A 57,671-nucleotide genomic window follows, 5' to 3' on the forward strand; every position below is an offset into this window, starting at 1 on the left:
CTAATTTAATAATAGATGCTCATCGTGAAGTAAATTAACCAATTATATGATTAGGCAAGTAATAATAAAACCCGTAGTGCATTTAGGAAAGTTTTTTAATCTAAAGAATTCCTCGAGGCTTGCCTCGGGGTAAAAGAGGAAAAGTTTGAAAAACGGATCTTAAAAAAGGAACGGATGACAATCCTACAATAGGGATTATCCTATGCACAGAAAAAGATGAAACGGTTGTAAAATACTCTGTGATGTCAGAAAATGAAAAGCTATTTGCAAGTAAATATAGAACATATCTTCCTGACGAACAAGAATTAAAACAGCTAATAGAAGCAGATAGAGTAAAATTTGAATTAGACAGTCCAGTAGCTTAAATACTCATGATAAGTTATTGTCCTGAAAAAGGATGGTTTTTCATCAAACTAAAAAATTATGTTCCACTAATACCTCGTGGGCTTGCCCCGGGGTTGTTTATTGTACTGATTTTCAATCATCTTTATATTATTAAGAAATTGGAAATTTAAATCTTATACTAAAAAAGCGACAGATTCCGATCAAATAACACAAAGTTTGTAATTTTTTTGAACATAACTAAAAAGCTAAATTCAAAAAAGTCGCATTTTAAAGGGCTTCCTCCAAATGCACTACAGGTTAATAAATAATCCCCGAGGCAGAGCCTCGGAGTATTCTCTTAGAATAAAATAAAGTTTAATTATGAAGTCATTTAAACTCTTTTCTTTGGAAAAAGGCTGGGATTTAAGATTTTGTAGTTGAAAAAAAACAACTTAAATTTCCCAGCCCGTGTACGAAGTACTAGACAAAGATATAATTTTATCTAATTCGTATTTTTAAATTTAAAGATAGCTTGCGCAAGCTGTCTTTTTCGTTTTGTAAGACTTTTTTGGTGTTTTATAAGATTACAAAACACCCCAAACATTCAGCAATTTAACCAGATAAATTTTTATCGTTTTTTGAGATTATTTGACGTTTTACAACACTCCAAACATTCTGCAATTTAATCTATGAAAATGTACTTTGCTGAATGTTTGGTGTATTAATCCCCAAATAATTCATGCAATTTCTGCTGAAGTAATTTTTTATCCGGGAGCTGGGTTTTATATTCCGAAACCATTGTTGGTGAAAGGCTTCTGCTCAAAGCATATTCCACAATTTCATTATCTTTGTCCTTACATAGCAAAATACCAATGCTTGGATTCTCATTTACTTTTTTCACGTCTCTATCAAGTGCCTCAAGGTAAAAATTAAGCTGCCCTAAATGTTCCGGTTTAAATTTATCTGTCTTGAGTTCGAAAGCGACTAAACACTGTAATCCTCGATGATAAAACAGCAAATCAATATAAAAGTCTGAAGAACCGACCTGAACTTTATATTCTTCCCCGACAAATAAAAAATCTCTACCTAATTCGAGGACGAAATCTTTCATCTGTTTTATTAGACCTTTCTGTAAATCATTTTCAGAATGGATATCCGGCAAGTTTAAGAAATCTAAAATATAAGTATCTTTGAAGGTGTTTACAATTTCTAAATCCAGTTCTCTCAACGCAGGTGAGATGGTCGAATGACCGATCATGGACCTTTCAAACAAACTCGCAGAAATTTGACGTTCTAATTCCCTCTTACTATAGCCCTCTTGTTTACTTATTTTAAGATAAAATTCTTGCTCCTCCGGTGTTTTACATCGAGAAAAGATAACCATATTATGACTCCAGCTAATTTCTCTCACCAATGGTGAGAGTTTTGGAGAATCTTTGTAAGTTTCATAGAACTGTTTCATCCTCCATAGGTTCTTATCAGAAAAACCTTTGATTTCAGGCTCAATTTTAATAATAAACTCTGATAACTCTTTTACTACAGCTTGTCCCCATTCACTTATTTCTATCTTTTGACTGATGTATGCTCCAACATTCCAATAGAGATTTATCAATTCTGAATTCACAGCCTTTATGGCATTATTTCGAGAATTCTTTATAATTCTAATAATGTCGGAAAATTGATCTCTCATAAGATATACAGAATATTAATGATAACAAATTTACTCTAATATTTTATAAAAGGAAATCTTTAAGAAGTCATGAGAATCGCAAAATAATTGTTTAATTGACTAATCACCAAACATTCAGCAATTAAGTATCTAAAAATAAATAATAATACATTTTTCTAAAAACTTGTATATTTCTCTTGTTAATAATTGAAGTATGCGATTTATAGAATTAACAGAAGAAGAGAGTATATTGGTTGAAAATCTATATAAAAATTCAGATAGCTCAGTGGTCAGAGAACGGTGTATGTTTTTGAGGCTTTCTGTACAAAAAAAGTCAATGATGGAGATTTCCAGAATTATGGAGGTAGGAAGATTGCGTGTGACCTTATTTTTTAATGCATGGGAACAAGCAGAAAACTTATCCGAAAAACAGAAAACATTAAGCATAAAAACAGGAAGAGGTGCTAAATTGAAATTAGATCCCGTCAAAGATATTTTACCTGATTTGGTAAAGGAAAACAGCCGTAATCTGAATGTGGTTTTGAATATTTTGGAAAGAGAGCATGAAATAAAAATAACAAAGCCTACCTTGAGAAATTTTTTAAAATAGTCGCGGCTATAAATGGAAAAGATGTAGGAAATCCTTGAAGAAAAAACGCTGTCAGCTTACTTTTTCAAAAGCCCAAAAAAGGAAATAGAGGAATTATCAAAACTCAATGCTGATCAATACATTGATATGTATTATGGTGATGCAAGTCATTTCGGATTAGTTCCCAATGTTCCCTATGCATGGCAAAGCAAAGATGATCCTGTTTTATTACCTTCAATCCGGGGGAAAAGCACCAGTGTTTTTGGTTTGATGAATACTTTGGGAGATTTGGTTTATGATTTTTTTGACAAGACCATCAACTCAGAAATGCTGATTGTTTTTTTTGACAGATTTGCGCAGACAATAGTCAAAAAAACAGTGGTTGTTTTAGACAATTCTTCTTTACATACGAGCAAAAAATTCAAAGAAAAAATCAAAGAGTGGAAAGAATTGGATTTGCTGATTTATTTTATTCCGCCTTATTCACCAGAACTCAATAAAATTGAAATCTTATGGAGATTTGTAAAATATAAGTGGCTGAAATTTGATGCTTATGCTTCTTTTGAAAATCTAAAAGCCAGCTTAAAGGACGTATTAGATCATTTCGGAAAGAAATGTATTATTAATTTTTAGCAAGTACTTAAATAAAACTGGAAAAACTATTTAATCGTTTTATGAGATTTCTTATGAATTTTTAAAGTTTTAAGATCCTATTGAAGAATTGGAACAAAGATGAATAAGTCTTTTCTACTCTTTTTTATTTCTATCCAATTGTCGAGTTTAAAGTTTCTAAAAAAAGAGTTATCTAAAAAATCTGTCAAAAATTTTCCATTTACAGTTTTACTAAAATTAATAATCTCTCTAATTTCAATAAGAAGTTTTTGAATATTTTCATTCATAAACAAATCGACTAAAAGCTTAATAGAAGTATAATTATAATATTGCGGTGTGACTTTCAACTTTTCATAAAATTGCTCAAAATTACTACTGAAAGCCATCATGTCCCCTTGATAATTAAAGTGATTAATTTTATTTATAAATTCATTTGTGGAAAAAAAATTATTTTCTACTTTTCCATCAAGTTCATTTACAATATCTGCCGCTAGTCCAGCTAAGTGAAGTAGAGAAAATTGATCAAGTTCCAAAAAGTCTAATAGATTTGGATTTTTAAGATACTTGTATAAAAGTCCTCCATCAGAATATGTATCAATCGTTTTACTAAGTTCCTCATCAATTGTTACATGATACAATTCAATAATATCATTCATCAAATAACATATTAGGACATGACCAGCTTCATGTATTGCAATATCATTTGGTGTTAAAAGTGCCATATTACTTACATTTTTTGAGATTTAAATTTTATATATTTCAACTTCCCGGATTGTATTTTTGTGCTAATATTACAGGCACTCGAAAACTATAATTAAAATTATCTAATAAATTATATTTTTCAATCAACCTTTTAAAATTTCCTTGATCATTTATATAAATAATGTGATAAAATATCATTAGTTTTTCATGTTCTGATAATTGACTTGATAAGATCATACTATACCTATTTTTCAAAAGTTGATTAATATTTTTCGATTCATCAATATATTTTAATATTTGAAAAAAATTATTATAGTAATGTTCTAAATGAAAATTTAGGGGCATATAATAATTTGTATATATGTTTGAAAATTTCTCTCCATCCCCATTCATTTGATTATTAATTTTCCCAAATAAATACAAAAAGACTTTTCTTTCCTTTTCAATTACTACCTTTTCTGTATTATCTTTTTTAATAGTATGCTCTAGGTGTAACGAATTTATAATTTGATGATGAACATTTATCATATTAAAAAATGTAGTCTCAAAGTTCTGAATCAAATTTGATTGATTTTGAATTTCTAATTGATACTGTTGATGCTTTAAGTCTTTTCTCTGTAAAAGTATGGTAACAATTAGAGCAACAAAAGATAATCCCGTAAACAATGCATTTGCTGCCCCAAACATATCACCAAAAGTTCCTCTTATTTCATTGTGTATATTAATACCTAATGCGTATGTAATAAAAAGAATTATCGAAATGAATAAAGTTGATAATATAGCAAAGAACCATATCCAAAAATTGTGTCTTTTCATCGTTTTTTGAGACTTATATTTTTATATACTATAAAAAATAAATTATTCAACTAAGTTTAACAATTTATTAATTGGTGGAAAAAATTAAACAAATTAAGTTTTAACAAGTAGTTGATTAAGTGATAGCATAACTAATTTTCTCTAAAATTTGAAAGTCATTATCTTTTATTTCTTACTGCTTTGCGCAGAGTGTTCACTTTTTATCTTCGCACGATGTTGAATTCCCCATTTTGTCATTGCATTAACAACTTCTTCTAATGTTTGGCTGTAGGGTAGTAACTCGTACTCTATACTTACCGGATAACCATTTTCAACTTTCTTGATAAGAAAACCGTTCATTTCCAATTCTTTCAGTTCACTTGATAGTACACGGGCAGAAATTCCGCTAACCTGTCTCTGAATTTCAGTAAATCTCTTATTACCTCTTGCTATAGCAATAATAATCATTAGCTTCCATTTTCCACCAATAGCATATAAAGCATCGCTAACAGCATTTAAGACCGTATGGCATTCTTCAGTAAATGCTTTGTTTTCTATATTATTTTTTTCGTAAGACATAAATATGATTGTTTTATTAGTTGATAACCTTTTGGTAACGACTAATATTATGTAACCAAATATAGTATAATTTTGCTACATAATACTAAAATGTACTTTAAACAGAAAAAAAATAAAAGAAATGAACAACGAAAAGACAAAAAAAATAGCTGCAGTCATTATGACTGTCTTGGTCACACTTATGGTAGGCATCAGCGGATTGATGAAAGTAATTCAACTCCCCTGGTCTGTCGAAGGCATGATTAAATTAAATTTATCTAATTCCACAACATCATTGGGTCTCCTGGAAATGTCATTTATTTTTCTGTTTGCTTATCCAAAAACAATGCGTATTGGATTTATTCTAATAAGCTGTTATTTTGGTGGAGCAATGGCAACAGAATTATCCCATGACGGATCAATGATTAATCCGGCAATTCCTATGATTTTAATATGGATAACTGCATTATTACGTGATTCATCAATATTTTTTGGCTCAAACGATAGATTAGTAAAATAATAATTAATAATACAAATCAATACGACAATGACATTAGAAATTTTAAAAACAAATGAAGATTTAAGAAAACTGATCGACCAATACGCTTACCTGAGTGACGAATGGAAAATCTCCGAAGTAATGGATCTATTTATACCTGATATGACTTACAATGTGTATATGAGCGGAAATCTGGTAGGAAATACGTCCGGAAGAGAAAATTTAGAGAAGGAATTCAATGAACACGCTTCCAAAGTAAAAACATATTTCACACTCAATGGGCAGCATACGGTAAATATTACAGGAGAAACGGCTACCGGCATATCATACAGTCAGATTAAAATGGTAAGAGAAGTCGAGGGTAAAGATGTTTTGACAGATTACAGTGTCAAATATGATGACCAATATGTTTTTCAAAATGGGAAATGGTTGATCAAAGAACGGATTGCTTACTTTATGATAGTAGAATCAAGAACACTCTAATAAGAGGTAATAAAAAATAGGATACTTTGAAAGTGTCCTATTTTTTTGTTCTAGTAGTATCATGAAAATATTTGCATATATAAAATCAACTGCCTCAAAAGTATCATTATATGCTTGCCTAAACTCAGCCACTCCCTCCGCAGATGCAATATCTGCCGGCATCAGGACAGCATTTTCTGTATATAGATTCAGTATAGAATCTGTATCGGCATCATAAAGATATTTAAAATATTTTCGTACAATTTGTTCTGTGGCATTTTTTCTTTCATAACATGAATTTAATCATTAGTAAAAATTAATTTGTCAAACATTAACAAACCAGTCCGCCATCTATGTTTATGCTTGCACCGGTAATGTATTTTGAAGAAGGATTTGCAAGAAATGCTACGAGTTCCGCAATATCACTCTTTGTTCCGTACTGTCCCATAGCCACAAAACCTCTTATTATATCTGCAAATTGAGAATCGGCTGGGTTCATTTCCGTTTCAATTGGTCCTGGCTGGACTGTATTTACAGTAATACCTCTTGATGCCAAATCACGCGCAAGTCCTCTCGTTAGACCTGCGACAGCAGCCTTGGTCATTGCATAAACCGCACCTCCGGGAAAGATAGTTCTTTCAGCAGCAGCACTTCCTATATTAATTATTCTGCCACCGTCATTCATTACAGCTGCTGCTGCCTGTGTGGCAACGAAAACTCCTCTGATGTTCACGCCAACCATCCTATCGAAATCATCAATTTTAACATCAGGTAAGAGAGCGTTAATGGCAACTCCTGCATTGTTAACCAATATATCAAGAGATCCAAATATTTCGAATGCCTTATCTATAGCATCTCTTATAGAAATCTCATCCGCATTATCTGCTTTTAGTGCAATGACTGTTACTTGTCCATCAGACAGTTCTGATGCCAATTGATTGGCCTCATTTTCAGAATTAGAATATGTGAAGGCTACATTCGCACCTTCTAAAGATAATTTGCGAACAATTTCTTGTCCGATTCCACGACTGCCGCCTGTTATAAAAGCCACTTTGTTTTTAATAGATTCCATTATAATTAATTTAAAAATTCTTTTGCAATATTAAATTAATACTTTACTTTTGGCAAGTAGTTACGTTTTTGTAATGTAGCTACTAAAATGTTACTATTACTGTAAATCAATATTTTAATTTTTGGATTTATGAAAAAAAATATTCTTTCTGAACCATCTTGTTCTAAATGCGGTATCGAATATGCCTTCAAAAGAATCGGTGGAAAATATAAGGCACGAATTATTTGGAATTTAAAAACCAATGGTGAACTGCGATTTGGGGAATTGACCAGGCTTTTGCCGGATTCAAGTACAAAAATGCTTACTCAGGTATTAAGAGAATTGGAAACTGATCAACTAATTTCAAGAAAAGTTTTTCATCAGGTTCCTCCCAAGGTTGAATACTCACTCACACCAACAGGCCAAGAATTGATTCCATTTTTGAAGCATTTGGATGATTGGGGAATCGCTCAAATGGCAAATGAAGTTTTATAAATAATTTTTTGATAAACTAGAATTTTTTCTAATCTCAAATATGTATTACGAATGATATAAATAATTAAATAGATTGTTGCCTAATAAATTAATGAATTATATTTTGAGGAATATTTGCTTGCCAATACTTACATTCGCAAGCTATCGAGTACTTTCGTCCTTTTATTTTTTCTTCTGCAAATACATCTAGTTCAACTTTTTCTCGTGCAGTTTCGGCTTTTTTCTCAATCTCCACATTAAAATTACACTCTTTTAAAATTTCAGCAACCCTATTTTGTAAATCTTTCCAATCTTTCGGTTGGCTTGTTGTTAATTGCATTTTATAGAATTTACTTTCTGATGGACATTTTTTTTATTTCTTCATCTGTATGATTATCCAAAATTTTAGCATACCGATAAAATGTTGCCCTAGTTAATCCAAGTGGTTCATAAATTTCTTTCGGAGCTAAAGTAGGGTTTTTATATATAGACCTCATAATTAACAATTTAGATATTGTTTCTTTTGTATATCCCTTTGGTCTTCCTCCCAATCTACCTCTTGCCCTGGCAGCTTGTAAACCTGCATTGGTTCTTTCTCTTATTAATTCTCTTTCATATTCAGCCAAGGAAGCCATGAGATTCAAAAATAGTCGTCCATTAATAGTTGAAGTATCTACTCCATCCACAAGACCTTTTATTATAATTCCTTTATTACTCAAACTTAAGACAAGATCAATAATGTTTTTTAAACTTCTACCTAATCGGTCAAGTCTCCAGACATAAAGTTCATCACCTTCCCTAAACTGTTCAATCATCTTATCGAGTTCGGGACGATTTTTTGTTGCACCGGAAATTTTTTCCTGATAGATTTTCTCACAGCCTGCTTTTTCAAGAGCCTCAATCTGCAAATCTAAATTTTGGTCTTTGGTTGAAACTCGGGCATATCCTATTTTCATATTCTGTTATATTAAACTCATACTCTGTAAATTTATGAAACTTTGTTTAATGATATGAGATTTTGAGAAACTATTTCAAAAATCAAGATTTGAAAATCTAGGTATTAAAATAATCTCAAAATACTACTGTTAAAATATAATTAGTTTTTTGATAGTTTGTCATTTAACAGCTCAATATCCTTCCTTAAAACTAAAAACATATCCTTCAAGTTATAGTTTTCAAAGTTATCAGGTTCAAAATCGTTAGGGAAGATTCCTGAAGCATATTGCCATATCTCTACAATTTCGCTTAAAGATATATCATAAGGCTGGTAGAATGAATTATCGGCAGCAACAGTTATTGATTTTTCCTTTTTAGCTTTAAATCTTTTATAAGAAATACCATCATTCAAAGTCACAAAAACATAACTTTTGTTTGGTTTCAGGTCATCAATATTTTCAACATATTTTCCGATAATATAAGAGCCATCTTTAAATGGTGGCATCGAATCTCCCTGAGCTGGAAAAGCTCTGTATTTTCCATTTGTAAGGAAGGGTAATGAAATCCTTTGTAAACTTTCAATATATTCTGGATCACTATAACCTGACAAATATCCCATAGATGCCTTCTGAGGGACAATTTCAATGCTGTTGTTTCCCAATTGATCTACGACCACTGGCAGGACAATCCTGTTGTCCGGTAGTTTCAATACATCTTCTAGCGGATATTTCCTAATATCCACAGTAAGAAGCAGATCAATACTTAAATTAAAATATTTCGAAATTCTGATGAGCAGCTCATAAGGAGCTTCCGAACGTCCGTCCTCATATTTAGAATAACGCACCCGGCTCATTAAAATTTGATCCGCAAGTTCCTGCTGTGATAAATTTTTCTGAGTCCTTAAAAACCTTATGTTATCTGAAAAAATCGACATTGATACAAATTGTATCCGCAAATATATAAAAAATGATACAAATAGTATCTAATTTTGTAAAGTGAATCGTGCGATTGTACATATGGACATGGATACTTTTTTTGTATCATGCGAGAGGCTTAACAACTCTCAACTTAACGGTATTCCTCTAATTATAGGAGGTGGAGACCGTGGAGTTGTTGCATCATGTTCCTATGAAGCAAGGAAGTTTGGTGTGCGTTCAGCCATGCCGATAAGGATGGCACTTCGACTATGTCCGGATGCGAAGGTAATTCGTGGTGATTATGAAATGTATTCTAACTTATCCCATATCGTAACAGAAATTATCCAACAGAAAGTTCCGGTGATGGAAAAGGCAAGTATAGATGAATTTTATCTGGATCTATCTGGAATGGATAAGTTTTTCGGATGTTATCAATGGACAAAAGAAATTGCATCGGCTGTCACTAAAGAAACCGGACTTCCAATAAGTTTTGCTTTATCAACCAATAAAACAGTTTCAAAGATAGGTACAGGCGAAGCAAAACCAGTTGGAAGATTAGAAATTCAAGAAACGGAAATAAAACCTTTTCTAAATCCATTATCCATTAAAAAGATTCCAATGGTTGGAGATAAAACATTTCAGTTATTGTCACGAATTGGAATTCGTACTATTCATACATTATCTGAAATGCCGGTACTAGTTCTTCAACAAATGATTGGTGTAAATGGGAAAGAACTTTGGAAGAAGGCGAACGGTATTGATGAAAATCCCGTTATACCTTATTCTGAAAGAAAATCAATTTCAACAGAGACCACATTTACTAATGATACAATGGATGTTATCGAATTAAAAAGACTCATATCCGGGATGGTCGAAAAATTAACCTATCAATTAAGACAGGAAAAATGGCTGACTTCAACAGTAACAGTTAAAATACGGTATGCCAATTTCGATACTGAAACTAAACAATGCAAAGTACCTTATACATCCGCTGATCATACTTTGTCAAGAGTTGCCCTGGAACTTTTCAATAAGGTTTACACTAGAAGAATGAGACTTAGATTAATAGGAATCAGGTTTACAGGACTTGTGCATGGTAATCATCAAATGAATCTATTTGAAGATACCGAAGAACAAATGAGTTTATATCAAACAATGGATTATCTAAAAAACCGATTCGGAATTAATGCAGTTGGTCGTGCTTCGGGTTTTGATTTGGAAAATAAACGCTAAAAATCTTTCAGTTATGTTTTTGAATTGTCATTCCTACCATAGTCTGCGTTACGGTACTTTATCAATCGAAGAATTGGTAAAACAGGCAGATGAATTAGAGATCAAACAAATAGTATTAACCGATATTAATACGGTTACCGGAATTTATGATTTCAAGAAAGAATGTGAAGCAGTAGGAATTAAACCTATTGTAGGAATGGAAGTAAGAAAAGATGGTAAACTTCTTTATCTAACCATCTCAAAAGAGTTTTCAGGCATCGGTGAAGTGAATAAAATAATTACAGAGTATAACTGTGAAAATAAAGAACTTTCAGAGGTTGCACCTGAATTTAAAAATGTTTTTGTGATCTATCCAATGAGTAATATTCCGTCTCTATTGAAGGAAGATGAATTTATAGGTGTACGGATCGATGAATTGAATTTTTTAATTAGACCTGAATATAAAAAACATATTTCTAAAATGGTGGTTCTCCATTCTGTTACTTTCGGGACTGATGAAGAATATGAATTACATAAAATTTTACGGGCAATCGATAATAATACATTACTTTCAAAATTAACAAAGAAAGAGATTTGTAGGCAATCTGAATATTTTATTTCTGAAGAAAAACTTTTAAAAATCTTTGAAAGATATCCTGAGATTATCAGCAATACAAAAAATATTCTTGATGCATGCCGTTTTGATTTTGATTTCAAAGAAGTTAAAAATAAAAAGTTTTATACCAAATCCAAAGAAGAAGATTTGAAACTTCTCAGCCGATTAGCATATTCGGGTCTGGAAAAAAGATATGGATTAAATCATGACATCGCAAAGAAAAGAATTGAAAAGGAATTAAAAGTAATAGATGAACTTAATTTCTGTTCTTACTTTTTAATAACGTGGGATATCATCTGTTACAGTAATAGTATGGGTTTTATGCATGTAGGGCGAGGAAGTGGTGCGAATTCTATTGTGAGTTACTGTTTAGGGATTACTGACATCTGTCCCTTGGAACTGGATCTTTATTTTGAAAGATTTCTCAACCTTAACCGAAAAACACCACCGGATTTTGATATCGATTGGTCTTGGCAGAACAGGGATACAATATTGGAATATATTTTTGATCGATACGGAAGAGATCATGTTGCGTTTTGTGGAACTAATGTTGAGTTTAAATACAAATCAATTTTTAGAGAGGTAGGAAAAGTATTCGGTTTGCCCAAGGAAGAATTGGATGACCTGGCTACAAAACCGATGGAAATTCATGACCGAAATTCGGTTGTGCAAATGGTTCAGAAATATGGTAGATTATTAGAAAAGTACCCTAATCAAAGGAGTATGCATTCCTGTGGGATCTTAATCTCCGAAGAACCAATTACCAATTATACAGCACTTGAAATGCCACCGAAAGGATTCCCGATTGTTCAGTTTGATATGAATGTGGCAGAAGATATCGGACTTGAAAAATTCGACATTCTTTCCCAAAGAGGATTAGGAACCATTAATGATACTGTTAATCTCATTAAAAAGACAAGAGGACTTAAAGTGGATATTCGCGATACAGCATTGTCAAAAGATGAAGTAAAGTGCAATGAATATTTGGCGATAGGAAAAACCATAGGCTGTTTCTATATTGAATCTCCGGCAATGCGCGGATTGTTAAGACGATTAAAATGTGATAATTACCGTACGCTTGTTGCTGCTTCATCCATTATCAGACCGGGAGTTGCCCAAAGCGGAATGATGAGAGAATACATTTTCAGACATAACAATCCGGATAAATTTGAATATTTCCATCCCGTATTCGAGGAAAATTTAAAGGAGACTTACGGGATTATGGTTTACCAAGAGGATGTAATTAAGATTGCACAGTATTTTGGGGGATTATCATTAGCTGACGGTGATATCCTAAGACGGGCAATGAGCGGAAAAGGAAGATCACTGAAAAAACTTCAACAGGTGAAAGATAATTTCTTTAATTCCTGTAAGAGAAAAGGACATTCGGAACAATTAACTACCGAAGCGTTCAGACAGATAGAGTCTTTTGCCGGATATTCGTTCTGTAAAGCCCATTCAGCATCTTATGCGGTAGAAAGTTATCAAAGTCTTTATTTAAAAGTATATTATCCTTTGGAATTTATGGTTTCGGTGATTAATAATCAAGGCGGTTTTTACCGTACCGAAGTTTATATTCATGAGGCGAAAATGTTAGGAGGAAATATTCAGGTTCCATGTGTTAATTCAAGTGAGATTCAAACTACATTAAAAGGAACAGATATTTATTTGGGATTAATGCTATTAGAAGGATTGGAAACAAAAGTATCGCATGATATTGTGAATGAACGTAAAATCAATGGAGATTACTTATCATTAGAAGACTTTATCAGACGAATTAATATCGGTATTGAAACGATACAGATTCTAATTTTTATTGGAGCATTCCGGTTTACTGGTAAACCAAAAAATGAATTGCTTGTTGAAGCAAGATTACTGTTAATAAATTTTAAACCTGAGAATAGAGGTTTGATGTTGATTGAAGAACCTGTTCAGGAATTTAAACTTCCACAACTGAAAAGAGAAAGTTTCGAGGATGCATTTGATGAAATTGAGTTAATTGGATTTCCGGTTTCATGTAGTCCTTTTGATTTATTAAAGACCAAATACAGAGGATCAGTATTTGTAAAAGACTTGTTGAAATTTCATAAAAGACAGGTAAAAATGTTAGCATATCTTATTTCCAGAAAACACGTTCCCACTAAAAAAGGGACGATGTATTTTGGGACTTGGATCGATATCAACGGTGATTATTTTGATACCGCACATTTTCCCAATAGTTTAAACGAGTATGATTTTCAGGGAGGTGGTTGTTATTTATTACTCGGAACGGTTGAAGTTGATTTTCACTTTCCTACTATTACTATTCATAAAATGGCAAAAATGCCGATGATCCCCGATCCTCGGTATTCTTATGATAAAGAAAAACAATATGATATCCATCGCCAGATTAAGGAAGATGTAAGCATGACCTCTCGAAAGCCTTATCCGCAGACGCATGAGATTGCATTACCCAGACATAAAATATAAATGAGAATAGAGATGATAATTTAAAATTAATTAAACTGAAGCAGTTAAGTCTTTTAATGCAGAGAAATTTTTATGCATCTCCTGAAGATATTTTTAGAATATAAAGAAAATTTTTTTAGTCAGGAGGAAGCTTATGTTCTCAGGGGGATCTTTTGAAAGCGAGATACGAGAGAAGACCTGTAATTGCTTCGGTTAGCATGAGATAAACGTGAAACTTTGATTTCAGAAAAAGATCATCACCAGAGGAAATACAGCCTGCCCCTTTCTAACGGATCATTACTTATTATGAAAGCTAGCCTACAGGAACATCGGGATATTGGATTGTGAAATTTTTAACTCCGATGAAAGAAAGGATTAATCCTACTTCAGGTTGGCTAAATAAAATATTGAATTTCTTTAATGTATTTTATTATAGGTTTTAGCTGTAGTTATCAAAATTAATTATATTAGTTATATAACTAATATAATTAATATAATTAATATAAATGTGGTTTTTTGATGTTGATTTTTTGTTAATTTGTTAATTTTTTTATTTTTTTGAAAAAAAAATAAAAAATTTTATGCGAATTTTTTTTAAGTTTGTATAAGCAAAAAAAATCTGCCTAGTATGCGACCACTAACAGATTTTTATTGTTCGATAAAAAATCATACGGAAAAAAGATAATTCTTTTGTCCCCTATATCTTATTTTATTATAGCAAATATAAAAAATATTACTGAATAAAAAAATATCTAAGTGGATTTTAAAAATGAAATTTGGATTAGTATATAATATTGATATATAGACAAAATTACTTTTTTCACAAGCAAACTGATAATTTGTTAAACTTTATATCAATATTTATGGAAAAAGATATTCACGAACTACATTCAAAACTTGAAACGTATATGAATAAGTATATCAATTCAAGTCCCCTTCAGAAAAAATTTTCTACTCAATTTCTAAAACTTCAAAAATTTATGCAAGACTCTTCAATTAGTTTATATAATAAAGATGTAGGAGCGAAGTATTTAGAATACAGAGAAGAACCAAGCAATAGCAAAATAACAAAAGAATGCAAATTTAGAGTTGATAGTAGATATGTTGATTTACTAAATGGAATGCTTCAAGAAAAATGGATTGTTAAAAAAAGTAAAAAAGATTATTATATAGTTTTACCTACAAAAATAGGTCCTACTCTTTTTGACTTTTTAAACAAATACTCCACTGAAAGAAGATTAAATTCAAAAACGCGCGAAAACTATTACATTGCCTTGGAGAAGCTTTGTCACAGAATGGAGGAGGAAAGTTTATTTTCTCTCTCTAAGATCTCATCAGAATTTATTTTAGCATTTATCAGTTCTGTGACAGGAGGGAAAGATCATGCAGCAATTATTTTAAGAGCTTTATTAAAGGATTTGTGTAGTCAGAAACTTATTAGTTATGATACTGCACATATTCTTGATGGTATAAAAGTTAAGAAAACAACAAAATTAACATCGCATTACTCTTTGGAGGAAATTTTATGTATAGAATCTTCCGTTGACCGGAGGTATGCAACTGGTAAGAGAGACTATGCAATGATTCTATTAGCTACCAGATTAGGACTAAGATCAGCGGATATAAGATTTTTAAAGTTTTCTAACATTGATTGGGATAATAATTTGGTAATATTTGAACAATACAAAACAAAGGATAGAATAGAGCTGCCATTATCCATAGATGTAGGTGAAGCTATAGTAGATTACATAAAAAATGGTAGAGCGAAGTCAGATTCTAAATATATATTTTTAAGGTGTAATGCACCCTATATTCCTATGACAGAGGGAGGACTAAATGCTATAGTTAATAAATATTTCAGAAAAGCGAATATAGATTTTAGTAGAAAAAAGCACGGACCACATTCTTTGAGACATAGTCTTGCAACAAATCTGTTGAATAACGGAACACCACTACCAATTATTGCAGAGACTCTGGGACATCAAAGCTCACAAAGCACAATGCAATATTTGCATATTAATATCTCGGTTTTGTTGAGATGCACATTGGATGTGCCTAGTGTAGATATTAATTTTTATACACAAAAAGGAAAAGGTTTGTCATGGATAAGATAAATGAATATTTTACCTACAAAAGTTCTTTTTCCTCGTATATTGAAGGGTTTTTACGGGAAAAGGAACAAAAAGGACTTTTAAGAGGGTTAATGTTAAAATGTTATATGCTTGAATTTGACAGATTCTTTATTGAGTATAATATAACTAACTTACATATAACAAGAGAGGTGATTTTGCAATGGAAAGATACACGTCTTAACGACAAAGCAACTAATCTGTACAAAAAATATACTACATGGGTAAGTTTTTGCAAGTATATGTGTCGTATGGGTATTGAATGTTATATTCCACATACTCCAAAAGAGGGTAGACAAAACGATTATATTCCATATATATATACTCATGAGGAAATAAATTTGCTTTTTTCCAACGTTGATAAGTTAAGAATTAATAATTGTAAGCATAAAACTCAAATGTTCATTCTGCCAGCTTTCCTTCGTCTACTTTATAGTACAGGAATAAGAATTGGTGAAGCATTAAGTATCACTAATGAAGATATAAAATTCAAAGAGAAAGTTATTGAAATTAATGATTCTAAAAATGATAGACAAAGAATAGTTGCGATAAATGATTCGCTGTATGAAGTTCTTTTGCAATATCAAAAATTTAAAGAGTCAATGCCTATTAGAGGAATATGTGACGCAGACAAGAGTTTTTTTGTAACGCAGAATGGAAAACCCTGTTTATCAAATCGTATTTATAAATGGTTTGAACAATTATTATTACATAGTGATGTTCCTAAACAACCATGCTTTAATAGACCAAGAATACATGATATTAGACATACTGCAGCAGTACATGCTTTGGAAAAACTTGTAAAAAGTGGAGAAGATATTTATTGTGCTTTACCTATGATATCTGTTTTTTTAGGACATAAAAATATCAAATCCACAGAAGCATATGTTAGGCTAACAGATGAAATGTTCCCGGATTTAATACAGAAAGGAAGTATAACATCCTTTGTTTTTCCAGATATGAAATATAATAAATACGAATAGCTATGACAGATTTTGCTAAACATTTGGAAAACTTTTTTATAAGATACCTTATAGGAGAATGTAATTCGTCAAAGCATACTATAAGAGCTTACAGAGATTCTTTCACGCTTTTACTAGTATTTATGAAGAATGTAAAAAATATAAATGCAGATAATTTAGAGCTCAAACATTTAAATAAAAATGCAGTTTTAGATTTTTTAAAATGGCTTGAGGTAGAACATGAAAATGAAATTTCAACTAGAAATCAAAGATGTGCAGCGATTAAATCTTTTTGTAAATATCTGCAGTATGAGGAACCTATGAGAATTTCGGAATGGCAGAATATACGTTCTATAAAATTAAAGAAGTACACAACTGAAAAACTTACTTACTTGTCTCTAGATGCGATAAAATTACTTTTAGATCAGATTCCGTTAGACTCAAGAAGTTCCAGAAGAGATTTAGCTTTAATTGCACTTTTATATGACAGTGGTGCTCGTGTTCAAGAAATCGCTGATCTAACACCGGATTCAATTAGATTTGACAATCCTAGTACCATTAGATTAGTTGGTAAAGGAAATAAGCAAAGGATTATTCCATTACAAAAAAACCAGATAGATCTCTTACAAAGATATATTGAAGATTTCGGATTGAACAAGTTTGGAAAAGAAAAGAGCCCATTATTTTTTAATAGAATAGGAGAAAAGTTGACAACCGCTGGAATAACATATATTTTAAAAAAATATGCCACGATAGCCAGATTACAAAATGAAAATCTAATACCAGCAACAATTAGTCCTCATATTATAAGACACTCAAAAGCAATGCATTTGTTACAAAGTGGTGTTAATATAGTTTATATCAGAGATTTCTTAGGTCATAAAAGTATACAGACTACTGAAATATATGCGCGTGCTGATTCAAAACAAAAAAGAGAGGCTTTAGAGTCTGTCTATGTAAATGTTCTTCCTGAAAGCAATACAGAAAGATCTTGGGAAAAGAATCCTAAACTTAAAGATTTTCTTAAAAGTTTAGGCTAAAAATATTAAAATCAAAAGCCTAAGTCCTAAGCTAATTGTTTAAATGTTTGATAATTATGTTTTTATTCTTTGGGCTTTTGATTTTTTTTAGGTTTCGATAATCAACGTTATCAAAAGCTTTCGATAAAATTGATGAGCTTTTTCTGGATCTGAAAAGCTTCAAATATATCGATATTTACGAGTACTGTCTTAAAATCAAAAATGAAATTGATGAGCAGGAAAAAATTCCTGTAAGTATAGGAGTTGCCCCTACCAAAACACTTTGTAAGGTAGCAAACCGCATTGTCAAACAATTTCCCGAAAAGGTTAACGGAATTTATATTTTAGATACCCCTGAAAAAATAGAAAAAGCCTTAAAATGGTTGAAAATTGATGACGTTTGGGGAATCGGAAGACGTCTTGCCGTAAAAATGCATGACAATGGAGTGCATAAAGCATGGGATCTTCTTCAAAAGCCTGAAATGTGGGTTCGGAAGATCATGGGAATTCACGGGATAAGAATGGTGAACGAACTGAAAGGAATCCGTCAGTTAGAACTGGATGCTCCGTCTCCCAAAAAATCCATTGCCGTCACCAGAAGTTTCATGGAAATGCTTACCAAAAAAGAAGATGTTCGCGAACGTGTGGAAACCTTCGGAATGTACTGTTCCGAACGCCTGAGAAAACAAAATACCTGCTGCAAAATGGTAACGGTTTTTGTACAGACCAACCGATTCAGGAAGGATCTTCCTGAATATCGGAATGCCGCAACCAGAATTCTTCCCAATCCTACCAACTCATCAATTTTAATTGGCAGAGTCGTAAATGAGCTGTTCGAAGATATTTTCAAAGAAGGATTTCATTATAAAAAAGCAGGCGTTATTGTGAACGATTTTGTGCCGGAAGATCAAAGATTGATTAATCTTTTTGAAGAAGATACCCAGAATCTGCATTTGCCGGTGATGAAAGCAATGGATGCCATGAACAGAAAATACGGCAAAGATAAAGTGCGTCTCGGAAGCATGAGCGGCGAAAACACTTTCGGACGAAAACAGATGTCTCCCGAATATGAAGCTTTTTTAAAAAACAATACGCTCAAAGAGGCAAATTTCAGATTTCATTAGATGTAAAACTACCTTTTTTCATACTTCCAGTTTCTGCCTTTTCCTTCAGAGATCCACTCTAAAGCCTGATCCATTCTTTTGTTTCTGGTTGATTCCGTTTTAGCTTCTGTGATCCAGTTGATATATTCTTTACGGAAAGAGGGCGAAGCTTTTTTAAAAATTTCCAGAGCTTTTTTATTTTCATTCAAAGCATTTTGAAAATAATCAGGAACCTCTGTTTCTGTTTTCGATGGAGCTGCTTTTTTCAAAGTAACGCCCATATCTGTCAGTTCCATCGCTTCAGTAATCATCTTTTTAAGCTGAGGTTTTGAAGGAAGATTTTCTGTTTCTGTAATTTTACCCAGGCTGAACATATTCGTTTTTTCAGCCTCCGTTTCAAACTCTTTCAGAGATGTCATCTCATCATGAAGCCAGAATCCCATGCTGCAATACTGTTTAAAAGCAACCATTGAACAAAGAATCTTCCCTTTATACAGGAATGTGGGAAACTTCCACTTGATTGCTTCTTCTGCATCAGGACAGAATTCGTGAATGGTTTCTCGGATATAATTCAGAATAGGTTTTGCAAAATCCTGAGATTTTTCAATGTATTCATCAACTTTCGGGCTGTATTTTTCCATATTTTTATTGAAATAATTTTACCGTTTCATTCACCAGAAATTTCACCTGATCCGGTCTTCCCCTGTCGTTTTTCGGAAGATTATTATAGCTTCCTGTCCTTACAATCACCATATCATGTTCCGGAATCATAATGATGTATTGTCCCTGAAGTCCCAAAAAATAATAATGCTTTATAGGATTGTCATGATTGATCCAGAATCCCATTCCGTAAATTTCCTCAGAATTTTTAGTCGGAGTACGCATTGTATTGATGAAGTCCGGATTTAAAATCTGCTTATCCTCAACTTTTCCGTCGTTAAGAAATAACTTCCCCAGTTTTGCAAAATCTCTGGAATTGGAATGGATACAGCAGTATGTTTTTTCCATTCCGCTTTCGTCCGTGCTCCATGTTGCATTTTGCTCCATTCCCATCGGAATCCAGAATTTTTCGGATAAATAACTTGCCAAAGACTGTCCGACAGCTTTTTTAATGGCAAAACCTAAAAGCTGCGTAGAACCGCTCTGATATTCAAATCTTTCTCCCGGATTTTCTTTAAATTTCCTTGAAAAAGTGGCGTTCATTAAATTTTTTCCGTAATAAGCTTTCGCATTGGGAAGGAAAGGATTCTTGTAATTTTCATCCCAGTCCAGTCCGGATTCCATCTGAGCCAGATTTTTTAACGTTAAATTTTTAGCAAAATCTTTATTTTTAAATTCCTCAAAATAATCCGAAAACTTATCATCAAGACTTTTAATTTTTCCCTCTTCCAGCGCTTTGCCCAAAAGCATTACCGTAACGGCTTTTGCCATAGAGAAAGAATTGGTTTTCGATAGCTGATTGTAGCCGTTCCAATACTCTTCGTGAAGCAGCTTTCCGTTTTTCACCACAATAAAAGATGCGGTATTGGAATGTGCTAAATCTTCAACGATATTTTTCGGTAATTGTTTTTTGTTGTATTCGGGAGATTCTTCCCAAAGTTCAGGAGATTCTGTAGCGATGAGGTTGCCGGAAAACAATGTTCCGTCATCAATATTGGCACTGAGTTTTCCCCTTAAATAGGTTTTGGATATTCCGTTGAAAATATAACCATATCCCAAAACATAAAAGAGAAGTACGGCAATGACAATAAATGTCACAAAATAAATAAGAATTGTCATAGCAATTGATCTTAAACAAATTTAAAATAAATTTGAAAACATGAAACGAAATGATTTATTTTTGTGATTATTGATGTAAAAGATGATGAAAAAACTAATTTCCTTATTGCTTATCCATTTCGTTATCACCGCTTTCGGACAGATGTATAAACCACTCGATACGGCAGATTATGCCCAGAGAAAAGAATTTCTGAGAAATTTCGCGGCGAATACCGAAAGTTTAAGCAAAAAAAGCAGATCCGATTATCCCGGAAAGACGGGCAATGAGCTTTCTAAAATTTATAAAGAATTCGACAAAGAATTTGAAAAAAAAGTGAAAGAAAAAGATTTTGCTTTCAATTCTGTGTTTGATGCAAAGGTTAAAAATCTTATCGAACGGTTAAGAAAAAACAATTCCCAGATTCCTCAAAATTTAAAAATTCTTATCGCCAAAGACAACACTCCGAATGCATACTGTTTTGCTGACGGAACTTTTGTCATCAATATGGGGCTTTTCAACTGGCTGAATAATGACGATCAGCTTGCTGCCGTAATTTCCCATGAATTAGGACATAAAATTTCCGAGCATACGCTGAAAACTTTTCTGAGCATGATCGAACAGGATAAAATGGACAAAATGGTTGTTCAGGATATAAAATCGGCGAAGGAAAACCGTAATCAGAGGGCTTTTGATGTGATGAAAAACAGAATCTACAGAAAAGGGGCGGAAAACAGAAAACAGGAAATGCAGGCGGATTCTTTAGGATATGTGGTTTTTAAAAACAGTGATTTTAAAAAAGCAGAATATGTAAATGCTCTGAAAAGACTGGAAGATTTCGATACCATTTCGCCAAGAGAGCTGAAAGTGGAAACTTACAAAAAATACTTTAACCTTCCCAAACAGGAATTTAAAGACAAATGGCTTAAAAAAGAAGATTTTTCTCTGTATAATTACAATCATTTCAAGGAAAAGCTGAATAAAGATTCTCTGAGATCGCATCCTGAAATGGTTTTAAGAATCAATAACCTCAAAAAATTGTTTCCTGAACTTAAAAATGATGTTCCGGATGAACAACCTTCCGATTCTTATTCTACGGTAGAAAAAATCGCAAGAATGGAAACCTTGCCTAATTTTTATCACTCTGAAGATTACGGAGTCGGAATTTATGCGAGTCTTCAGTTTTTGCAGGATAATGAAGAGGAAAAGTATTACAAAAACTGGCTCGGAAAATGTTTCGCCAAGATTTATGAAGCGAGAAAAAACTACAATTTAAATCGATATTTAGATCGTGTAGATCCCAAAAATCAAAGTGAAAGTTATCAGCAGTTCCTGAACTTTATGTGGAACCTGAGTCTTGATGAAATTAAAAATATTGCAGATTATTATCAAACGACAGAATCCTGACCGAAGGTCAGGATTCTTATTGAGTATAAAATTTAAATCAACGCTTAATAATTCAGTCTTTCCAGACGGATTTTATTGAATTTTTCTTTTTCATTGAATTCACGAAGCAGAATGTAGCCTTCTTTCGCTACATACGGCGTTACCACATAATTATCTTTTTCTGAAATAGGAACGACTTCCTGTTTGAATTTTCCGTCAATAATCGTATTGATGAAAAGATTCCACTTCTTTTCTTTGGTTACCTGATCTTTCTGATAATCGCGGAAGAAAAAGACAACGTCTTTTCCGTCATTCAGATATTGAGAAAAAAGATAATCGCTGTTTACCCACTTGGATTTTTCTTTTTCAAAAACCTGTACATCTTTTACCTTAAAATCTTTATCGGTGTTAATGTAAACCAGATCGGTTGTTTTCGGAGCATTGTACTGTCCTGCAGGTTTGAATTTCTCCGAAAGAATTCCAACACTGCCGTCGCTCATAAAATACGCATCCTTCGTCTGAAGATAATAGCCGTTTTCTACGCCTCCGTCTGCGCTCAGTTTTGGAATGTGGTTGGAAAGATCCGGTTTGTAGCTGATGGTTTTCAGATCTACATTATAATTGTTTTTATCAAGGATAAATCTTGCAAAGCCTCTGTTCTCTTTGGAAATATAATTTCTTCCCAGCAAAACTACTTTATCATCAAAAGTTTTATCATTATCAATTCCGCTTAAAGCATCAATATTATAAATGGTTTCCGGAGAAAGTCCCGTTATCGGTTTGTTGGAAAGTTCTTTTCCTGTCTTCATATCAATCACTACAAGAGAAAATGTTTTGTCGTCATCATTTACCTTTCTCAGGATTCCGTAGATGCGGTTTTCGTCCTTTTCCAAAATGGAAAGGTCGGAAAATACTTTTTTATCTCCGTTTGTATTGTAGCTGTATCGCCAGATTTCTTTCTTATTGTCATCAAATTTTATCAGGCTGTTTTTATTGATGTATTTTCCGTAATCGTTGTATTCTAAAGCCAGATAACCGCCTTCTTTAATTTCTCCGACTACGGAAACATAATTGTATCCTTTCTCTTTCTTCTCGGCGCGGTTTTCTTTTCTTTCTTCTTTAAAAGTTTTGGGCTGTGAGATTTCTTTAAACGTTCCGTCTTCCTGATAATCGTAATACACTTTGGGCTTTACTGTATTGGTTTTAGGATCAATAACCATGGAAACAGGAGCCGCTGCATCTTTGGAAAAAGCCTGAAGATAATTGATGTCCGAAGGCTGAAGAATAATCTGCCCTTTAAAATCCACATATCCGAAATAATTGGAAACCAGAAGTCCCGCTTCAAATTCTTTATTGGCAACCGGATTCAGGTTTTTATCTAAAATAACGTATTCGAATTTCTGTTTTTTATTGTCTGTTTTTCCGTAGGAATAGATAGAAACATAGCCGTAAAGATTGTCTTTGGTATCAAACAGCGCATTCATTCCCACATTTTTCCCCGATGCTAGAGAAGCCAGATCCTGAGTCTGAGAATATGCAATTGTCTGAATAAGACCAAAAACCAAAAGTGTTAATTTTTTCATGGTTAAAATTTGAATTTCAAAAATAGCAAATTGCGGGGATATGTTCTTAAAAAAATACAAGCCCTGATTTCTCAAGGCTTGTATTCTTAAATTATAAAACTTAACTTAATATTTATTGAGTTTATTTTTTTTGAATCAAAATTTTCTTTGTATTTAGTTGATTATTAACAACAATACCAAGAGTGTACATTCCATTATCCAAATCTGAAATGTCAATTTTCAATTTTCTATTCTTTGAATATAAATTATCCATATTTCTCAGTAATTTGCCAGATGCATCATATACTTTTAATGAAATTTTAGAATTTTCTATTACAGAACTTTCAAACTTAATAGTAAAGATTCCATTATTAGGATTAGGATATAATATGGTGTAATCTTTAGTGCTATTGTATTCATTAGTATTTAGAGTACCACTCGTTATAGAAAAATTTGTATTTGATATATCAAAAAAGATATTTCCTACAGATTGTACTTTAATTCTAGCTTGTGTTGTATTTATGTTAGGCAAAATTATTGACTCACTACCATCATTTGGAGTCGAAGCAATAAGTGTTGTAGGAAATGTAAGTCCTCCATCGGATGAAAATAAAATGCTTACATTTGGAGTTGCGATATTTGTTCCATTTACGCTCCATGTAATGGTTTGTGAAGTATTACCAATATAAGAACCGGATAAATTTGTTGTTTCTAAAAATGGTCCTATTAATCCATTTACAATAACATCTACATTTGCATTTGTAATGCCGCCACATCCTGCACGATTATCTCGGACAGTTAAAGAATGAGAGGTTGTGACACTTACAGATGGTAATTTATCGCCTATATCATAATTAGTTCCGTTTAAAATTTTGCTTAAAATAGGGTATATTCTAGTAGGTGAAGTGCTTGCAAGATAGGTTCTAAAAAAAGGAGGTTGAGAAGTATCTGCCAATGTGCTTGTTGTAGGAGGAGCAACTGTTCCCGTATTTCCGCCTTCCCAGCAGTAAGACAAAGTGTCTCCATCAGCATCCGTTGCACTTCCTGTTAGTGAAAAAGGAGTTGATTTTGGTACTGTATATGAGCTAGGCATAGTAATAACTGGAGGGGTATTTCCTGTTGCAGTAATCACAGCACAACTTGTTGCATCTATAGTGCTAATTGCCTGATCAAAGTTAACTTTGTGAAACTGTAATATCGGACCTGACGATATTGGAGCTGTTTGATTAGTATAATAATCATCTGTACCACAAGTAAACCCATAGCTCATTATGGAAGCTCCCGAACCAGGCTCTACAGAAGTTGCGGCTGCTCTTGTTGTACATACAGGAATATTACTGTTATAGGAGTGACTCATTCCGAACTGGTGTCCTATTTCATGAAAAAGTAACTGATCCATGAAAATTTGAGCATATGCATTTAAGTCTCCCTCTGCAGATATCCCGCTGCCTTTATATGAATTATCACATATAGAGGCTGCTGAAGCTACACCAGAACCAGAACTTCCGGGAATATCAGTATGTAAAAGGTGTCCTATATCATAATTTGCAGTACCAATTACAGTATTACAATTAATATGATTTTGGCTAATCATACTAATATCATCACCACTATAGGGGTCTGTACTTGGGTTTGTATAAATTAAATTAGTTCCACTTACTAAAGTAAATGCAACAGATAGTTCGTTTCTATAAACCGCATTTAATCTATTTAGATATGCTACAATAGTTGCTAATGCTGCAGTAGAACTGCCATACTTGGTTGTAAACTCTCCTGTTGCTGCGATAGCAATTCTGAAAGTTCTAAGTTGTGTCCCAGATGTCGTAAGTAAATTTTTTGAATAATTCTTATCTGAATTTAAATTTGTTTTATACGAATTGTTACCAACAATATCTTCAATATGACAACTTTTATTTATAGGGGAAGTTACTTTTATATTCTTAGTAAAATAACTTGCATATATGTTGTTATTATCGGAGGTATATTTTTCTAAATAAACTGTGTCTCCATTTATATTTAAAAAGATAGCATTAAAACCTTCAGATGTGATTGATAGTCTGATAATCCTTTTTTTATCTTTTGTGCCATTTCCCGTATAAGTTTTTATTTCAGGATTTTGAAGAGCAATTTCGGGAGATAATATAGGAGATTCTACCATATTAAATGTCTCTTCAGACCCATCAGGTAAAGGCAGCGTTAGAGGAATAGGAGGATTAATTGAAAACTCAAGTGGGGCATTAGAAAGATAGTTTTCTAAAGATTTTTCTTTGATCCTGAAAACATTAACATCTTTAATTTTAGAAAAAATAGGCTTTTCTCGGATATCTAATTTTCTTACATCTATTTTTTCCAAGAAAATATTTTGAGAAAAGACAAAAATGGATTTAACCATTAAGAGAAACAGTAGAATTTTTTTTTTCATTTTTTTTAATTTCCCGCAAGTTTAAGGATTCTTTCTTTAATAACTTTTACTGTTTTTCAATGGAATTGAACTGTTTGGTGAATTTGATTTAAATGTGGTGTTTTGTCATATTTATGTCTTATCAAAATAGATTGTTTTTGACGGTGAGCAGCGCACTCATCCCAACATTTTTCCTGATGCTAAAGAAGCCAGATCCTGAGTCTTAGAATATACAATTGTCTGAATAAGACCAAAAACCAAAAGTGTTAATTTTTTCATGGTTAAAATTTGAATTTCAAAAATAGCAAATTCGGGGATATGTTTTTAAAAAAATAAAAGCCCTGATTTCTCAAGGCTTTCGGTCTATATTTTAGAAAGTAAATTTCTGAAACTTGTCTTTTCGTCGATAATTCTTCTCAACTCAGAAACCGGAACTCTTTCCTGCTCCATCGTGTCTCTGTCTCTTATCGTCACCGTGTGATCCGTTAAAGAATCGTGATCGATCGTGATACAATAAGGTGTTCCGATCGCATCCTGTCTTCTGTAACGTTTTCCGATCGCATCTTTTTCTTCGTAGAATAAATTGAAATCATATTTCAGATCGTTGAAAATCTGTTCTGCATATTCTGCCAATCCGTCTTTCTTCATTAACGGAAGAATCGCTGCTTTAATTGGCGCTAAAGCCGGAGGTAAAGATAAAACCGTTCTCTCGGAACCATCTTCCAATACTTCGTCTCTTAAACAATGAGAGAATAAAGCTAAGAACAATCGGTCTAAACCAACCGAAGTTTCCACCACATACGGAACATAGTTTTCGTTTCTTTCCGGATCGAAGAACTGAAGTTTTCTGCCTGAGAATTCTTCATGCGCTTTTAAATCGAAATCCGTTCTTGAGTGAATACCTTCCAGTTCTTTGAAACCGAAAGGGAAATTAAATTCAATATCTGCTGCAGCATTTGCGTAGTGAGCCAGTTTTTCATGATCGTGGAATCTGTAATTTTCGTCACCCAAACCTAAAGCCAAATGCCAGTTCAGACGCTTTTGCTTCCATTGCTCGTAGAATTCAAGTTCTGTTCCCGGAGCTACGAAAAACTGCATTTCCATCTGTTCAAATTCACGCATTCTGAAGATAAACTGTCTTGCAACAATCTCGTTTCTGAACGCTTTTCCGATCTGTGCAATACCGAAAGGAAGTTTATGACGGGAGGTTTTCTGTACATTCAGGAAATTAACGAAAATTCCCTGCGCAGTTTCCGGTCTTAAATAAAGATCCATTGCAGAATCTGCGGAAGCCCCTAACTTAGTTCCGAACATCAGGTTGAACTGTCTTACCTCCGTCCAGTTTTTAGAACCGGTATCCGGATCAGCAATTTCCAGCTCTTCAATTAATGCTTTTACATCAGCAAGATCTTCATTTTCCAGAGATTTTGCCAGTCTGGAAAGGATTGCTTCCCTTTTGGCTCTGTATTCCAAAACTTTTGGATTTGTTGCCACAAACTGCTCTTTATCAAAAGCCTCACCGAATCTTTTCGCTGCTTTTTCAATCTCCTTGTTCTCCTTATCTTCAATTTTAGCACAGTAATCTTCCACCAAAACATCTGCTCTGAAACGTTTCTTAGAATCCTTATTATCAATCAATGGATCGTTGAAAGCGTCTACGTGCCCCGAAGCCTTCCATGTAGTCGGGTGCATCAGGATCGCCGAATCAATACCCACAATATTTTCGTTAAGCTGTACCATCGCTTTCCACCAGTATTGCTTGATATTATTTTTTAACTCGGCTCCGTTTTGTCCATAATCATAAACAGCGGATAAACCATCGTAGATCTCACTCGAAGGGAAAATAAAACCATATTCTTTAGCGTGAGAAATCACTTTCTTGAAAACATCTTCTTGCTTTGCCATAATTTTTTAACGTCTGAAAGTGCAAAAATATGAATTTGAATCCCAATTCCATGAAATTCAATAAAAAAAGCCGTCAATAGACAGCAAATATTTACATTTTTAATTTTCAGGAGTCGGGAACCTGCTTTCACTACTCGCTTTTTTCTGTTTTCAGCGCGGCGGAGCCGCCGCGCTGAAAACAGAAAAAGAGCTCAGACATGCCGTTCAATCAGGACTACTAAGAACAGCATAAAAAAAGCAGTTGTAAAAACTGCTCTTGTATATTTTAGAAATTGTAGGATAATCCGATGCTGTTTCCTGTGATGTCTAACCTGTAAGAAGCGGTTTTTGCTTCTCCGCCTTCTGGGTTCTGGTTTTGCGTATCCACAGCTTTCTTCAGATTTTTTCCGGAACTGATCGCAAAAGGAATCCCGATTCCCACAAATCCTGCTCCGATTCCTACCAATCCCCAACCGCTTTTATCTTTTACTTTGTAGGCTACACCATTGTGATAAGCCGTTTTGGTACGTAATATCTGTTTTGCTAATCCGAAACCGATAAAACCACCGCCAATTGCTCCGAAAATCTGAGAAACCGTACTGTTCGTGTTCGCTTTCTTCATGTAGTTCAGTGCTTCAGGATTGGTGAACACTTTTTTATACTCGGAAAATTTAAATTTCTGATCTCCTTTGATAAAAAACTCTCTGTTGGATTTCCCCAACTTCAGTGAATCTGAATTCTGGGCAAAAGAAATTAATGGAAAAATACTAAGCAGTAAAGTAAATAATAGCTTTTTCATAGTTAAAAATTTGCGCGAAAATAAAAATTCTCTCTTTTATCAAAAGAATTTAAAATGTTAATTTTTTTCAATATCAGAGGTATGAAATCATTTTAATTATTATTGTCTTAATTTGAGACAATTTATCGTAATTTGCTTTATCAAAATTGAATCATGAAAAAATCAGGATTATTAATTGTCGTTTTTCTTTTGGTAAGTCATTTGTTTTTTGCGCAGAAAATTTCTGGGGGAAAGATCGTTACAACCTATATTACCGCTAAAACATTACAGAATAGCGCCGGAGAAAATCCTAAGCGAAGAGTAACCGTTTATCTTCCGCCGGATTATGAAAAATCCTCCAAAAGATATCCCGTTATTTATTTTTTACACGGTTTTTTCTGGAGCGACAGTTTGCTGGTGAGCAACGATAAGATCAATCATATTTTTGATCGGGCGATTTATTCAAAAAAGATAAAACCCGTTATCGTTGTCATGCCCGATGAAAGCACCGTTTTCAAAGGAAGTTTTTACGCCAATTCAAAATCTTCAGGAAACTGGTCAGATTTCACTTCTGTTGAGCTGGTCGATTTTATTGATAAAAATTACAGAACAATAGCAAATAAAGACAGCCGCGGAATTTCAGGGCATTCCATGGGTGGAAACGGAGCGCTGAGAAATGCCATACTTCATCCCGAAGTTTTTTCTTCTGTGTATGCACTGTCACCCGGAATTTTAGACGCCCGTTTCTTTGCACTTTCAGAAATGGAACTCTATAAAAATGCTGATCAAATTAAAAACATTCAGGATGTATCCAAACCTGAAAATGCAAGGTTAAATATTGTCTTTGCCATCGCAAGAGCTTACAACGGAAATAAAAATAAAGCTCCCTTTTTTGCAGATCTTCCATTTTCTTTTGAAGGTGAAAATGTAAGGATTAATTCAGCCATTTTAGACGAAATGAACAGAAATTCCACTTCAGAACTGCCTTTTTCACAGTATGAAAATCTGAAAAAATTAAAAGCTATAAAATTCGACTGGGGTAGAAACGACGAGCTGAAACACATTCCGCCAAGCTGCCTGAATTTCAGCAAAACACTGGAGATGCTCGGTATAAAACATGAAGCTGAGGAATACATAGGAACGCACGGAAGCGAAGTAAGCAAAGAAAACGGAAGAATTGAAAATCAGATGCTGCCGTTTTTTAATACACATCTTAAGTTTGAAGAATAATATAAAACTTCTACTTTTGCCGGATGTTAGAAATTCTTTATCGCGACGAACATCTTATCGCCATCAACAAACCCAGCGGATTGTTGGTTCATAAATCTTTTTATTCGGGAGAAGCGGATACGTATGCGATTCAGGAACTGAGAAAGCAGATCGGGCAAAAAGTGTATCCTGTCCATCGTTTAGACCGGAAAACTTCGGGTGTTTTGCTGTTTACTTTAGATAAAGAAACGCTGAGAATGATGAGTACCCAATTTGAGAATAAACTGGTTGAAAAGAAATACATTGCCATTTTACGAGGCTGGACAAAGGAAGAGGAAACAATTGATTATGATCTGGTTAACGAAAACGAAATTACGCAAAATGCAGTAACATACTATCGCCGTCTGCAGACTTCAGAGATCGATCTGCCTTTTTTAAAACATCAGACTTCCAGATATTGTCTGGTAGAAGCTATCCCCGAAACGGGAAGATTTCATCAGTTGAGAAAACATTTTAAACACATTTTACACCCCATTTTAGGCTGTCGGAAACATGGCTGTAATAAACAGAATAAATTATGGCTTCAGACATTTGACATCAATAAAATGACACTTCACGCTCATCAACTGACATTTAATCATCCTTTTTCCAACGAAAGAATTACTGTAAATGCTACAATAGATGAGGATTTCAAAAAAGTAGGGGATATTTTGAAACTGGATTTGAGCGCATATTCTTAATTTCTTAAACTTCCATCAACTTTGTGAAGACTTCTCACATTTAAATTAATGACCGAGGTTTAGCCCCGATTGTAATAAAAATCCTTTTTTGCAAAAAAAGATTGTAATGGAAAGCGGGAAATAGCTCCTGAAAGCAATATAACAAACGATCGTAGCTTTAGCACATTACACAGATCTTATGTTTTATAGATATCATTTATAATACATTTTCTATAAAATATCATACGTTAACCGGACATTAATTTTAAAATGAGTATTTTTGTAAAACTTTTTTTCAATGTACAAATCGCTCATTCGTCCGATTCTTTTCAAATTCGATCCTGAAGAAGTGCACCATTTTACTTTTTCAATCTTAAAAAATTTCGGATTTCTTACCAAATTATTTTTTCCAAAACCTATTGAAGACAAACGTCTGGAAAGAGAAGTTTTTGGCTTGAAATTTAAAAATCCTGTAGGTTTAGCGGCCGGTTTCGATAAAAATGCAGTTTTGTTCAATGAATTGGGAGATCTTGGTTTTGGATTTGTAGAAATTGGAACCGTAACGCCGAAAGCTCAGGCGGGAAATCCTAAGAAAAGACTGTTTCGTTTAATTGAAGATGGCGGAATTATCAACCGAATGGGCTTCAACAACGACGGTCTGGAAGCAGCGATTGAAAAACTGAAAGGCAATAAAGGAAAAATCATCATCGGTGGAAACATCGGAAAAAATACGAATACTTCTCCCGAAAATTACACGCAGGATTATCTGGAATGTTTTGAAGGGCTTCATCCTTACGTAGATTATTTTGTGCTGAATGTAAGCTGTCCGAATGTAGGAAGCCACGCCAAACTGGAAGATGTAGAATACCTTCGTGAACTGATTACGGAAGTGAAAAAAATCAACCAGTCGAAATCTGTACAGAAACCAATTCTGCTGAAAATTGCTCCGGATCTGAATACCAATCAACTAGATGAAATCATTGAACTGATTGCAGAAACAAAGATCGACGGAATCGTGGTTTCCAATACTTCCGTGAACCGGGAAGATCTGAAAACGTCACCTGAAGTTTTAGCGGAAATCGGAAACGGCGGTCTTAGCGGAAAACCGATTCGTGAAAGAAGTACAAAAATGATCAAATATCTGTCTGATAAAAGCAACAGAGCATTCCCGATCATCGGAGTTGGCGGAATTCATTCTGCAAAAGATGCGCTCGAAAAACTGGATGCAGGAGCAACGTTGGTTCAGTTGTACACAGGTTTCATCTATGAAGGTCCGGAATTGATTCAAGATATTAATAAGGAAATTTTGACGAGAGCGGGTCGCCTCTCTGTATAATTTGTTGAAATTTCTGAAAAACAAAAAAGAGTTCGCCTGAGCTCTTTTTTATGATTTTAAAGAAAAAAATGCGCAATTGTATAAATAATCAGCCCTACCAAACCACCGACGATCGTTCCGTTCACACGGATGAACTGAAGATCTTTCCCTACTTCCAGTTCCAGCTTTTCGCTTAATTCTTTTCCCTGCCAATTTCCGACGGTCGAGCTGATGAGGTTTCCGAATTGATGGGTATTTTTTAGAATATATTTGTAAGCGGTAACACGAACCCAGTCGTCGATTTTTTTCTGAAAATTTTCGTCGTTTTTTAAATTCTGTGAAAATTCATTCAGATTTTTAGATAAATATTTCTTTAATGAAGATTCATCGTCCTGAAGTTCTTTCGTTAACGTATTTTTAATGGAAATCCAGATGTCGTTGGAATATTCATTCAGCTTGTCGTTTTTAAGAAGATCATTTTTAATATTTTTGAATTCCTCTTCCCATTTCGGATCTTGTTTGAGTTCATTGGAGAAATCATAGATTTTCTGGGTGATCAGATTTCGTATTTCGTGGTTCGGATCTTGTTCAATCTCTTTGAAAAAATCTGAAAGTCCGGAGGTAATTTTATCAGCAATTTTATTATCCACAAAAGCAGGGATAAAAGTATAGCTTCCTTTTTTCACGCGGTCTTTAATCATTTCATCATTTTCAGCGATATAATTTTTAATCTGAGAAGAAAGATTGGTAATAATCCTCTGATGATCGTTTTTGTCTAAAAGATAGTTGATTCCGTTGCCTAAAATGGCGTTCAGTTTGATAGTATCGGTCATTTCAGACACTTTGTTGCTGATAAAACGACTTACTTCCGAGTCATCGAGCTTATTTAAAATATCAAGAACAATATCCGAAAGGTTTTTAAGCAAAATATCCTGATTCTTTTCTTTTCCGAGCCATTCTCCCACAAAATTCGAGATTTTTAACTTCTGGATATAAGGTCTGATGTTTTCCGGAGAAAGAAAATTCGTTACGACAAAATTTCCCAAATTGTCTCCCAGTTTCTGTTTGCTGTTTTCAATAAGATTGGTGTGCGGAATCGGCAATCCGAGCGGATGACGGAAAAGGGCTGTTACGGCAAACCAGTCTGCCAAAGCTCCCACCATTGCCGCCTCGGAAAAGGCACGAACGTAACCTATCCAGTGCGAGTCTATGGTTTTTTGCAATAGGGTAGTCCCGATAAACAGAACCGCCATCAACACAAATAATCCTGTGGCAAATGCTTTATATTTTCTGAGCTGTTTTCTTTTGGCTTCATCATTCATATGCTCAAATTTAGTAAATTTGGTTGTGAAATTTCACCTGTTAATATTGTTGTAAAAATTTTTAATTCGTTATTTTCATTTCTCAAAGGCACCGGTTTTGATGCTTACATTTTGTCTTTGATAAAAAATATTTAAAATTCTATGGAAAACCAAGCAAAAAACAATCCATACTACTCCAGAACAGATACTTCAAAACTCGATATTTCCAATGAAGAATGGAGAAAAATCCTGCCTCCGGATTTATATGCCATTGCCAGAGAAGTCTCAACGGAAAGACCATTTACCGGAAAATACAATGAATTTGATGAATTGGGAGAATATTACTGTGCGGTGTGCGGAAACCATTTATTCCGATCCACTTCAAAATTTTCGAGCAGTTGTGGCTGGCCAAGTTTTTTTGAAGCAGATAAAGAAGGAGTGTATTACAAAAGAGATACGACCTACGGAATGGAAAGGGTAGAAGTACTCTGCAAAAGATGCGATTCCCACTTAGGACACGTTTTCGATGATGGTCCTCAACCAACAGGATTACGCTACTGTATGAATTCCATAAGTCTGGAATTTGTTGCAGATTCTGAAAAATAATATTATGATGAGCTATGAAAGAAGTTATTAATTTTGATGAACGGAAACCTATTTGGATTGCATTATCTGATCTGTATTTGGATACGGAATTAAAACAGGATTTTCATTTAAAATATATAGCTACCACAATATTCCAAAGCTCGTATACTTTTGATGAGGTGAAAAAAATTAATAAGTATGAAGTTTTTCCTGTACTTTTTTCAAATTTGCTGCAGCCTGCAGGCGAATGGTTTGCGTTTGATGAAAAGATAACTATAAATAGTATTATAGAGTGGATAGAATCAAAAAAACCTTTAGATTTATTGGCTGTTGAATGGGTTTATATGGTATATAAAGACATCAATGAAGAATATTGGGATGAAATTGAATATCTTTATAATAAAATAAGAAGTAGCTCATTATCTGGTAGTTAAAATTTCTTAAATTGCGTTAAACTTTGTGGAGTTATTGCGCTTACCCTAATTATGTTTTATACATTTGCTGACTCAATTGGATTTAACATAATAGTGAAATAGTGAATGAAAGCATTGTATAGCTTATTAGGTGCAGCTTACATCGTTACTACTTCATTCTATTTGTCTCCAAAAAAGGCAGTCGAAAAGAATGAAATCAGTACAAAAAAAATTGTAAGATTAGCCGACACGAAATCTGAGAAACCTGCGGCAACAGCAGTAAGTTCATCAGAAGAATTATACAGATCTATTGTTTTCGAGCAGGGACACGAACTTAATGAGGAAGTTTTTTTCAAAGCGGTAACAGGTTTTGAAAATATGAAGAAAGCAGGTTTGCTTAACGGGGATTCGCATTTACTTACGGTATGCGATTTTTCTATGTCTTCGAACACAAAAAGACTTTGGGTAATTGACATGAATGAGAAAAAGGTATTGTTTAATTCATTAGTGGCGCACGGAAAAAATACAGGCGAAGAATTTGCTACGAATTTTTCTAACACGGAAAGTTCGTTGCAGAGCAGCTTAGGATTTTATATCACGGATGCAACGTACGACGGCGACAACGGCTATTCTCTTAGACTACTTGGAATGGATAAAGGCTTTAATGATGCAGCCTACAGAAGAGCCATCGTTATGCACGGCGCAGATTATGTAAGCGAAGAATTTGCCGCCATGCACAAAAGGATCGGCAGAAGCTGGGGTTGTCCCGCAGTTCCGAGGGATTTAACAAAACCGATCATTAATACCATAAAAGGAAGAAATCTTCTTTTTATTTATTATCCGGATCAGAATTACCTTTCCAAATCGGAGTGGTTGAAAGCATAACAGAAAAGCAGTCAATCCGACTGCTTTTTTTTTGTATTAAATTTTCCCATTATAGTTGTCATTCTGACGAAGAAAGAATCTACAAAATAGTATTTTCTCTCAGTTAATACAGCCTTTTTATACGCCAATATCAGCTCAATCAGTAAGATCTGCTAGAGATTTATTCAAAAAGCTTAAGAAAACTTCTTAAAAATCAACGTGGCATTGTGTCCTCCGAAACCAAAAGCATTGCTTAGCGAATAATTGATATTCTTTTCTTTCGCTTCTCCAAAAACAATATTCAGGTCTTTCGGGATGTTTTCATCAATCCTGTGAAGATTAATCGTCGGCGGAATAATTCCTTTTTCAATCGCTTTGATTGAAAGAATGGCTTCCGCAGCTCCGGCAGCTCCCAACAAATGTCCCGTCATGGATTTTGTAGCACTGATGTCAAGATTTTTACTTCCTTTAAATAATTTATTGATTCCGTTTAATTCAACCAAATCTCCCATTGGAGTAGAAGTGGCATGAGGATTAATATAATCAATATCTTCGGTGTTGATTCCTGCTTCCTGTAAAGCCAGTTGCATCGCTTTAATGGCTCCGACTCCATCGGGATGAGGTGCTGTCATGTGATACGCATCGGCTGTCATTGCTGCTCCCACCAATTCTGCGTAAATTTTTGCGCCTCTTGCTTTAGCGTGTTCGTATTCCTCAAGAATTAAGGCTCCTGCGCCTTCTCCCATCACAAAGCCATCTCGTTCTGCATCATAAGGGCGGCTTGCGGTGGCAAAATCATCATTTCTTGTAGACATGGCTTTCATAATCGAGAAACCTCCAATGGAAGCGGGGGTGATCGCAGCTTCAGAACCGCCGCTCACGATTACTTTGGCTTTTCCTAACCTGATGTAGTTAAAAGCATCCATCAGTGCGGTATTTCCTGTAGCACATGCAGAAATCGTTGTGTAATTGATTCCCTGAAGTCCGAATTTCATTGAAATCATTCCCGAAGCCATATTCGCAATGAATTTTGGAACAAAGAAAGGATTGAATCTTGGTGTTCCGTCTCCTTTGGTAAATTCCATCACTTCACTCTCGAAAGTCCACATTCCGCCCTGTCCGGTTCCCCAGATTACTCCGGTGTCGTACGGATCCATTTTTTCAAGCTCTAATCCGGAATCTTTTAAAGCTTCCGCTGTGGAATACATCGCGTATTGGGAAAAAAGATCACTTCTTTTGATTTCGTTATGTGTTAAATGAACTTTCGGATCAAAATTTTTAACCTCACAGGCAAAATGAACTTTAAATTTTTCTGTATCGAAGTGGGTGATTTTGTTGGCTCCGCTCACACCGTTGATGCTGTTGTTCCAGAATTCTTCAACATTATTTCCTAAAGGCGTTACTGCGCCAAGTCCTGTAATGACAACTCTTTTCATTTAATTGCTGATTTTGAATAAATTAGAGGTTCCTCTTGCAATTAAGCGCGTTTTATCTGCATTCCAGATTTCGCACTCTGCGTTTACAAACTGCTTTCCTCTTTTGATGATTTTCGTTTCAGCTACAATATTATCATTTTCTTTTGCTGTTGAAAAATAATCGATGCTGTTATTTATGGTTACGATAAAGTTTTTTTCGTTTAACGAGAACATTGTGGCTCCGATAACATCATCAAAAATGGCTGCGGTAACCCCACCATGAAGATTTCCCATTGGGTTCAGCCATTCCTGCCTTACTTTATATTGGAACTCCAATTGTCCTTCTTCTGCCGAAAGAACAACGGGATTCAGCCATTTCATAAATGGGGAAGGAGATGCTGTAAACTCTTTTCCGATGAATGATTTTATGATTTGTAATTTATCCATATGAATTATGAGATATTTTGTTTAATTTCTTTGTCGATAAGCTCTAAAATCCTGTCTAAAGCGAGATTGAGATATTTTTCGTCTTCTGTGGTTTTGGATAAAAGAATTCCGCCTTCAATCATCATTACCAATAATGAGGCAAATTCTTCAGCGTTAATTTCAGGCTTGAATTCTCCGCTTTTTTGCCCTTCAATGATAATATTTGAGATGGTTTTTATCCAGTCCTCAAAAGAATGCCGTACTTTCTTTCTAAGTTCCGGAAAGGAGTCATTACATTCTGTCGCTGCATTCATTAGCGGACAGCCGCCGTTTTGGAAGACAATTTTCCAGTTTTTTCTGTAAAATGCAATAAAAGCATACAGTTTGGCAGACATCGTAGGATATTCTTCACCAAAAGATCTCTGCATATTTTTCTTCAGCATTCCTGCGTTGAACTGATATACTTCAAGAGCTACTTTATCTCTGTTTTCAAAGTTTCCGTAAATACTTCCTTTGGTTAAACCCGTCGCTTTTGTAATGTCCGAAAGAGATGTAGAGGTATAGCCTTTGGTATTAAACAAAGAGGCGGTTTTCTCAATGATGAATTGTTTTGTCTTTTCTGCTTTTGACATTTTTCTGCTGAATTCATGCAAAGATACAAAAATATACCAATCGGTATATTTTATAATAAGATTAAATGTATCCGTCTATATTAAACCATTAAGATTTTATTTAAGAAGTTTAGATTAATTAAGTTGAATATTTTATTTTTTAAATTTTGGCTAAAGCCTTATGGTTTATTTTTTGAATGAAAAAACGGGCTGAAGCCCGTTCCTATTCATGTTGATATTAAGATTTTAAATAATTTACGTGAAGAGCTTAATTAATCTAAACTTCTTAAATAAAATCTTAATGGCTCAAATTCTTAGTTAGCCAAAGTAGCTTCTAAAGTAATTTCGAAATTGAAAGCTGCACTTACAGGACAACCTTCTTCCGCGATTTTTGCATATTTCTGGAATTCTTCTTCTGAAATTCCGGGAACTTTAGCCGTTAACGTTAATTCAGATTTTGTAATTTTTCCTGCGCTTGGATCTAAAGTAATAACAGATTTTGTCGTTAATTCTTCCGGAGTATAGCCTGCCTGAGAAAGTTCTGCACTTAATTTCATGGTGAAACATCCTGCGTGAGCCGCCGCCAGTAATTCTTCAGGATTTGTTCCCACTCCGTCTTCAAATCGGCTGTTAAAAGAATACTGAGTCTGGTTTAAAGTGGTGCTTTGTGTGGTAAGATGTCCTTTTCCTTCTTTAATAGTTCCGTTCCAAACGGCTGTTGCGTTACGTCTCATAATGTTTTGTTTTAATATTGTTATTTTGATGTGACAAAGGTATTGCAGATTTCGTTCCAGATAAATACACAAAAAGAACTAACTATTGTACTTTTTTCCCGAATTGTAATTTTTTTTGAAATTTGCAGGGGTACTTCCGATTTTTTGCGTGAAAAGACGGTTGAAATAAGCCGGATCTTCATAGCCCAGATCGTAAGCGATTTCTTTCACCGGTTTATCGGTATAAAATAAAAGTCTTTTGGCTTCCAGTAAAATTCTGCCGATGATAAACTGGTTAGGAGATTCCAGATTTAAATTCTTGAATTTATGTGTGAGTGTCTTTGGAGAAATATGAAGCAGTTCTGCGTAATCAGCCACATTATGTTTTTCCCGGAAATGAATTTCAAGCAAACGGCTGAAATCCCGAAAGATATCCAGTTCGTGCGCCGGAATTTTTATTTCATCATTATTCAGATTCTGCTTTTTCCATTTTCTTGTGGCGCGGATGATAATTTGTTTAACGTAGGTTCGGATCATTTCTTCTGCGGAAGAATCTTTCCATTCCAGTTCGTTTCTGATGTTTTGAAATAAATGTTGGATTGCAGAATTTTCTTCGGCATCGAGTTCAACAAAAGGAATTTCAAACACATTATGAAAAAGCAGTCCGTCGCAGGCGACTTCCTTATCATGAATCTGAATACAGTAAAAATCGCGGTTGTAATAGATCAGATGCGATTCGTCGCTTCCTTTTTCAATTTGCAGATGCTGATTCGTCAGAAAAAATAAGGAAGGACTTTCTGTTTTATAATTCCTGAAATCTACAGACAGGTCGTATCCTGCAGGAATATAGAAAATTTTAATTTCAGATTTGTACTTGTTGTCTTTAAAATCGTGCAGATTGTTTTCGGAAAAAGTTTCGAATCCCAGTTTCTTGTACTGGTCTTCAAAGATAAGTGTTTGCGACATCCTTTTGCTTTCCTATAAATGTACAAAAAAGCATGATTTCAACACTATTAAATTATTGAAACCATGCTTAATAATATAAATTTAATTGCTGAATTTTCTGAACCATTAAGAGGATTTAAGTGGTTAAGTTTAGTTTAGAAAATCAAATTGATTTTAATAAGGATAAAACTAAAAAAGCGAAGCTCATCTTAATATTCTAAACTTCTTAACAGAAATCTTAATGGTTTAAACTAAGTGCAAATAATATTAATTCTGATTTTTAGCTCACGACTCCAACCCACTAACGCTAGAACCCTCCAACTCTAAAACTTAAAAAGTAACATCCAGTCCCACATAAAAATTAGCTTTCATGATCGGAGCATACACCATTCCGCCGTCAAAATAATTTCCGAAAGGATTTTTAACATCAACAATGGCATTTTTCTGATAATAGGAAGTTAAATTTTCTCCTCCAAGATACGCCCTGATTTTCTTATTGAAATTCCTTGAAATCTGTGCATTTAAAACCGCATAGGATTCGGAATAGGAAGGAAGCTGAAATTCCGCAGGATTTGATGAAGTATTGGGAATCCTCTGTTTTCCGACTGCATTCAGTGTGGTGTCGAAACTCCAGAATCCACCTTTGCTGTTTTTGTTGGTAGAATAGGCAAAATTCACAAAACCTCTGTGTTTCGCCATGAAAGGAACTTCACGTCTTCCATCCAGATAATCTGCCTGAACATCGTAATATTTGTAAGCCAGTCTCACCTCAAAATTTCTGAAAGGAATGAAATCCCACTGAGTCTGGAAAGAATTGGCAAAAGATTTTCCGTTAAGATTATAGAAAGTCAATTGTTGAGGAGACCTGTCCAGATCCACCATCACCTGATCCTGAAAATCCGTTCTGAAAAAATCGGCTACCACAGTAGATTTTCTTCCGAAAAGTTTAAATTCCTGCTGTAAACTGGCTCCATAATTCCATGCAATTTCAGGTCTTAAACCGTAAATATCACCTCCGTTCTGTAAAATCTGAATCGATCGGTTAGATGCAAAATACTGCTGACTTTCGGCAAAAATGTTTGCCGTTCTGAACCCTCTTCCTGCGGAAAGTCTCAAAATCGTCTGCGGTGTAAAATCATATTTAAAATTCAGTCTCGGAGTGAACTGCGTTCCGGCAAGATTATGAAAGTCTACTCTTGCTCCGGCAACTAAGGTGTATTTTAAACCTGTTAAAGTATATTCCGCAAAAGCTCCCGGAACAATCTCGTTTCTTTTGATCGTTGAGGTTAAGTATGTTTCGTCATATCCATCATACATGAAGCTTGCTCCGGCTTTGTATTTATGATTGGTATTTCCCAAAATACTTTCAAAAATTAAATTGGAATAATACGTGTGCTGCTTTCCGGAATAATTTCTCAGTCCGAAAAAGCTGTCCTGCTGATGAAAAGTATATTGGTTCATCCAGCCCAGACTCTGGTAAGGTTTTCCTTTAAAAACATAGCCTGTTTTATTCCAAACCTGAAATCTGGAGATGTCAATTCCAACTCCGTACAGCGACTGCTTTTCCTGCGGCATTTTTTTGTCAAATCCAATCTGTCCCGAAGTTCTTTCGTCTTTGATGAAATTAATTCCAAAATGCGAACCCAATCCTGAATTCTCCAAATCGTTGTAATTCAATAAATAAGCTGCGTTTAACTGAGTTCCTTTCGGTCTGTCCAGAAATCCATCATCATTCATATCCGTATCTCCGAAAGTTCCGTTTCCGTGCAGTAAAAATGTTTGCGACCATTTTTTATTGATGGGTGAAACACTGGTGATATTGGCTTCTGCTCTTCCGTTAAAATCTGAAAATAAATTCAGTGAAGTCTCCGGCTTTTCTGCATTTTTCAGCAATTCTGTATTAATTTGTCCTGTAATGCTTTCATAACCATTCGTTACGGTACTTCCGCCTTTGGTAAGCTGAATGCTTTCAATCCATCGTCCGGGAATGAAATTCAGTCCGTAAGCAGAAGCCAATCCGCGGATTTCGGGCAGTAGTTCTTTTGTCAGGCTCGTGTATTTCTGATCTAGACCTAACATTTTCAGTTGCTTTGTTCCTGTAACCGCATTGCTGAAAGAAACATCAACCGTTGCGTTAGTTTCAAAACTTTCAGAAAGGTTACAGCAGGCAGCTTTCAGGAGTTCTTTTTTATCAATATTAAAAATAAGTCCTGCTTCTTTTTTGTTTAAAGACGTTGCCGCTTTTGATGCGGTTACCGTAACGCCTTCAATATTTTTTTCATGACTGCTGTGATTTTCACCCGCTTCATGATGATCACTGTGGTCGGTGTGTTCTGAAGAATTGCCTTCTTCCGTATGAACTTTTGGATTTGCTTCTCCAAATGGAATTTCTCTGTCATACAGACAACAGGAAGGCAGGTTTTTATAGGTATTATCGCTGGATTTATACTTCTCGTTATCATGCCCAACTTCCGCAATTTTCTTTAAAATTTTGTCTGATGATGTTTTCTTCGAATCAAAATTCAGCGTTATAATTTGTCTTTCGGCATTCCATTCTGCGGAATCTGCTCCGGCATCTTTGGCGGCTTTTTCAATTCTTACTTTGCAGGATTCGCAATTGCCTTTTACATAAAATTCATTCTCTTTTTTAGCATGATTTTCATGACTATCAATTGTTTGCGGCTGTAAATTTCTGTCGTAATGACAACATCCCGGAAGATCTTCATACGTTTCGGCAGAGGCTTTGAATTTTTCATTGTCATGACCTGCCTCGGCGATTTTTTTTAATATTTCTTCAGAAGAAGCATTGTTGTCTGTTTCAATAATTAATGTCTGTGAATCAATTGAATAGGTTGCTGTTTTTGCGCCTGCTTTTTTAGCAGTATTTTCGATTCTTTCTTTGCACATCTCACAGTTTCCTTTTACTTTGAACTGGTTTTCAGAAAGATTCTGGGCAAAAATACATTGTACGGATAATAAGAATACACCAAGAATAATCCTGGAAATATATAATTTCATTTTGTTTAAAATTTAGATTAATTAAAGCTTTAATGCTGCAATGTAAACATCAGGTCGATAACCAGTCATTCTGATGCTGGTAAATCAATGTTTAATAACATTATTTTTAATTAAGCTATTTTTGGCGGCTGCCAGATTTCTTTTAAACGGCTTGAAAGGTATGGATCAGAATATTCGAACTGTAAATTTTTATTCGATTTGTAATACGAATATTCTAATTGTAAACTCTTGGAAAAAGGAGTTTCTATAAAAGTATAACAGGCTAAACACGTTGAACAGCAATCGTCGTTACAATTTGATTTCTGTTCTTTTTTGTGATGATTGTTTTTCGAATTTCGGGAGTGATCTTTTTTACAGCAGCTCATTTCAGAATCTTTTTTGCAACAGTTTTCCTGCATATTCTGTGCATAGAAACTGTCTTTAGGAACTAAAAAAATTCCCAGACAAAAGATAATGGATAAAAGTTGAATAAATTTCACCATACAAAGGTAGGAAAAATGTTAATGATGATGGTTATTCTCTAAAATTAATTCGGATTTTGGATAACTTATCTTCAAAATCTTTTTCTTCATATCCTCCAAAATAGCAGGCGAAAAAAGGTTTTCCCAAATGAATTCTTTTAAACTCTTTCTCGTTTTTTTTCCAATCCATATAGTTTTTTAATTCAATAATATCTTCGTTTTCGAGTATTAAAGTTGAATTAAATATTTCTACAATATCTTCCAGATCTCTGTTAGCGGGAACCTCATAGAATCCTGTTTCGGAGCCACGAAAATTTTCAAAACTTCCGTCACCAAATTGAGCAAGAAAGTAATGGGTGGGGTAAAAACTGAATTTTTTCTGAAATTCTTCGGGAAAAGAATATTTACACTTTTCGATCTTCTCAATATCTGACAGAGAAACTGTATTGTCTTGAACTATCAAGCCTTCAATAATCCCTTTTTGAACGTAATCCTGAGGTAATTGGTTTCTGTTGGTTACTCCTGAATAATATGTTTTGTGCAATCTTTCAAACTGTAATTTTATCGCTTTTCCTAGATGTCTTAAAGTCACACAGGGAAGAAACGTCTTGTCTCGCAATGTTACGGAGACATGATATTCAAGACCAAAAAAGTTATGATGATGTGGCTTAATAAATCGATCAAGACTATTCATCAGAAAATCTTCATGAATAGTTTCGCCGGTGTTCTGGCTGACGTCGTAAATAAGCATAATTCTTACAGGGCTTCTCCAACTTTCTTCGCACAGTCATGCCAAGGCTCTCCATGCGGAGGATTTACTGCCGGCTTCGGACCTGTTGGAGCAGGTGTCGGAGCCGGAGCGGGAGTGTTTTGTGCCATATTCTGCTGTACAGGCTGCTGAACCGGAGCCGGTTTACTGTTCAAAGGTTGTCCTACCGGAATATCGCATCGATGTCCCGGTTCTCCGTGAGGTGGATTCATGCCTTTCGGAGTTTTTACGGTTTTTGCTTTTCCGCTTTGGTCTACGGCAAATTTTCCGGGTTTCAGAGAATTCGGATCAATCTGAATGGTCTGTCCCTGCGGAGCATTTACCGCAACATTCTGAGTTCCCTGTTGAGATTGTGCAGGAGCAGAATTTAATGGCTGTCCTACCGGGATATCACATCTGTGGCCGGGTTGGCCATGTGGCGGATTCATTCCCGGAGAAGTAACGGTGGAAGTTCCCGATCCTGTTGTTGTTTTAATTCCCGCCTGATCCAGAATAGACGCTTTAGGAGCCTGATTAACCGCTACAGGAGCCTGCTGAACTCCGGTTTCTTCTTTAAGATAAGTTGCTCTCTCATCCTTCTTACACGATACAGTAAATATAGAAATGGCAAGTATGCCTAACAATGTATTTTTCATATAAAACAAAATTAGCAAAACATTTTTAAATGCTTTGCCAATTTTATAATAATAGTGATATTTTAGAATTAATTCTTAACCAAAAGTCTGAATCCTTCTCCGTGTACGTTGATGATTTCCAGTCCTTCGTCGTCTTTCAGAAGTTTACGAAGTTTAGCAATATAAACGTCCATACTTCTTGCCGTAAAATAGTTTTCTTTCTTCCATATCTTTCTCAACGCTAAGTCTCTCGGCATGAAATCGTTTCTGTGGATGCAAAGAAGCTTCAACAATTCGTTTTCTTTTGGAGAAAGCTTGTATTCGTTATCGCCAACTCTCAGTTGTCTCAGCATAGAATCAAAGAAAATATTGCTGATCTTGAACTGTTCCTGCTCTTCATTTTCCAACGTGGAACTTCTCTGAAGAATTGCTTTAATTTTATATAAAAGAAGTTCGGTATCAAATGGTTTTGTAATGTAATCATCAGCTCCCAATTGATATCCTTTCAATATGTCTTCTCTCATATTTCTTGCAGTTAAGAAAATGATCGGTGTATTTTTATCTATCTTTTTTACGTCTTCTGCTAATGAAAAACCGTCTTTTTTAGGCATCATCACATCGAAAATACAGATATCGAATTCGTTTTCCGTAAATTCTTTCAACCCCTGTTCTCCGTCTGTAGCAAGAGTAACTTCGAAGTTATTTATCGTTAAATAATCCTTCAGCACTGCCCCAAAACTCTGGTCGTCTTCTACTAATAATATTCTGTTGCTCATAGTTTTAACTATTAATCGTTAATAATTTTGAATGAACAAGTCATTCTCCTCTTTTCTAATATTTGTTTATTGGTTAAATTTTTATCTACGCCATCGGAAGCTTAATCGTAAATGTACTTCCTTTTCCTTTTTGTGAATCCACAATAATCTGTCCTTTATGCAGTTCCACAATCTTTTTAACATAGGAAAGTCCTAAACCCTGTCCTTTCACATTATGAATATTTCCTGTTTCTTCCCTGAAGAATTTTTCGAAAATTTTTGTTTTATTCTGGGTTTCCATTCCCATTCCTTTATCTGAAATTTCAATTACATAAAAATGTCCTTCATTTCTTGTTTTAATAGAGATTTCAGGCGTTTCCGGCGAATATTTATTGGCGTTGTCTAAAAGATTTACCAACATATTCGAGATGTGGAATTCATCAATTTTAAAAGTATAATTCGTTGCATTAAATTCCTCCCTCAGCGTGCCGTTTCTCTGCTTTACAATAAGGCTGAAAGATTCTGCCGTTCTTCTGATCAATTCTCTTACGTTGGTTTCCTTCAGGAATAATTTCACTTCATTACGCTCAAGTTTAGACATATTCAGAACATTTTCCACCTGCTTTTTCATCCTCAGATTTTCCTGCTTAATCAGTTCCGAATAGTATTTTACCTTTTCCGGATTGGTTGCAATCTTATCATTCGCCAAAGAATCTGTTGCCACAGAAATTGTTGCCAGAGGAGTTTTAAACTCATGAGACATATTGTTGATAAAATCCGTTTTCACTTCCGCCATTTTTTTCTGCCTCATCATATAATTAATGGAAATAATATAAATTCCTAAAATTGTAAGCAGAGAAAGAAAAGTTCCCAAAAGCATCGGCCAGTTGTTCATGGCTAAAGAATAATCTTTCTTTGGAAATACCAGAGCGAGACTGTAAAGTGTTCTTTCTTTCTGATCTGTAAAAAGCGGATAACTATACGTATTGTTGTCTTTTTTCTCCTTATAATCTTTATTAAAAACTTTGGTAAGATTATTATTCTTATCAATAATTCCGTAACCAAATTTCGCGCTGATTCCTCTGATTTTTAATTCTTTGGTAATAACAGAATCTAAAATTTTTGCATCAACTCTTTTGCTGATCGGTAAATTATTTCCTATAATCTTCGCATATTCCTTCATCGCATAATCTCCATTCTCCAGATCCTGATTAATGTCTGCGGTAAGAATTTCACGATTGGTCGTATCTCTTTTTATTTTATAGGCGGCTTCATCAGAATACAATTTTGTAAGCTTGATGGAATCTCCCTGTTTGGAAATCGGAAGCTGACTTTTTTCAATAATATTTTTAGAGTAAATGATCTGTCTCTGCGTTCCGGAATCTTCTACCTGCTGAATCGTCGTTAACGTAGGCTGATCGCTGTTTGCTAAAATATTGTTTCTGAAATCTTTATTGTCAATATTTAAATATTTATCTACTTCAATTTCTTCCATGTTTTTGGAAGTACTTTCCAATGCGGAATACACTTTATTGGAAAACTCCTGTTCCAGTGCACCGTAATAATTTTTCAGCCAATAAAACTGGAGCGTAACAAAGACAATCAGTGAAATCGTCATAAACACCGAAATTATTGGGATGAACTTATTATTCATTTACTTTATTTTAATCGTTTTTGAAATAATGAGTGTTAAAATTAATTATTTTATGACTTGATAAACAAAAAACGCGCCATAAAATTGTGTAATTTTTCTTAAAAAGGTGTTATTTAACATTTTTTTATAAATTTTAACTTAGTTGTACAACAAAAGTCATTGCAAAAAAAATGGAAAGTAAAAATTTACTCTCCATTTTTTTTATTGCTAAAGTATTTCCTCGTCCTGAAAATACTGAATAATTGCTTTCTTCATCAAAAGCTGCTGCTCATTCGGTTTCAGTTCCGGAAGATCTTCCAGCTTATCGAAGTGAGGATATCCATCGTCGTCGTAATGCGAAAATTTATAATATCCGAAAGGCTCCAGTAATCTGCACACTGCAATGTGGATTAAGTTCACCTTATCATCTTTTGTATATTTCTGCTGTCCGCTTCCCAGTTCCTGAAGTCCGATCAGGAAAAGGTAGGTTTCTATCGGAGCATTTTTTTCCGTATCGAAATTTTCAATGAAAAATTGCTCTACTTTTTGCCATAGTTCCGCTTCGTTCATCATAATGTATCAATCAATTCTCCGTGTTATTATTTTTGTCCTGCTCTTCAGATGTTGCCGCATCCTGTTTTCTTGCGAGATTCAGAAGCTGTTCGAATTTTTCATTCTTCCTTTCGCGGAGGTATTCCTGTTTTTCAATTCTGTTGATTCTGTTTTTCTGAAAAAGGTAATACACCACCGCAAGACCAAAGAAAATAATCAGGAGTGTCATAAAATCGGTTTAATATTTATTTTCTAATTTCATCAGGAAAGCATATTCCAAAGCATCTTCTTTCAGAGATTCAAATCTTCCGCTCGCTCCGCCGTGTCCTGCACTCATATCTGTTTTGAAAATCAGGATATTGTCATCCGTTTTCAGCTCTCGGAGTTTTGCCGTCCATTTTGCCGGTTCCCAATACTGTACCTGCGAATCGTGCAATCCGGTGGTAATCAATAGATTTGGGTAATCTTTGGCTTCCACATTATCGTACGGCGAATATTCTTTCATATAATGATAATATTCTTCGTCATTCGGATTTCCCCATTCGTCGTATTCTCCTGTCGTTAAAGGGATGGTTTCGTCCAGCATGGTCGTTACAACGTCCACAAAAGGAACCTGTGCTACAATTCCGTTAAACAGGGAAGGTTCATAATTCATTACTGCTCCCACCAATAGTCCTCCTGCGCTTCCGCCCATGGCGTACAAGTGCTTTGAAGAAGTATAATTTTCTTTAATTAAAAATTTTCCGGCATCAATAAAATCGAAGAATGTATTTTTCTTGAACAGCATTTTTCCGTCTTCATACCATTCTCTTCCCAGATATTCTCCGCCTCGGATGTGGGCAATCGCATAAATGAAACCTCTGTCTAAAATGGAAAGTCTCACGTTCGAAAAACTCGCATCAACGGTATGTCCGTAGCTTCCATAACCATATAAAAGTAAAGGCGTATCCGCAGATTTTGGGGTGTCTTTATGGTAAACCAGAGAAATAGGAACTTTCGCTTCTCCGTCTCTGGAATCTGCCCAGATTCTTTCGGAAATATAATTTTCGGCAAAGAATTTTCCGCCCAAAACTTCCTGTTGTTTCAGAAGCTTTGTGGTTTTTTCCTTCATATTATATTCGTAGGTGGAACTTGGCTGTGTAAGAGAAGTGTAGCCGTAGCGGAGAACTTCCGTATCAAATTCCAGATTTACTCCGATGTAAGCGGTATAAGTAGGATCTGAAAAAGGCAGATAATGCGATTCCTGCGTTTTTTCGTCAATAATTTTAATCTGTAACAGACCTTGTTCTCTTTCCTCAAGAACCAGATAGTTTTTAAAGATCTCAAAACCCTCCAGCAGAACTTCCGGACGATGCGGAATGACATCCACCCAGTTTTCAATGCCACAGTTATTAATCTTTGTCTTTACAATTTTGAAATTGAAAGCATCGTCTGCGTTGGTAATGATGTAGAATTCATCTTCGTAATGTTCAACCGAATATTCCAGATCATCTATTCTGGGCTGAATAATCGTCCAGTCTGCGAAAACATCATCCGAAGGAATAAATCTGTGCTCATCCGAAATGGTACTCGAACTGGCAATGAAAATATATTCCAGAGATTTGGTTTTGAAAACATTAACGTCGAATGTATCATCTTTTTCGTGGAAAATAAGCACATCATCCGAAGAATCTGTTCCCAATTTATGTCTATACACCTGAAAAGCTCTTAAGCTTTCATCTTTTCTGATGTAGAAAATATGTTCGTTATCATTTGCCCAGACTGCTTTTCCTGTGGTGTTTTCAATTTCATCAGGAAGAGTTTCGCCGGTCTGTAAATTTTTGAATTTAATGGTGTAAATTCTTCGGCTCACATTATCCGTTGAAAATGAAGCCAATTGGTTGTTTGGAGAAACAGCAACGCTTCCTACTTCAAAATAATTTTCGCCTTCTGCCAAAACATTAACATCCAGAATAATTTCTTCTTCGTTTTCAAGACTTTGGTATTTTCTGCAGAAAATAGGATATTCTTTTCCCTCTTCATAACGAACGATATACCAGTATTCGTTAAAGAAATAAGGTAAAGATTCGTCGTCTTTTTTATAGCGGGCTTTCATTTCCTCAAAAAGTTCTTCCTGAAAAGGTTCTGTATCTTTCATGATGAAATCTGCATACGCATTTTCTTCTTCAAGATATTGTATCACTTCCGGATTTTCTCTTTCGTTGAGCCAGAAATAGGGGTCAATCCTTTTATCACCGTGTGTTTCAAGTATTTTTTCTATTTTTTTTGCCTTTGGAGCTTCCATTCAATATTAATTCTTGTTCAAATTTAGTTAAAAAAAAACCATCTTTCCGGTAAGAAAAGACGGTTCCTGTATATTTTTGTATTAAAACTTACTTGTGTAGCGCTTTAATATACTTTTCCAAAGCCATCGTCATGGACGGAGTTTCCTTTGTAGGAGCCATTAAATCTACTTTCAGCCCTGCTTCTTCTGCTGCTGCTGAAGTGGTTGCGCCAAAAACGCCGATTTTTGTTTCTTCCTGTTTGAAATCCGGAAAATTCTGCTGTAAAGACTTTATTCCCTGCGGACTGAAGAAGATCAGCATATCATAATCTTTTACATTAATGTCTGTAAGATCGCTGCAAACCGTTCTGTACATGATGGCTCTTTTCCAGTCTACATTAGAAGCTTCCATTGTTTTTGTAATATCCGGGCTTAAAACATCTGATGAGGGCAAAAGATATTTTTCGCTCGGGAATTTTTTAAACAGCGGAAGAAGGTCCGAGAAATTCTTTTCCCCGAAGCTGATCTTTCTTTTTCTGTATACAATATGCTTTTGAAGATAGTTCGCAATGGCTTCCGACTGACAGATGTATCTCATCGTATCAGGAACCGAAAAACGAAGCTCTTCAGCTAATCTGAAGTAATGGTCGATCGCATTTTTACTCGTGAAAATAATTCCGGTATATTGTGTAAGATCGATCTTTTGTGTTCTAAGCTCTTTATTGTCAACTCCTTCGACGTGGATGAAAGGGCGGAAATCAATCTTTATCTTTTCCTTCTTTGCAATTTCCAGGTACGGAGACGACTCACTTGGCGCTGGTTGAGAAACCAATATAGACTTTATTCTCATCATTGACAGTTATTAAAAAAACAATAGTTTCCAAAGCAACAAAACGGGTGCAATTTGGAGCGTGCAAATATACAAAAATTTATAATACCATTTCTCGGGTAAAATGTTGTTCTTATGAAATAAATAGAAAAACACCTTGAAAATGAATACAAAAGAGAAAAAGAAAATGTAATATAAAAACATTTTATTTCTGTCGATCGGGAAATAATAGTGGGTTACACATAAAATTATTAACAAAAAAGACAGGATAAAATAAAATTTTGTAGAGGTAAAATAAAAAACAGTCCATTTTTTTCCGTCACCAATGCTTTGGAAAAATAAAAATCCTAAAGTTGATTTTACTGCATAAAAAAGAATAACCGCAATTAAACAAAAACCGAATTTATTAAGCTGATATCCCAAAACCTGAAGATCGGCAACATATTTGGGAACAACAGGAATATACTGCGAGATCAAAACCGAAAGCGTAAGTGTAATAACGCAGGAGGTGATTACCCAGCTCGGAAGGTTGTTACTGGCATCAAAATATTTTTGAAGCAGAAAGTCTTTCAGGTTGGCTTCTCTTTCTACGACGTTCATCATAAAAAGGTATAAAAAGATACAGCCCAGCAATATAAAGATTACCCAATCGTTATTTTCAGGTATTCTTACATGATTTATAAATGTTTGTGATAACGGCAACGGAATTTTTTTGCAAAATTATAGATTATTTTGTATAAAATAAAAAGGTTAAATAAACTATCTTTGCAAACTGAAATGAAAAAACTGGTCATAATTCCGACTTACAACGAAAAGGAAAATATTGAAAATATTATTTCCGCAGTTTTTGCATTGGAAGATGACTTTCATATTTTGGTAGTGGATGACTCGTCTCCTGATGGAACGGCGGATCTGGTGAAGGATTTACAGAAAAAATTCCCGCACTATCTTCATCTTTCGATACGAAAAGTGAAAGATGGTTTGGGAAAAGCATATATTCATGGTTTTAAATGGGCAATCGAAAACAAGTATGACTATATTTTCGAAATGGATGCCGATTTTTCGCACAACCCGAATGATCTTCCTAAGCTGTATGAAGCCTGTTTAAATGCAGATATGGCAATCGGTTCCCGGTATTCCAAAGGGGTAAATGTGGTAAACTGGCCAATGGGACGTGTTTTGCTGTCTTATTTCGCTTCAAAATATGTGCGGTTTGTTTTAGGACTTCCGATTCATGATACCACGGCAGGTTTTGTCTGCTTTTCAAGAAAGGTGCTGGAAGAAATTGGTTTGGATAACGTAAAATTAAAAGGATACGGATTTCAGATCGAAATGAAATTCAGGGCTTTTAAAAAAGGATTTAAAATTGTAGAAGTTCCTATTATTTTTACAAACAGAATTCTAGGAGAAAGCAAAATGAATGGCGGTATCATTCATGAAGCCGTTTTTGGAGTTTTAAATTTAAAATGGAAATCCATCATCAACAGATTATGAAAAAGCTGATCTTCATTTTCGTTCTGATGTGTCTGTTTTCATGCGGAGACTACATCGATAAGCCTAAAAATCTGATCCCGAAAGATCAGATGGCAGAAATTATGGCTGATCTTTACATTAACGATCAGGCGACTTTCATGTATCCCAACACGAATCTGGAGGCAGGAACAAGATATATCCTGAAAACGCACAACGTAAAATCTCAGGATTTTGTCGAAAGCTTCAAATATTATGTAGTAAAGGAACAGATGAGCAGTATCGCAGATGATGCCCAGAAAATAATATTAGAGAAAGATCCGAAAGCGGATCAGTATGTAAAGGATAAAAAAAATAAAACAGGAAATCTTCAGAATCCTCCTGCTTTATCGAGATAATTTAAGATGCAAAAGTTTTTTAATATAGAAAAAACCTCTGAGGGAAAGGCGAGAGCCGGAGAACTTACCACAGATCACGGGACAATTCAGACGCCTATTTTTATGCCTGTAGGAACCGTTGCAAGTGTAAAAACAGTTCATCAGAGAGAATTAAAAGAAGATATCAAAGCCCAGATTATTCTGGGGAATACCTATCATTTATACCTTCGTCCGGGAATGGAAGTCATGCAGGAAGCAGGAGGTTTGCATAAATTCATGAACTGGGATCTGCCGATTCTTACGGATTCGGGAGGTTTTCAGGTGTTTTCACTGGCAAGCAGCAGAAAAATGTCTGAAGAAGGAGCCCGATTCAAATCTCATATCGACGGAAGTTACCATATGTTTTCTCCCGAAAAATCCATGGAGATCCAGAGACAGATCGGAGCCGATATTTTTATGGCTTTTGATGAATGTGTGGCGTATCCATGCGAATACAATCAGGCAAAAACATCAATGGAACTTACACACCGTTGGTTAAAAAGATGTATTGAATGGACGGAAAACAATCCTGAGTTGTACGGTCACAAGCAAAGACTTTTCCCCATTGTTCAGGGATCTACTTTTTCAGATTTAAGAAAAATTTCCGCAGAAGTCATTGCGGAAGCGGGTGCTGAAGGAAACGCAATCGGCGGTCTTTCCGTAGGCGAACCTGAAGAGGAGATGTACAGAATTACGGATGAGGTTACCGATATTCTGCCAAAAGAAAAACCGAGATATTTAATGGGAGTGGGAACTCCGTGGAATATTCTGGAATCCATCGGTCTAGGTATTGATATGATGGATTGTGTGATGCCGACGAGAAATGCCAGAAACGCAATGCTTTTCACATGGAAAGGGGTAATGAATATGAAAAACGAAAAGTGGAAGAAAGATTTTTCGCCTCTGGACGAATTTGGAACAAGTTTCGTAGACAGAGAATATTCTAAAGCGTATGTAAGACATTTGTTTGTTTCTAAAGAATATCTGGCAAAACAGATTGCTTCTATTCATAACTTAGCCTTTTATCTGGATCTGGTAAAAGTGGCAAGAGAACATATTATGGCAGGAGATTTCTATCAGTGGAAAAATTCGGTGGTTCCAATTCTTCGTCAGAGATTATAATTAAAAATAAAAACGCAGTAAAATGCTTAAAATAATAGACCGATATATCGTTAGAAAATACCTTGGAACATTCAGTTTCATGCTGATATTGCTGTCTATTGTTGTTTTGGTGATCGATGTTCAGCAGAAAATTCCAAGAATTGAAAATGCAACGGCATTAGACCCAAAACTTAACGTTACCTATTTCCTGATTCACTTTTATCCTTTCTGGATCGTGAATCTGGTGATGACGTTTCTTTCTATTCTCGTCTTTATTTCGGTGATTTATTTCACCTCAAGAATGGCAAACAATACAGAGATTGTTGCCGTCATCAGCAGTGGAGCGAGCTTTCACAGATTTGCAAGGCCTTATTTGCTTACGTCGTTGTTTATTGCTGTTTTGTCATTGGGAATCAATCACTTTCTGCTTCCGTGGGCGAATATTCAGAAAAACCAGCTTGAAGCCTATACCTACAATGCAACCAATAAAGAGAAAGTTTTAGGGACGGCTCCGGTTTCTGCACAACTAAGCAAAACCGAATATATCTTTATCAATTCCTGGAACAAAAGAGACAAAAGAGGTTCAGGATTCGTCTATCAGAAGTTCGATAAGGACAGAAGAATGACGTACGAGCTAAAGGCTTCCGATGTTTCGTGGGATAAAGACAAAAAAGAATTTGTCCTAAATTCCTATACGGAAAAAACCATCAATAAAGACGATACAGAGAAATTATCCAGCGGCTTCGATCTGAAGAAAAAATACGGTCATGATCCTGAAGAACTTTTCCCGAATGAACTTTTAGGGCAGAATAAAACAACACCGGAACTGATAAAATTCATCAAAAGAGAAACTGAAAAAGGAAACAGCAACTTAAATGCGCACTTAAATGAGCTTCATCAAAGAACCTCAATGCCTTTTTCCATCGTTATTCTTACCTTTCTGGCGCTCTCACTTTCTTCGCAGAAAAAACGCGGCGGATTGGGAATTAACTTAGCTCTTGGTATTTCTTTAGCCTTTGTTTTCGTATTTTCCTTTGAAGCTTTAAAAGTGGTTTCGGAAAATAAAAGTATTTCTCCGGCTTTGGCGATGTGGCTTCCCAATATAATCTTTTTACCGCTTGCTGCTTTTCTTTACATTAAAAGAGCCAATCAGTAAAGTAATTTTACCTCTTTGTGATAGAAAGACTGTAGTCCGTCATTTTCAAGATCAATCCAGAGTTCACCTTTTTCGTCAGCCTTTTTGATGATGCCATTTTGGCGTGTTTTTTCAATTTCGAAAACAGATATTTCGTCTTTGCGGAACAGGTTTGCATTGAAAAGTTTGAGAATTTCCTCTTCCGAAGGAATATTTTTCAGTTTTTCGGTTAAAAAATCATGAAGTTTTATCGTAAAATCATTCAGGTTAAAATTTCTTCCGGTCTGCGTTAAAAGCGATCCTGCATTGGAAATTTCAAATTTTTCCTGCAAAATATTGAATCCGGCTCCGATGAGGAAATAATTATTCTGGTTGATTTTTTTCTTTTCAATAAGAATTCCGACGATTTTTTTATTTTTAAGAATCATATCATTCGGCCATTTTATTTTCACGTCACAGTCAGTCAAATTGGCAAGGAAATCCCGTATTGCAATTGCGGTATAATAATTGAACATAAAATCCGAGACTGTAAAGTGTTCAGCCTTTACAGCAAGAGTATACGCCAAATTTTTTTCAGCCGTTGAAGACCATGTATTTCCGTACTGTCCGCGACCTTTCGTCTGATTGAATGTATGAACTGCAATAAAATCTGAATCTCCGTAAAGTAAAAACTTAGATATTTCGTCATTAGTAGAAGAACATTCTTTCAGATAAAACAGTGCACTCATTTAAGAAAACTTTAAGACTTTAAAAGGCTAAAAATAAGGCTAAAGTAAAAGAAAAACAATAAATTTGCAGATTATAGTATTTTTTAATGAATAAAACAGTAGAAAAACAAGCGCTAATAGATAAAATTGTAGAGGCTATCCAGGATGTAAAAGGTGAAGATATCATGATCTTTGATCTTTCCAATATCGAAAATTCAGTAGCAGAAACGTTCATCATTTGTAGCGGAAACTCAAATACGCAGGTTTCGGCGTTGGCGGGAAGTGTAGAGAAAAAAGTAAGAAACGACCTTAAAGATAGACCTTGGCACGTAGAAGGTACCGAAAACTCCATGTGGGTTTTGGTAGATTACGTTTCCGTGGTAGTCCACATTTTCCAGAAAGAAGTAAGAGAGTATTATGATATTGAAGAACTTTGGGGAGATGCTGTGATTACGAAAATCGAAAATTAATTATAAATTTTAAAAAGTATAAATGAACAATAAAGGATTTAACTGGTTTTTTCCTATCATGATTGTAGCACTTGTGCTGTTCTTTGTTGCCAATTCTATGGGCGACAGCACAGGTAAGACAATTGATGAAGACGGTTTCTTCAGAGAAATGCAGGCAGGAAAAATCCAGAGAGTTTTAATTGACAAACAGGCTCAGAAAGCTGATGTATTTTTAACGCAGGCTGCCAAAACAGCTACCGTAAAAAAAGACGATAAATCTAATCCTTTTTCGGGGCTTATGATGGCTCCAAAGGCAGATTACTCGCTTAAATATGGAGATCTTAGACTTTTCCTTGAAAAATTTGATGCCATCAGAATGCAAAATCCGGCGATAAAAACGTCTAAAGATTATGCGGAAGGCGAAAGTCCGTTAACGAGCTTTTTAATTCAGGCTTTAATCTGGATTGCGATTTTAGGAGTTTTCTATTTCCTTCTTTTCAGAAAAATGGGAAGCGGAGGCGGACCGGGCGGACAAATTTTCTCCATCGGAAAGTCTAAAGCAAAACTTTTTGACGAAAAAGAAAGAATTCAGGTAACATTCAAAGATGTTGCAGGTCTTGAAGGTGCTAAAGAAGAGGTCCAGGAAGTTGTGGATTTCCTTAAAAACTCAGAAAAATATACCAAACTGGGAGGTAAAATTCCGAAAGGAGTTCTTTTGGTAGGTCCTCCGGGAACCGGTAAAACATTATTGGCAAAAGCAGTAGCCGGAGAGGCGAAAGTTCCTTTCTTCTCGCTTTCAGGTTCAGATTTTGTGGAAATGTTTGTTGGGGTAGGAGCTTCAAGAGTAAGAGACCTTTTTGCACAGGCAAAAGCAAAATCTCCAGCGATTATCTTTATTGATGAGATCGATGCCATCGGACGTGCAAGAGGAAAAAATAATTTCTCAGGCGGAAACGACGAAAGAGAAAATACGCTTAACCAGCTTTTAACTGAAATGGATGGTTTCGGAACCGATACGAACGTTATTGTAATGGCTGCAACCAACAGAGCGGATATTCTGGATAAAGCTTTAATGAGAGCCGGACGTTTTGACCGTTCCATTTATGTAGACCTTCCGGAATTGCACGAAAGAAGACAGATTTTTGATGTTCATTTAAAGAAAATCAAACTTGATGATAATGTAGACAGAGAATTCCTTGCAAAACAAACGCCGGGATTCAGTGGAGCTGATATTGCGAATGTTTGTAATGAAGCAGCATTAATTGCCGCAAGAAACAACCATACTTCGGTAACGAAACAGGATTTCCTTGATGCGGTTGACAGAATTATCGGGGGTCTTGAAAAGAAAAATAAAGCTATTAAGCCTTCTGAAAAAAGAAGAGTTGCTTATCACGAAGCGGGACACGCTACGATTTCATGGTTGGTAGAACACGCTTCACCGCTATTGAAAGTAACTATTGTTCCGAGAGGACGTTCTTTGGGAGCAGCTTGGTATCTTCCGGAAGAAAGACAGTTGACAACTACAGAGCAAATGCTGGACGAAATGTGTGCAACACTGGGTGGTAGAGCTGCAGAGCAGGTGATATTCAACAATATTTCTACAGGAGCGCTTTCTGATCTTGAAAGTGTAACGAAAAGAGCTCAGGCAATGGTAACCATCTACGGTTTAAGTCCGAATATCGGGAATATCTCTTACTATGACAGTTCAGGACAGTCTGAATATTCTTTCGGAAAACCTTATTCTGAAGAAACAGCGAAGAAAATTGATATTGAGATTAAAGGAATTATCGAAAATCAGTATGACAGAGCAGTTCAGATTTTAACTGAGAATAAAGACAAGCTTGATGCTTTGGCAAGTAAGCTGTTAGAAAAAGAAGTAATCTTCCGTGAAGATCTTGAAGAAATTTTCGGAAAGAGAGCATGGGATCCCGAATTAACAGAGAAACCTGTTACCAATACGATTCCGGATGCCAAAGAACCGCAAGAAGAGATTCTTATCAAAGAAAAAGAAGGAGACAGCGAAATTCAGGCTCCTGAAAGCCCTACACAGCTTTAAAATTTCTTAGAATTTAAATAACACAAAACCTGACAGTTCCAAAATTGTCGGGTTTTTTTATATTTCTCGGTATGTTTTTGGAT

General features: G+C 34.8%; 56 protein-coding genes and 2 pseudogenes. 26 read left to right on the forward strand and 32 right to left on the reverse strand.

Annotated features, from left to right (window positions below; all coding sequences use genetic code 11):
• Positions 1-170: 170 nt before the first annotated feature.
• A pseudogene (locus BW951_RS07660) lies at positions 171-365 on the forward strand (PDDEXK nuclease domain-containing protein); the annotation flags it as partial.
• Positions 366-1,045: 680 nt separating this feature from the next.
• On the opposite strand, the gene BW951_RS07665 reads toward BW951_RS07660, so the two are convergent.
• The gene (locus BW951_RS07665) at positions 1,046-2,014 is read right to left on the reverse strand and encodes a PDDEXK nuclease domain-containing protein (RefSeq protein WP_076391468.1); all 969 of its coding nucleotides are present in this window, start codon (positions 2,012-2,014) and stop codon (positions 1,046-1,048) included.
• 193 nt (positions 2,015-2,207) lie between these two features.
• On the opposite strand from BW951_RS07665, the gene BW951_RS07670 reads away from it, so the two are divergent.
• On the forward strand, positions 2,208-2,603 hold the full coding sequence (locus BW951_RS07670) for a COG3415 family protein (RefSeq protein ID WP_139326127.1): 396 nt from the start codon (positions 2,208-2,210) through the stop codon (positions 2,601-2,603).
• An 84-nt stretch (positions 2,604-2,687) separates the two neighbouring features.
• Positions 2,688-3,215, forward strand: coding sequence for an IS630 family transposase (locus tag BW951_RS07675; protein WP_228427527.1), 528 nt, complete (start codon positions 2,688-2,690; stop codon positions 3,213-3,215).
• Positions 3,216-3,292: 77 nt separating this feature from the next.
• Here the strand turns inward: BW951_RS07675 and BW951_RS07680 are convergent, their stop codons facing one another.
• From BW951_RS07680 to BW951_RS07690, 3 genes are all read right to left on the reverse strand, one after another.
• Positions 3,293-3,916 (reverse strand): hypothetical protein, encoded by a 624-nt coding sequence (locus tag BW951_RS07680; RefSeq protein WP_076391474.1) that lies wholly within the window; start codon positions 3,914-3,916, stop codon positions 3,293-3,295.
• Between the two features lie 37 nt (positions 3,917-3,953).
• Positions 3,954-4,712, reverse strand: coding sequence for a putative phage abortive infection protein (locus BW951_RS07685; RefSeq protein ID WP_076391476.1), 759 nt, complete (start codon positions 4,710-4,712; stop codon positions 3,954-3,956).
• 165 nt (positions 4,713-4,877) lie between these two features.
• Complete coding sequence (locus tag BW951_RS07690; RefSeq protein ID WP_076391478.1) at positions 4,878-5,270, reverse strand: winged helix-turn-helix transcriptional regulator; 393 nt, start codon at positions 5,268-5,270, stop codon at positions 4,878-4,880.
• 121 nt (positions 5,271-5,391) lie between these two features.
• On the opposite strand from BW951_RS07690, the gene BW951_RS07695 reads away from it, so the two are divergent.
• Complete coding sequence (locus tag BW951_RS07695; protein ID WP_076391480.1) at positions 5,392-5,769, forward strand: DoxX family protein; 378 nt, start codon at positions 5,392-5,394, stop codon at positions 5,767-5,769.
• A 27-nt stretch (positions 5,770-5,796) separates the two neighbouring features.
• Entirely contained in the window at positions 5,797-6,231 is a 435-nt protein-coding gene (locus BW951_RS07700; RefSeq protein WP_056078634.1) for a nuclear transport factor 2 family protein, read from the forward strand.
• Between the two features lie 310 nt (positions 6,232-6,541).
• Here BW951_RS07700 and BW951_RS07705 read toward each other — a convergent pair whose 3' ends face one another.
• Positions 6,542-7,282, reverse strand: coding sequence for a 3-oxoacyl-ACP reductase family protein (locus tag BW951_RS07705; RefSeq protein WP_076391482.1), 741 nt, complete (start codon positions 7,280-7,282; stop codon positions 6,542-6,544).
• Between the two features lie 129 nt (positions 7,283-7,411).
• Between BW951_RS07705 and BW951_RS07710 the strand changes: the two genes are divergently transcribed.
• Positions 7,412-7,756, forward strand: a complete 345-nt coding sequence (locus tag BW951_RS07710; RefSeq protein WP_076391484.1) for a winged helix-turn-helix transcriptional regulator — start codon at positions 7,412-7,414, stop codon at positions 7,754-7,756.
• A gap of 88 nt (positions 7,757-7,844) precedes the next feature.
• Here the strand turns inward: BW951_RS07710 and BW951_RS07715 are convergent, their stop codons facing one another.
• The 3 genes from BW951_RS07715 to BW951_RS07725 form a co-directional block, all read right to left on the reverse strand.
• Positions 7,845-8,075 (reverse strand): hypothetical protein, encoded by a 231-nt coding sequence (locus BW951_RS07715; protein ID WP_076391486.1) that lies wholly within the window; start codon positions 8,073-8,075, stop codon positions 7,845-7,847.
• 10 nt (positions 8,076-8,085) lie between these two features.
• Positions 8,086-8,691: a recombinase family protein gene (locus BW951_RS07720; protein WP_076391488.1), complete on the reverse strand. Its 606-nt coding sequence runs from the start codon at positions 8,689-8,691 to the stop codon at positions 8,086-8,088.
• Between the two features lie 140 nt (positions 8,692-8,831).
• Positions 8,832-9,605: an XRE family transcriptional regulator gene (locus tag BW951_RS07725; RefSeq protein WP_076391490.1), complete on the reverse strand. Its 774-nt coding sequence runs from the start codon at positions 9,603-9,605 to the stop codon at positions 8,832-8,834.
• A 61-nt stretch (positions 9,606-9,666) separates the two neighbouring features.
• Between BW951_RS07725 and dinB the strand changes: the two genes are divergently transcribed.
• The 7 genes and pseudogenes from dinB (at position 9,667) to BW951_RS07755 (ending at position 19,098) form a co-directional block, all read left to right on the forward strand.
• Positions 9,667-10,821 carry a DNA polymerase IV gene (gene dinB / locus BW951_RS07730; protein ID WP_076391492.1) on the forward strand — a complete coding sequence of 385 codons (1,155 nt, stop codon included), beginning with the start codon at positions 9,667-9,669 and terminating at the stop codon, positions 10,819-10,821.
• Positions 10,822-10,834: 13 nt separating this feature from the next.
• The gene (locus BW951_RS07735) at positions 10,835-13,885 is read left to right on the forward strand and encodes a DNA polymerase III subunit alpha (protein ID WP_076391494.1); all 3,051 of its coding nucleotides are present in this window, start codon (positions 10,835-10,837) and stop codon (positions 13,883-13,885) included.
• A gap of 842 nt (positions 13,886-14,727) precedes the next feature.
• The gene (locus tag BW951_RS07740; protein WP_076391495.1) at positions 14,728-15,978 is read left to right on the forward strand and encodes a site-specific integrase; all 1,251 of its coding nucleotides are present in this window, start codon (positions 14,728-14,730) and stop codon (positions 15,976-15,978) included.
• On the forward strand, positions 15,966-16,976 hold the full coding sequence (locus BW951_RS07745) for a tyrosine-type recombinase/integrase (RefSeq protein ID WP_076391497.1): 1,011 nt from the start codon (positions 15,966-15,968) through the stop codon (positions 16,974-16,976). Before BW951_RS07740 ends, BW951_RS07745 begins: the two co-directional genes overlap by 13 nt.
• Positions 16,977-16,978: 2 nt before the next feature.
• Positions 16,979-17,995 (forward strand): site-specific integrase, encoded by a 1,017-nt coding sequence (locus tag BW951_RS07750; RefSeq protein WP_076391499.1) that lies wholly within the window; start codon positions 16,979-16,981, stop codon positions 17,993-17,995.
• A gap of 128 nt (positions 17,996-18,123) precedes the next feature.
• Positions 18,124-18,261: pseudogene (locus tag BW951_RS23245) on the forward strand (Y-family DNA polymerase); the annotation flags it as partial.
• A gap of 96 nt (positions 18,262-18,357) precedes the next feature.
• Complete coding sequence (locus BW951_RS07755) at positions 18,358-19,098, forward strand: DinB/UmuC family translesion DNA polymerase (RefSeq protein ID WP_228427520.1); 741 nt, start codon at positions 18,358-18,360, stop codon at positions 19,096-19,098.
• A gap of 8 nt (positions 19,099-19,106) precedes the next feature.
• On the opposite strand, the gene BW951_RS07760 is transcribed toward BW951_RS07755, so the two are convergent.
• Together BW951_RS07760 and BW951_RS07765 are read right to left on the reverse strand one after the other, a co-directional pair.
• Positions 19,107-19,718, reverse strand: coding sequence for a YdeI/OmpD-associated family protein (locus BW951_RS07760; RefSeq protein WP_076391501.1), 612 nt, complete (start codon positions 19,716-19,718; stop codon positions 19,107-19,109).
• Between the two features lie 4 nt (positions 19,719-19,722).
• Positions 19,723-20,856: a serine hydrolase domain-containing protein gene (locus tag BW951_RS07765; RefSeq protein WP_076391503.1), complete on the reverse strand. Its 1,134-nt coding sequence runs from the start codon at positions 20,854-20,856 to the stop codon at positions 19,723-19,725.
• 82 nt (positions 20,857-20,938) lie between these two features.
• Between BW951_RS07765 and BW951_RS07770 the strand changes: the two genes are divergently transcribed.
• On the forward strand, positions 20,939-22,240 hold the full coding sequence (locus BW951_RS07770) for a M48 family metalloprotease (RefSeq protein ID WP_076391505.1): 1,302 nt from the start codon (positions 20,939-20,941) through the stop codon (positions 22,238-22,240).
• 44 nt (positions 22,241-22,284) lie between these two features.
• Here BW951_RS07770 and BW951_RS07775 read toward each other — a convergent pair whose 3' ends face one another.
• From BW951_RS07775 to BW951_RS07790, 4 genes are all read right to left on the reverse strand, one after another.
• Complete coding sequence (locus BW951_RS07775) at positions 22,285-23,802, reverse strand: hypothetical protein (RefSeq protein WP_076391507.1); 1,518 nt, start codon at positions 23,800-23,802, stop codon at positions 22,285-22,287.
• A gap of 121 nt (positions 23,803-23,923) precedes the next feature.
• Positions 23,924-26,203, reverse strand: coding sequence for a zinc-dependent metalloprotease (locus BW951_RS07780; RefSeq protein WP_076391509.1), 2,280 nt, complete (start codon positions 26,201-26,203; stop codon positions 23,924-23,926).
• 342 nt (positions 26,204-26,545) lie between these two features.
• Positions 26,546-28,087: a glycine--tRNA ligase gene (locus BW951_RS07785; protein ID WP_076391511.1), complete on the reverse strand. Its 1,542-nt coding sequence runs from the start codon at positions 28,085-28,087 to the stop codon at positions 26,546-26,548.
• A 265-nt stretch (positions 28,088-28,352) separates the two neighbouring features.
• The gene (locus BW951_RS07790; RefSeq protein WP_076391512.1) at positions 28,353-28,865 is read right to left on the reverse strand and encodes a hypothetical protein; all 513 of its coding nucleotides are present in this window, start codon (positions 28,863-28,865) and stop codon (positions 28,353-28,355) included.
• Between the two features lie 153 nt (positions 28,866-29,018).
• Between BW951_RS07790 and BW951_RS07795 the strand changes: the two genes are divergently transcribed.
• The 3 genes from BW951_RS07795 to BW951_RS07805 all read left to right on the forward strand — a co-directional run bounded on the left by BW951_RS07795 (position 29,019) and on the right by BW951_RS07805 (position 32,108).
• Complete coding sequence (locus BW951_RS07795; RefSeq protein ID WP_076391514.1) at positions 29,019-30,074, forward strand: alpha/beta hydrolase; 1,056 nt, start codon at positions 29,019-29,021, stop codon at positions 30,072-30,074.
• A 23-nt stretch (positions 30,075-30,097) separates the two neighbouring features.
• A complete protein-coding gene (locus tag BW951_RS07800; RefSeq protein ID WP_076391516.1) occupies positions 30,098-30,793 on the forward strand; it encodes a pseudouridine synthase in 696 nt (231 codons plus the stop codon).
• Between the two features lie 277 nt (positions 30,794-31,070).
• Positions 31,071-32,108, forward strand: a complete 1,038-nt coding sequence (locus BW951_RS07805) for a quinone-dependent dihydroorotate dehydrogenase (RefSeq protein WP_076391518.1) — start codon at positions 31,071-31,073, stop codon at positions 32,106-32,108.
• Between the two features lie 56 nt (positions 32,109-32,164).
• Here BW951_RS07805 and BW951_RS07810 read toward each other — a convergent pair whose 3' ends face one another.
• Positions 32,165-33,409, reverse strand: a complete 1,245-nt coding sequence (locus BW951_RS07810) for a DUF445 domain-containing protein (protein WP_076391520.1) — start codon at positions 33,407-33,409, stop codon at positions 32,165-32,167.
• A gap of 141 nt (positions 33,410-33,550) precedes the next feature.
• Between BW951_RS07810 and msrB the strand changes: the two genes are divergently transcribed.
• The 3 genes from msrB (at position 33,551) to BW951_RS07825 (ending at position 35,271) form a co-directional block, all read left to right on the forward strand.
• The gene (gene msrB / locus BW951_RS07815; protein ID WP_076391522.1) at positions 33,551-33,994 is read left to right on the forward strand and encodes a peptide-methionine (R)-S-oxide reductase MsrB; all 444 of its coding nucleotides are present in this window, start codon (positions 33,551-33,553) and stop codon (positions 33,992-33,994) included.
• 14 nt (positions 33,995-34,008) lie between these two features.
• Positions 34,009-34,407 carry a DUF7079 family protein gene (locus tag BW951_RS07820; protein WP_076391524.1) on the forward strand — a complete coding sequence of 133 codons (399 nt, stop codon included), beginning with the start codon at positions 34,009-34,011 and terminating at the stop codon, positions 34,405-34,407.
• A 105-nt stretch (positions 34,408-34,512) separates the two neighbouring features.
• Complete coding sequence (locus BW951_RS07825; protein ID WP_076391526.1) at positions 34,513-35,271, forward strand: murein L,D-transpeptidase catalytic domain family protein; 759 nt, start codon at positions 34,513-34,515, stop codon at positions 35,269-35,271.
• Between the two features lie 173 nt (positions 35,272-35,444).
• On the opposite strand, the gene fabF is transcribed toward BW951_RS07825, so the two are convergent.
• From fabF to BW951_RS07905, 16 genes are all read right to left on the reverse strand, one after another.
• Complete coding sequence (gene fabF / locus BW951_RS07830) at positions 35,445-36,686, reverse strand: beta-ketoacyl-ACP synthase II (RefSeq protein WP_076391528.1); 1,242 nt, start codon at positions 36,684-36,686, stop codon at positions 35,445-35,447.
• On the reverse strand, positions 36,687-37,112 hold the full coding sequence (locus tag BW951_RS07835) for a PaaI family thioesterase (protein ID WP_076391530.1): 426 nt from the start codon (positions 37,110-37,112) through the stop codon (positions 36,687-36,689).
• A 5-nt stretch (positions 37,113-37,117) separates the two neighbouring features.
• Positions 37,118-37,723, reverse strand: a complete 606-nt coding sequence (locus BW951_RS07840; protein ID WP_076391532.1) for a TetR/AcrR family transcriptional regulator — start codon at positions 37,721-37,723, stop codon at positions 37,118-37,120.
• Positions 37,724-38,016: 293 nt separating this feature from the next.
• A complete protein-coding gene (locus BW951_RS07845; RefSeq protein ID WP_076391534.1) occupies positions 38,017-38,436 on the reverse strand; it encodes an OsmC family protein in 420 nt (139 codons plus the stop codon).
• 78 nt (positions 38,437-38,514) lie between these two features.
• Entirely contained in the window at positions 38,515-39,381 is an 867-nt protein-coding gene (locus tag BW951_RS07850; RefSeq protein WP_076391536.1) for a helix-turn-helix domain-containing protein, read from the reverse strand.
• Positions 39,382-39,690: 309 nt separating this feature from the next.
• Positions 39,691-42,378: a TonB-dependent receptor domain-containing protein gene (locus BW951_RS07855; protein WP_076391538.1), complete on the reverse strand. Its 2,688-nt coding sequence runs from the start codon at positions 42,376-42,378 to the stop codon at positions 39,691-39,693.
• A gap of 110 nt (positions 42,379-42,488) precedes the next feature.
• A complete protein-coding gene (locus BW951_RS07860) occupies positions 42,489-42,860 on the reverse strand; it encodes a hypothetical protein (RefSeq protein ID WP_084196383.1) in 372 nt (123 codons plus the stop codon).
• A 31-nt stretch (positions 42,861-42,891) separates the two neighbouring features.
• A complete protein-coding gene (locus tag BW951_RS07865) occupies positions 42,892-43,590 on the reverse strand; it encodes a hypothetical protein (protein WP_139326128.1) in 699 nt (232 codons plus the stop codon).
• 5 nt (positions 43,591-43,595) lie between these two features.
• Complete coding sequence (locus tag BW951_RS07870; protein WP_076391542.1) at positions 43,596-44,243, reverse strand: hypothetical protein; 648 nt, start codon at positions 44,241-44,243, stop codon at positions 43,596-43,598.
• A gap of 68 nt (positions 44,244-44,311) precedes the next feature.
• Positions 44,312-44,998, reverse strand: a complete 687-nt coding sequence (locus tag BW951_RS07875; protein ID WP_027380477.1) for a response regulator transcription factor — start codon at positions 44,996-44,998, stop codon at positions 44,312-44,314.
• Between the two features lie 85 nt (positions 44,999-45,083).
• Positions 45,084-46,631, reverse strand: coding sequence for a sensor histidine kinase (locus tag BW951_RS07880; RefSeq protein ID WP_076391544.1), 1,548 nt, complete (start codon positions 46,629-46,631; stop codon positions 45,084-45,086).
• A 207-nt stretch (positions 46,632-46,838) separates the two neighbouring features.
• A complete protein-coding gene (locus BW951_RS07885) occupies positions 46,839-47,183 on the reverse strand; it encodes a hypothetical protein (protein WP_076391546.1) in 345 nt (114 codons plus the stop codon).
• Between the two features lie 10 nt (positions 47,184-47,193).
• Positions 47,194-47,391 (reverse strand): hypothetical protein, encoded by a 198-nt coding sequence (locus BW951_RS07890; protein WP_076391549.1) that lies wholly within the window; start codon positions 47,389-47,391, stop codon positions 47,194-47,196.
• 9 nt (positions 47,392-47,400) lie between these two features.
• Positions 47,401-49,446 carry a S9 family peptidase gene (locus BW951_RS07895; RefSeq protein WP_076391551.1) on the reverse strand — a complete coding sequence of 682 codons (2,046 nt, stop codon included), beginning with the start codon at positions 49,444-49,446 and terminating at the stop codon, positions 47,401-47,403.
• Between the two features lie 88 nt (positions 49,447-49,534).
• Entirely contained in the window at positions 49,535-50,275 is a 741-nt protein-coding gene (locus BW951_RS07900) for a uroporphyrinogen-III synthase (RefSeq protein ID WP_076391975.1), read from the reverse strand.
• Positions 50,276-50,287: 12 nt separating this feature from the next.
• Positions 50,288-50,956: a DUF4271 domain-containing protein gene (locus BW951_RS07905; RefSeq protein WP_084196384.1), complete on the reverse strand. Its 669-nt coding sequence runs from the start codon at positions 50,954-50,956 to the stop codon at positions 50,288-50,290.
• Positions 50,957-51,031: 75 nt separating this feature from the next.
• On the opposite strand from BW951_RS07905, the gene BW951_RS07910 reads away from it, so the two are divergent.
• From BW951_RS07910 to BW951_RS07925, 4 genes are read left to right on the forward strand one after another with little or no spacing between them, the layout of a single operon-like run.
• Positions 51,032-51,748, forward strand: coding sequence for a polyprenol monophosphomannose synthase (locus BW951_RS07910; RefSeq protein ID WP_076391555.1), 717 nt, complete (start codon positions 51,032-51,034; stop codon positions 51,746-51,748).
• On the forward strand, positions 51,745-52,122 hold the full coding sequence (locus BW951_RS07915) for a DUF4296 domain-containing protein (RefSeq protein ID WP_076391977.1): 378 nt from the start codon (positions 51,745-51,747) through the stop codon (positions 52,120-52,122). The genes BW951_RS07910 and BW951_RS07915 overlap by 4 nt, the downstream gene beginning before the upstream one ends.
• A gap of 6 nt (positions 52,123-52,128) precedes the next feature.
• Positions 52,129-53,262, forward strand: a complete 1,134-nt coding sequence (gene tgt / locus BW951_RS07920) for a tRNA guanosine(34) transglycosylase Tgt (RefSeq protein ID WP_076391557.1) — start codon at positions 52,129-52,131, stop codon at positions 53,260-53,262.
• A 22-nt stretch (positions 53,263-53,284) separates the two neighbouring features.
• Positions 53,285-54,397, forward strand: a complete 1,113-nt coding sequence (locus BW951_RS07925; RefSeq protein ID WP_076391559.1) for an LptF/LptG family permease — start codon at positions 53,285-53,287, stop codon at positions 54,395-54,397.
• Here BW951_RS07925 and BW951_RS07930 read toward each other — a convergent pair.
• On the reverse strand, positions 54,391-55,104 hold the full coding sequence (locus tag BW951_RS07930) for a biotin--[acetyl-CoA-carboxylase] ligase (protein WP_076391561.1): 714 nt from the start codon (positions 55,102-55,104) through the stop codon (positions 54,391-54,393). The genes BW951_RS07925 and BW951_RS07930 overlap by 7 nt on opposite strands.
• Positions 55,105-55,190: 86 nt before the next feature.
• On the opposite strand from BW951_RS07930, the gene rsfS reads away from it, so the two are divergent.
• On the forward strand, positions 55,191-55,553 hold the full coding sequence (gene rsfS, locus BW951_RS07935; RefSeq protein ID WP_076391563.1) for a ribosome silencing factor: 363 nt from the start codon (positions 55,191-55,193) through the stop codon (positions 55,551-55,553).
• 22 nt (positions 55,554-55,575) lie between these two features.
• Positions 55,576-57,588 carry an ATP-dependent zinc metalloprotease FtsH gene (ftsH, locus tag BW951_RS07940; protein ID WP_076391565.1) on the forward strand — a complete coding sequence of 671 codons (2,013 nt, stop codon included), beginning with the start codon at positions 55,576-55,578 and terminating at the stop codon, positions 57,586-57,588.
• The last annotated feature ends 83 nt before the right edge of the window (positions 57,589-57,671 follow it).

Source organism: Chryseobacterium gambrini (genome assembly GCF_900156825.1).
GTDB lineage: Bacteria > Bacteroidota > Bacteroidia > Flavobacteriales > Weeksellaceae > Chryseobacterium > Chryseobacterium gambrini.

Coding starts and splice junctions, on each gene's coding strand:
- BW951_RS07665 (WP_076391468.1), bottom strand. CDS start 2,014: ATGAGAGATCAATTTTCCGACATTATTAGAATTATAAAGAATTCTCGA.
- BW951_RS07670 (WP_139326127.1), top strand. CDS start 2,208: ATGCGATTTATAGAATTAACAGAAGAAGAGAGTATATTGGTTGAAAAT.
- BW951_RS07680 (WP_076391474.1), bottom strand. CDS start 3,916: ATGGCACTTTTAACACCAAATGATATTGCAATACATGAAGCTGGTCAT.
- BW951_RS07685 (WP_076391476.1), bottom strand. CDS start 4,712: ATGAAAAGACACAATTTTTGGATATGGTTCTTTGCTATATTATCAACT.
- BW951_RS07690 (WP_076391478.1), bottom strand. CDS start 5,270: ATGTCTTACGAAAAAAATAATATAGAAAACAAAGCATTTACTGAAGAA.
- BW951_RS07695 (WP_076391480.1), top strand. CDS start 5,392: ATGAACAACGAAAAGACAAAAAAAATAGCTGCAGTCATTATGACTGTC.
- BW951_RS07700 (WP_056078634.1), top strand. CDS start 5,797: ATGACATTAGAAATTTTAAAAACAAATGAAGATTTAAGAAAACTGATC.
- BW951_RS07705 (WP_076391482.1), bottom strand. CDS start 7,282: ATGGAATCTATTAAAAACAAAGTGGCTTTTATAACAGGCGGCAGTCGT.
- BW951_RS07710 (WP_076391484.1), top strand. CDS start 7,412: ATGAAAAAAAATATTCTTTCTGAACCATCTTGTTCTAAATGCGGTATC.
- BW951_RS07715 (WP_076391486.1), bottom strand. CDS start 8,075: ATGCAATTAACAACAAGCCAACCGAAAGATTGGAAAGATTTACAAAAT.
- BW951_RS07720 (WP_076391488.1), bottom strand. CDS start 8,691: ATGAAAATAGGATATGCCCGAGTTTCAACCAAAGACCAAAATTTAGAT.
- BW951_RS07725 (WP_076391490.1), bottom strand. CDS start 9,605: ATGTCGATTTTTTCAGATAACATAAGGTTTTTAAGGACTCAGAAAAAT.
- BW951_RS07735 (WP_076391494.1), top strand. CDS start 10,835: ATGTTTTTGAATTGTCATTCCTACCATAGTCTGCGTTACGGTACTTTA.
- BW951_RS07740 (WP_076391495.1), top strand. CDS start 14,728: ATGGAAAAAGATATTCACGAACTACATTCAAAACTTGAAACGTATATG.
- BW951_RS07745 (WP_076391497.1), top strand. CDS start 15,966: ATGGATAAGATAAATGAATATTTTACCTACAAAAGTTCTTTTTCCTCG.
- BW951_RS07750 (WP_076391499.1), top strand. CDS start 16,979: ATGACAGATTTTGCTAAACATTTGGAAAACTTTTTTATAAGATACCTT.
- BW951_RS07760 (WP_076391501.1), bottom strand. CDS start 19,718: ATGGAAAAATACAGCCCGAAAGTTGATGAATACATTGAAAAATCTCAG.
- BW951_RS07765 (WP_076391503.1), bottom strand. CDS start 20,856: ATGACAATTCTTATTTATTTTGTGACATTTATTGTCATTGCCGTACTT.
- BW951_RS07770 (WP_076391505.1), top strand. CDS start 20,939: ATGATGAAAAAACTAATTTCCTTATTGCTTATCCATTTCGTTATCACC.
- BW951_RS07775 (WP_076391507.1), bottom strand. CDS start 23,802: ATGAAAAAATTAACACTTTTGGTTTTTGGTCTTATTCAGACAATTGCA.
- BW951_RS07780 (WP_076391509.1), bottom strand. CDS start 26,203: ATGAAAAAAAAAATTCTACTGTTTCTCTTAATGGTTAAATCCATTTTT.
- BW951_RS07785 (WP_076391511.1), bottom strand. CDS start 28,087: ATGGCAAAGCAAGAAGATGTTTTCAAGAAAGTGATTTCTCACGCTAAA.
- BW951_RS07790 (WP_076391512.1), bottom strand. CDS start 28,865: ATGAAAAAGCTATTATTTACTTTACTGCTTAGTATTTTTCCATTAATT.
- BW951_RS07795 (WP_076391514.1), top strand. CDS start 29,019: ATGAAAAAATCAGGATTATTAATTGTCGTTTTTCTTTTGGTAAGTCAT.
- BW951_RS07800 (WP_076391516.1), top strand. CDS start 30,098: ATGTTAGAAATTCTTTATCGCGACGAACATCTTATCGCCATCAACAAA.
- BW951_RS07805 (WP_076391518.1), top strand. CDS start 31,071: ATGTACAAATCGCTCATTCGTCCGATTCTTTTCAAATTCGATCCTGAA.
- BW951_RS07810 (WP_076391520.1), bottom strand. CDS start 33,409: ATGAATGATGAAGCCAAAAGAAAACAGCTCAGAAAATATAAAGCATTT.
- msrB (WP_076391522.1), top strand. CDS start 33,551: ATGGAAAACCAAGCAAAAAACAATCCATACTACTCCAGAACAGATACT.
- BW951_RS07820 (WP_076391524.1), top strand. CDS start 34,009: ATGAAAGAAGTTATTAATTTTGATGAACGGAAACCTATTTGGATTGCA.
- BW951_RS07825 (WP_076391526.1), top strand. CDS start 34,513: ATGAAAGCATTGTATAGCTTATTAGGTGCAGCTTACATCGTTACTACT.
- fabF (WP_076391528.1), bottom strand. CDS start 36,686: ATGAAAAGAGTTGTCATTACAGGACTTGGCGCAGTAACGCCTTTAGGA.
- BW951_RS07835 (WP_076391530.1), bottom strand. CDS start 37,112: ATGGATAAATTACAAATCATAAAATCATTCATCGGAAAAGAGTTTACA.
- BW951_RS07840 (WP_076391532.1), bottom strand. CDS start 37,723: ATGTCAAAAGCAGAAAAGACAAAACAATTCATCATTGAGAAAACCGCC.
- BW951_RS07845 (WP_076391534.1), bottom strand. CDS start 38,436: ATGAGACGTAACGCAACAGCCGTTTGGAACGGAACTATTAAAGAAGGA.
- BW951_RS07850 (WP_076391536.1), bottom strand. CDS start 39,381: ATGTCGCAAACACTTATCTTTGAAGACCAGTACAAGAAACTGGGATTC.
- BW951_RS07855 (WP_076391538.1), bottom strand. CDS start 42,378: ATGAAATTATATATTTCCAGGATTATTCTTGGTGTATTCTTATTATCC.
- BW951_RS07860 (WP_084196383.1), bottom strand. CDS start 42,860: ATGGTGAAATTTATTCAACTTTTATCCATTATCTTTTGTCTGGGAATT.
- BW951_RS07865 (WP_139326128.1), bottom strand. CDS start 43,590: ATGCTTATTTACGACGTCAGCCAGAACACCGGCGAAACTATTCATGAA.
- BW951_RS07870 (WP_076391542.1), bottom strand. CDS start 44,243: ATGAAAAATACATTGTTAGGCATACTTGCCATTTCTATATTTACTGTA.
- BW951_RS07875 (WP_027380477.1), bottom strand. CDS start 44,998: ATGAGCAACAGAATATTATTAGTAGAAGACGACCAGAGTTTTGGGGCA.
- BW951_RS07880 (WP_076391544.1), bottom strand. CDS start 46,631: ATGAATAATAAGTTCATCCCAATAATTTCGGTGTTTATGACGATTTCA.
- BW951_RS07885 (WP_076391546.1), bottom strand. CDS start 47,183: ATGATGAACGAAGCGGAACTATGGCAAAAAGTAGAGCAATTTTTCATT.
- BW951_RS07890 (WP_076391549.1), bottom strand. CDS start 47,391: ATGACACTCCTGATTATTTTCTTTGGTCTTGCGGTGGTGTATTACCTT.
- BW951_RS07895 (WP_076391551.1), bottom strand. CDS start 49,446: ATGGAAGCTCCAAAGGCAAAAAAAATAGAAAAAATACTTGAAACACAC.
- BW951_RS07900 (WP_076391975.1), bottom strand. CDS start 50,275: ATGAGAATAAAGTCTATATTGGTTTCTCAACCAGCGCCAAGTGAGTCG.
- BW951_RS07910 (WP_076391555.1), top strand. CDS start 51,032: ATGAAAAAACTGGTCATAATTCCGACTTACAACGAAAAGGAAAATATT.
- BW951_RS07915 (WP_076391977.1), top strand. CDS start 51,745: ATGAAAAAGCTGATCTTCATTTTCGTTCTGATGTGTCTGTTTTCATGC.
- tgt (WP_076391557.1), top strand. CDS start 52,129: ATGCAAAAGTTTTTTAATATAGAAAAAACCTCTGAGGGAAAGGCGAGA.
- BW951_RS07925 (WP_076391559.1), top strand. CDS start 53,285: ATGCTTAAAATAATAGACCGATATATCGTTAGAAAATACCTTGGAACA.
- BW951_RS07930 (WP_076391561.1), bottom strand. CDS start 55,104: ATGAGTGCACTGTTTTATCTGAAAGAATGTTCTTCTACTAATGACGAA.
- rsfS (WP_076391563.1), top strand. CDS start 55,191: ATGAATAAAACAGTAGAAAAACAAGCGCTAATAGATAAAATTGTAGAG.
- ftsH (WP_076391565.1), top strand. CDS start 55,576: ATGAACAATAAAGGATTTAACTGGTTTTTTCCTATCATGATTGTAGCA.